Here is a 57671-nt window from a genome sequence, read left to right as displayed (position 1 = left end):
TGTTCGCCATGTCCTTCTTCGGCATCGAGGGCTACTTCACCTCGCGCACCGAGACCTTCGTGGCCAAGGTCGGCAAGCAGGAGATCAGCCAGCAGGATTTCCAGAACCGCATGAACGAGATGCGCCAGCAGGCCAGCGAGCAGATGGGCGACCAGTTCGACCCGAGCGTTTACGAGCAACCGGCGATGAAAGAACGCGTGCTCGATGCGATGGTCGACCAGCAGTTGCTGCTCAAGGCCAACGACGATCTCGGCATGCGTGTCTCCGATGCCGCGGTGCGCGACACGATCGCCTCCATCCAGGCCTTTCAGGTGAATGGCCGGTTCGACGCCGCCACCTACCGGGCGGTGCTTGCCGGCCAGCGCAAGACGCCCGCGATGTTCGAGGACGAGATCCGCTCCTCGCTGGCGATCCGTCTGCTGCCCGATGCCATCTCGGCCAGCACCATCGTCACCGACGAGGATGTCGATCACTTCCTCAAGTTGCGCCTGCAGCGCCGCGACCTGCGTTACGTCATGCTGGCGCGCCCGGCGCTCACGGACAGCAAGATCACCGACGCGCAGGTCCAGGCCTACTACAAGCAGCACCAGGCCGAGTTCATGGCGCCCGAGCAGGTTGCCGTCCGTTACATCGAGGTAAGCGCAGCCGACCTGAAGGCCGACAATCCGCCGACCGACGAAGACCTGCGCAAGCGCTACGAGGACGAGAAGCAGCGCTTCGTGCAACCGGAGCAGCGCCTGGTTTCGCACATCCTCATCGACGTTCCCAAGAACGCCACGCCGGCACAGCAGAAGGCGGCCCTCGCCAAGGCGCAGAAGATCGCCAAGGAAGCCACGCCGCAGAACTTCGCCAAGCTGGCGAGCGAGGACTCCACCGACCTCGGCTCAAAGCGCCAGGGCGGTGACCTGGGCTGGCTGGAGCAGGGCGTGACGAACAAAGCCTTCGACGACGCGCTGTTCTCGCTGCAAAAGGGGCAGATCTCCCAGCCGGTATTGTCAGACGAGGGCTACCACATCATCTGGTTGCGCGACATCCGCAGCGGGCAGGCCAAGCCTTTCGAACAAGTGCGCGGCCAGCTCGAAGAGGAGGCCGTGGCTGCCGAGCGCGATCGCAAGTACAACGAAGTCGCCGGCAAGCTGGCTGACCAGACCTACCAGAATCCCAGCTCGCTCGAACCCGCTTCGCAGGCACTGGGCCTGCCGGTCAAGAGTACCGGCCTGTTCACCCGCGAGGGTGAAAAGACCGGCATCGCGGCCGACCCCAAGGTCGCCAAGGCGGCGTTCTCCGACGACGTCCTGGTGCAGGGCAACAACTCCGGCCTGATCGACCTGGGCAACAACCACTCGGTGGTGATCCATGTCGACAAGCACGTGCCGGCGGCGGAGCGGCCGTTGGCAGAGGTGCGCGACACCATCGAGAAGGACATCCTCGACGAGCGCGTGGCCGCTGCCGCCAGCAAGCGTGCCAACGATCTGCTGGCACGGCTGGAGAAGGGGGAGTCGATGGACGCGGTGGCTGCGTCGGCTGGCGCAGCCGTGCAGACCGCCAAGGACACCTTGCGTGTGCAGGACGGCCTGCCCGAGCAGCTGCGCGACCAGGCGTTCCTGCTGCCGCATCCGAAGGACGGCAAGTCGCAGTTTGCCGCCGTGGCCCTGCCCGAGGGTGTCTACGCGCTGGTGGCGGTGGACAAGGTGCAGGACGGCGACCTGTCCAAGGTGACCGCGGAGCAGCGCAAGATGCTGCGCCAGAGCATGCTTGCCGCCTACGGCGACGTTGCGACCGAAGGCTTCATCGACGCACTCAAGGCCAAGACCGAAATCAAGATCGCCAAGGAGCGGATGTAAGCTTCCGCTTGGGTTGCAAGCAAAGAGGCGGCCTTGGGCCGCCTCTTTGCTTTCTGTACTGCACATGGCGAAGGCCGCGGGCGCGCAAGGTGGGCGCACTAGGCCGGGACAAAAAAAGCGGCCATGCGGCCGCCTTTTTTTGCTCCCGAGAGGTACTCAGATGCCGGTCATGCCAAGGATGTTGTAGCCGGCATCCACGTAGGTGATCTCGCCGGTCACGCCCGAGGCCAGGTCCGAGCACAGGAAGGCGCCCACATTGCCAACTTCATCGATGGTCACGCTGCGGCGCAGCGGCGCGTTCTCGTCGACGTGGTCGAGCATCTTGCGGAAGTTGGCGATGCCCGCGGCGGCCAGGGTCTTGATCGGGCCGGCCGAAATCGCATTGACGCGAGTCCCTTCCGGGCCGAGGTTGAAGGCCAGGTAGCGCACGTTCGCTTCCAGGCTGGCCTTGGCCAGGCCCATCACGTTGTAGTTGTTGAGCGCGCGCTCGGCGCCCAGGTAGGTGAGCGTCAGGATGGCGCCGCCACGGCCGGCCATCATCGGCCGCGCGGCCTTGGCCAGTGCGGCCAGGCTGTAGCTGGAGATGTCGTGCGCGATGGTGAAGTTCTCGCGCGTGAGGTTGTCCAGATACTGGCCCTGAAGCGCCTCGCGCGGCGCAAAGCCGACCGAGTGCACCAGGATGTCGAAGCCGTCCCAGTGCTTGCCGAGCTCGGCGTACATCTGCTCGATCTGGCTGTCCTGCGCCACGTCGCAGGGAAGCACGATATTGGAGCCAAAGGCGTTCGCCGCCTCGTCGACGCGGTCCTTCAGCCGCTCGTTCTGATAGGTGAAGGCCAGTTGCGCACCTTCACGATGCATCGCGTTGGCAATGCCCCAGGCGATCGAGCGCTGGCTGGCGATGCCGACGATCAGGGCACGCTTGCCGTGCAGGAATCCCATGCGTCCTCCAAGAGTTGTGGCGCGCCCGGTGGCGCAGCCGCATGATTTTAGCAGCGTGCCGGGGTCCGTAGGCCGCCTGCCCGCGCTTTCATTGCTGCCGGGCGCCACGGTTGAGCGGTCGCGCCACGACATGGCGTAGACCCGGCGCCGGATAGGTTGCCCGCCATGCGCCTGCCGCCCAGCATGCTCCCGCGGACCCTCATGAACGTGACTGCCTCACGGGCGTGGCATGCGATCGCCGTGGTCGTTGCCGCCCCCCTGGTGCTGGCGATCGTCGAGATGCTTCACCCGCATCCGCACGACCTCTTCGGCCTGGACGTCAACAGGTGGATGCTCGTGCATTACGCGCAGATCCCGCTGTTCCCCCTCGCGGCCCTGTCGACGGCCATGCTGGTGCGGGACCGGAAGGACTGGGCGGCGTGGCTGTGCAGGGCGGGCATGTTCGTGTTTGCGATCGCCTTTACCGTGTTCGACACTGCTGCGGGGCTGGTGGTCGGCCTGTTGGTGAAGGGCGCGTTGGCCTCGGGCGATCCGGAGTCATGGCGCGACATGATCGACGCACTCTGGTTCGACCCGGTTCTTGGCGGCCGGGGCTTCACCGATGCGCCGTGGATGGGCCTGATCGGCCGGGTAGCGCTGTCGTTCGGCGCGGTGGCCGGGGCGATCTCGCTGAAACGTGCCGGACACGGCTGGTTGCCTGTGCTGCTGCTGGCGATCGCCAGCTTCGGGATCAACGTATTCAAGTCCCACTCGTGGCCCGGTGGCCCGCTTACCTTCGGCGGCATGGCGATCGCTGCCGGCTGGCTCCGCTGGGAGACTTTGCGTCGGCAGGCGCGCGCCGTGGCATTGCTGGAAGAGGGCGTCGACGCTGCAGTTGCGGGCGTGCCGGGGTCGGCGCGGCGCGTCGAGGCGCGCTGAATATCGCTGCCTGCATGCGCCTGTGTGTCCAATCCTGGCGCCAAGCGTTGCGCTGGCCGGTGGCGCCCCCACCTTGCATGGCTGGACTCCGAATGAGGAATCGCCGTGCCCGACCTGTCCGCCTTTCCGATCACTGCGCGTTGGCCGGCACGGCATCCGGACCGCATCCAGCTGTATTCGCTCAACACGCCCAATGGCGTGAAGGTCTCGATCATGCTGGAAGAGACCGGGCTGGCATACGAGCCGCACCTGGTCGACATCATGCGCGACGAGAACCGGACGCCCGAGTTTCTCTCGCTCAATCCCAACGGCAAGATCCCCGCGATCATCGACCCGGACGGTCCTGGTGGCGAACCGCTCGGCCTGTTCGAGTCTGGCGCGATCCTGCTCTACCTCGCCGACAAGAGCGGGATGTTCCTCTCGTCCGACCCCGTGCTGCGCTGGGAGACCATCCAGTGGGTGTTTTTCCAGATGGCGTCGATCGGCCCGATGTTCGGGCAGGTGGGCTTCTTCCACAAATTCGCCGGGCGCGAGTACGAGGACAAGCGTCCGCTCAATCGCTACGTGGATGAATCGCGCCGCCTGCTCGGCGTGCTGGAGGCGCGCCTGGACGAGCGGCCTTGGCTGATGGGCGAGGACTACAGTATTGCCGACATCGCCACACTGGGTTGGGTTCGCAACCTGGTCGGGTTCTACGAGGCGCGCGACCTGGTGCATTTCGACGAGCTGTCGAACGTGCCGGCGTGGCTGGAACGAGGGCTGGCGCGCCCGGCCGTTGAACGTGGGTTGCTGATACCCGGTCGGGGCTAGTCCCTGGTCTGTTTTTCGCTCCGCGCGCTAACCGCCCGGACGGCTTTCGACGGCACAGGCTTCTCCCGGGCATGCTCCAGCAGCGTCGCCGCCGCCGGCTGCCACAGCGTCCAGTTGTGGTGCCCCGGCAGTTCGAACGCGTGGCCCGGCGGCAGCTGGCCAGCCAGCAATGCGATGCGGTCCCGAAAGCGCTCCCTGTCGCCGTAGGCCACCCATATCGAAGCCGTGCGTCCGGGATGGCCCGACCAGCCCTGGACGTAGCGCCATAGCTCTCGCTGGTAGTTTGCCTCGCTGAGCGCCTGCACGGGCCCGGGTTGCCAGCGATCCAGCCCGCCGGCAGCCTGGATTTCGCGGTAGATGGCCTTGTCGCCCAGGTAGGGCGAGATCAGCAGCATGCCGTCGATCTCGCCCGGATAGGCCCGGTCGTACAGCAGCGCCCCCATTCCACCCAGCGAGATGCCCATCAGCCAGACCTGGTCGTAGTGCCGCCGGCGGGCCACGGCGAGGACCTCATCGTGCAGGCGCTGCGCGGCACGGCCTTCGCGGTAGAAGGGCATGGTGAGGCCGGTCAGGACCACGTCCGCGTCCGGCCAGTGCCGATGGATCGTCTGCGCGATGCCGCGCTTGCCCAGCGATTGAAGGTCGTCGCCACGCCCGGGCAGCATCACGACCAGCCGGTGCGGGGTTTGCGTGGCGGACACCCACCGCGTGGGGATGGGACGGGTGATGTCGCCGCCCGCGCTGCAGGCGGCCAGCAACAGGGCGGCCAGGGAACTCAACAGGACGGGCGGGTGCAGGCGCATGGAAGGGCTCCGGCGGAGCGGCAAGGCGCCAGCGTGCGCCGGCAGAGATGAAGATCGCGCCGCGCGGCGGCGGCACGGTCCGTCCGAAGCCTTGTACGCGACAGAACCCGCGGTGGACGCTCCCCATGCCTCGAGCGCGGTCTCGCACGAGGCGCCCGGGCCGCCGATTTCCGGTCAGCCGTCCGCCGACGCGGCGATCTCGCGCAAGGCCTGTTCGAACACCTCAGGCGGCTGCCCGCCGGGAATCAGGTGGATGCCGTTGACGATGGTCGCCGGCACCGAACGGATGCCACGCTGCTGGAAGAATCGCTCCTGCGTGCGCACCTCGTCGGCATAGGCGCCGTCTTCCAGGATATTGCGCGCTTGGTCGCTATCCAGCCCCGCCTCGGCGGCCAGGCGGACCAGCACGTCGTGCGAGGCCACGTCCTCGCCGTCGGTGAAGTAGGCGTGCAGCAGCGCCTTCTTGAGCGCCAGATGGCGGCCCTCGAGCTCCGCCCAGTGCAGCAGGCGGTGCGCATCGAAGGTGTTGTAGACACGGCTGCCGATACCCATGTTGAACGCGAAACCCACCGCCGCCGCCCGCTCGCGGATCACCCCGCGGTTGGCTTCCACCTGCGCCATGTCGATGCCGTACTTGTGCATCAGATGCCCGGTGGCGTCCTCGCCACCGGAGGGCAATTGCGGGTTGAGTTCGAACGGCTGCAGGTGAATATCCGCCTGTACGGTGCCCTCAAGGCGGCCGAGCGCCTGCTCGAGCGACGCGAGGCCGACGGCGCACCAGGGGCACGAGACGTCGGAAACGAAGTCGATGCGCAGTGGGATGGGCGTACTCATGGCTGTCCCGGCGTTGGTCGATACGTTAGATGGAGCCTGCCCATCGCGATGTCAATCGGCCGCCGGCCCCGTGGGAGCACACGCTGTGCGTTTCTACGGGACGTTCCTGCCTCTGCCGGGGTGGTAGACCTGCTCGGTGTGGCCTTTCAACTGCTCGGGCCAGTAGTACACCTCGCGCAGGTTGCCGGTGGTGTAGCGCTCGACCTCGTCATTGAAGTGCGGCGACTGGGGATGCCCGCTCTCGCCCCCGGCGGTGATCGCGCGCGCGCTCACCTTGGGGCCGAACTCCACCACCGCGACGAAGCTGTTGCCGCTGGTGCCATAGTAGCGCTTCGTACCGGGCCAGCGGTGCGCGCCGAAGGAGGCCAGCGAGCCCCAGCGCGAGGAGGTGAAGGGCACCGGGATGCTCGGCTTGCTGTCGTCGAAGGGCTGCACCAGGTCGCCGTTGATGCGCTGAAAGCGGTTGATCTCGCCCCAAGCCACGCCCCAGTGGCCGAAGTCCCTTTGCAGGCGATCGACGGCTTCCAGCAAGGCATGCAGCCGTGTCTTCGAGCCGGCCTTCTCGGCCATGGCGTCGTAGATCGACAGACCTTCGGCAGTGTCGGCCTTGCTCACTTCATCCCACAGCGTGTCGCCCCAGAACACCGCTAGCGAGGTCGGCATCGAAGCGATGCCCCAGCGGTAGTCCCAGTGGCGCAGCATGGCGATCGGTCCCGCCAGCTTCTTCTTGAGCGGGTCGCTCGCCGACAGGGCGTCGTAGTCCGCGATGAGGATCGGGACCTGCCGCGCGAACGCCGGCAGGTAGGAGTCGAACGCGGCGGTGATCAGCGAGGCTCGGGTGAAGCCTTCCTTGCCGGTCAGCACGCGGGTGGCGTGCAGGCCGCGCGGGTTCTCGCCGAAGGTGTCCATGTAGTGCGGGAAGTCCGCCTTCTTCGGGCTGTACTTGCCGGCGGCGGAGTAAGGCCAGTCGTTGGTGTTGAAGACCCAGCCGTTGGGCGGGTTGAGCACGTGCGGCGCCTGGTCCAGTGGCGTGAGGCCGTGCCAGTCGGTGGCCGGGTCGGAGCCGTCCACCGGCCTGGTGTAATCGAAGCGGTCATCACGCTTGGGGATGAACTGCGGGTGCAGGTAGGCGATCTCGCCCTTGTCGTCGGCGAACAGCGTGTTGTTGGACGAGTTGGCCTTCAGCTCGGCCACCTTCATGTAGCTGGCGTAGTCGTGCGCCTTGGTACGCAGCCAGCTCTGCTCCAGCGCCGGGATCGGCCGGTTCATCAGCGCTTCGGCGATCCACTTGCGATCGCCTTTGTCGTTGACGGCTTCGCGCACGATCGGGCCGTGGTGGGTGAAGTAGGCGGGGAAGCTGCGCTTGGCCATCGAGCCGTCCTTCGCGCGGTAGGACAGGGTGATCTGGCGCTCGGTCACCGGCCGCAACTCCTTGCCGTAGCGGTAGTAAGCCTTGCCGTCCTTGTGCTCGATGGTCTCGGCGAATTCGTCCACCACGTCCGCGCCGGTGGAGGTATGCATCCAGCCGATGTGGTGGTTGAAACCCTGATAGACGAAAAACTGGCCCCAGGTCACCGCGCCGTAGGCATCCAGGCCGGCATCGGAAGTCATCTGCAGTTCGGAGCGGAAGAAAAATGAGGTATGCGGGTTGATCAGCAGCAACGCGTGCCCGTCGGCGGTCAGTTTCGGCGCGATGGCGATGCCGTTGGACCCGGTGGGTTCGACCCAGCTCGGGTGCGCTTCGGCCGCCGCCACCGGCACCGGGGCATCTTCCGGTTTGCCGTAGAACGCCTGCAGGTCCTTAAGAGAAACCCGTTCGATATCGCCGCCGATGCTGCCCTCGGTGAAGCTCAGCGCCATCCACGGCTCGTAGTGGGTGATCACGCGCGGATGCACGTCAGGATGGGTGGCGAGGTAGTAGTTGAGCCCGTCGGCCCAGGAATTCATCAGCTGCTTGAGCCAATCCGGGCTTTGCGCGTAGAGCTTCTTCAACTCCACCGGATCGATGAAGAGCTGCCGGCGCAGGTCCGACCAGAGCGCCTGTTCGCCCTCGGCCTCGGCCAGTCGGCCAAGCGAGTTGAGGTAGTTGGTCTCCACGCGGTTGAAGTCGTCCTCGGCCTGCGCGTAGACCATGCCGAAGACTGCGTCGGCGTCGGTCTTGCCATGCACGTGGGCGATGCCCCAGTCGTCGCGGGTGATCGTCACCGCCTGCGCTTCCTGCTTCCAGCGCGCCTGCTCGGCGGTGCCCGCGTGAGCGGTGCCGACCGGCCCGAACGCGAACAGCATGGCGATAGGCAGCGCGCGCAGCGTAGGGCGGAGCAGGGCATGGACCAGCTTGGATGCGATCGTGGCAGGCATGTGCGACTCCCCTTCGTTGGCTGGGCCGGGCGAGGCCGCGTACAACCGAGCCGACCCGACGTCGCAGGCAACCATAGCAGGCAACGGTGCGATGAACCGCCCGGCACTTAGACCTGCTTCGCTCCACGCAAGACCAAGGCTTGACGCACCCCGGTTGCCTGCGGCAGGTTCGGTGCTTTCCCGTCACCCAGACAAATGCCGTGTCCTTTTCCCGCCCCCGGTGCGCGACCCTGCTTCGCGCAAGCCGTCTCCTGTCGTTGGTGCTGCTGCTGGCAGGCCTGGCCGCCTGCGGTCCGGTACGCAATCCGATGGCCCGCTGGGTGCCGTCGCCCAACTACGACCAGCGCAGGCCGGTCGCCATCGTGATCCACTTCACCGACCAGAGCTCGGTGCAGGAAAGCCTGCACACGTTGCGCACCGCCAACAGCGGCGGGCCGGTGAGCGCGCACTACCTGATCGGCGGCGACGGCGGGATCTACCAACTGGTGGCCGACAGCAACCGCGCCTGGCAGGCCGGGCCGGGCCGCTGGGGCACCATCACCGATCTCAATTCCGCCTCGATCGGCATCGAGCTGGACAACGACGGCCATTCGCCCTTCGCTCCGGCCCAGATTGACAGTCTGCTGCGCCTGCTCGCCGACCTCACCACGCGGCTGCACATCCCGCCCACGCAGATCATCGGCCACGAGGACCTCGCTCCCGGTCGCAAGGACGACCCAGGCCCGTTGTTCCCCTGGCAGCGGCTGGCCGAAGCCGGCTACGGCCTGTGGCCGCGCGGCCCGCTGGTCGACCCGCCCCCCGGGTTCGATCCGTGGATGGCGCTGGCGCTGGTCGGTTACCCGCTGGACGACCGACCCGCTGCCGTCCGGTCCTTCCATCATCACTTCCGTGGCATGGATGGCGATGCGCTCGACACGCAGGACCTGCGCGTGCTGTATGCGCTGTCGCGCCAGCTGACCCTGGAACCGGTGCCCGCGCCGGGCCCGCTTGCCCCGGGCGCCGGTATATCGTCGGACCACGAGTAGGTGCCGTCGGTGGGTGCGGACGACGCGGTGCCCCCATACCCTGTCGTTTTTACGCGGTCCCGTTCGTCGCCGTAACGGCAGCCGCGTTTGCGGGCGCCGCCCATCCGACCCATCGACGAGGACATTCCCATGCAAGTGCAGCCCTATCTGTTTTTCGACGGCCGTTGCGAGGAAGCCGTGGCGTTTTACCGTGACGCGCTCGGCGCGCAGGTGCTCGCGCTCATGCACTACCGCGACGCCCCGCAGGGCGAGGCCAGCTGCCCAGACGGTTCGGCACCACCCCAGGACAAGGTGATGCATGCGGCGCTGCAGATCGGGCAGACCGTGGTGATGGCCTCGGATGGCTTCGCCTCCGGGCATCCGCAGTTCAAGGGAGTCTCCCTCTCCATCAGTGCGGACAACGACGACCAGGCCCGCCAGCTGTTCGAGGCGCTTGCGCAGGGGGGCCAGGTGGAGCAGCCGCTCGGCCCCAGCTTCTTCGCCTCCAGCTTCGGCATGGTGAGCGACCGCTTCGGCGTGGCATGGATGGTCGTTGCCGGGACCAAGGGCTGAGCCTGCCGCGGGCAAGCGGGGCAAGAGGCCTCCGTCGGGCTCCATGCCCGGGTATCTCAGCGTCTGTCCCCTGCGCATAGCAGCGCGGCCGTACGTCGGCCGGATCGGGTGGCAGCGGCCATTGCGAGAGCCGGCCGAGCACCGGCCTGCCGAGGCCGCTCGAGCAGGTCGGGACTCGCGCTCGGGATCAGCCAGTGGTCGAACAGGTGTCCGCGTGCACGCCCGGCCAGTGGCCTGTCGCGCCCCTGCGATCAACCTTGACGCGGGCTGCACCGCACGAAGCACACGCTGAGCCGTTGGCTGGCAAGTACCGATTCCGTGGGCTGGTTTTCGTCGCGGGGTGACGACCATGCATACGCGCGATGCAATGGATATCGGGGCGCCGAGAACCGCGACGACGGGTATGGGCCTCAGCCGCCGCGAGTTTCTTGCCGCGGGCGGCCTGGGGGCGGCCTGGGCCCTGTTGTCCGGCCCCTGGCTGGCCGCGATCGGCGCCGCGGCGCGCGAGGCCGCCACTGATGGGGCCGCCTTCACCAACCTCACCCAGGCGCAGGGCCGCGCACTGGCGGCGGTGCTCGATCGGGTCATCCCGCCGGTGGACGGCCTGCCGGGTGCCACGGCAGCGGGCGCAGTGCACTTTGCCGACCTTGCCCTCGAAGGTCCCGCCGCCGGGCTCAGGGACGTGCTGCTTGCCGGCCTGGACAAGCTCGACGTTTCCGCACGGACGGGGTATCCGGGCAGCACCGGTTTCGCCGACCTGCCGGCTGCCGCGCAGGACATGCTGCTGCGTGCGGTCGACAAGAGCCCGTTCTTCCACACCGCTTCCATGCTGGCGATCTGCGGCACTTTCTCGGCGCCGCAGTACGGCGGCAATCGCGACGGCGTCGGCTGGAAGCTCGCGCAGATCGAGCAGCGCATGCGCTGGCAGCCGCCGTTCGGCTGGTACGACGCGCAGTGGACGCACGGGCACCGGGAGGCGGCGCCATGAAGATGCGCACCTATTCCACCCACCAGGCGGTCGATTTCGTGATCGTCGGTTCGGGCCCTTCGGGCAGCGTGCTGGCGAAGGAACTGTCCACCGCCGGCTTCGACGTGGTGGTGCTGGAGCAGGGGCCCTGGCGGCATCCGTCCGACTTCAGGCACGACGAGTACGGCAACTGGATGCTGATGGACATGTGCGGTGGCCTGAAGGACTCGCCCCAGTCGCTTCGCCACGACCCGCACGAGACGGCCAAGCTCAGCATGACGCCGCCGCCGGTGATCTACGTCCACGGCGTGGGCGGCTCCAGCGTGCACTTCACGGCCAACTACTGGCGCTTCCATCCGGTCGACTTCAAGGAGCACACGCGCTGGGGCGACATCCCCGGGGCCGATTTCGCCGACTGGCCGATCAGCTACGAGGAGATGGAGCCTTACTACACCAAGGTCGACTGGGAGGTGGGCGTCTCGGGCGCGCCGGGCCCGTTCGATCCGCCGCGATCGAAGCCTTATCCGATGCCGCCGTTGCCGATCAAGTCGTCCGGTGTATTGCTGGAAAAGGGCGCGCGGGCGATGGGCTGGCATCCGCAGCCGGCGCCGATGGCGATTGCCTCGAGACCGTACGACGGGCGCCCGGCCTGCCAGCACTGCGGCTACTGCGAAAACTACGGTTGCGAGTACAGCGCCAAGTCCTCCGCCCTGGTCACGATGATCCCGAAGGCGGTCGCCAGCGGGCGCTGCGAAGTGCGCACCGGCGCGGTGGCGCACCGCGTGGAGATCGACGCGCGCGGGCGCGCCACCGGCGTGGTCTATTGGGACGGCCAGGGCACCGAACAGCGCCAGCGCGCCCGGGCGGTGATCCTGTCGGCCAACGGTGCGGAGACCACGCGCCTGCTGCTGTTGTCCGGGAACTCGCGCTTTCCGCACGGCCTGGCCAATTCCAGCGGCATGGTCGGCACGCACCTGATGCCCAACGGCAACGCCTCGGTCTATGGCCTGTTCGAGCATCCGCTCAACGAGTACAAGAGCGTGCAGGTCACCCGCCTCGTGCACGACTTCTACGACGCCGATGCACGACGCGGCTTCTATGGTGGTGGCGGCTTCGACGGGCGCATGACCTTCGGGCCGATGATGTTCGCCCTCGTGGCGATGCCGACTGATGCCGACACGCCCCACTGGGGCGAAGGCTTCACCCGCGCGCTGCACGACTACCCCACCCATTCGATGGAAGTGGAGTGCCACAGTACCTCACTGCCTGTGCGCAGCAACAGCATCAGCCTGGATCCCACGCTCAAGGACAAATGGGGCCGTCCGGCATTGCGCACGACCTTCCGCTTTCACCCGGACGACGTTAAGACCATGAACTTCCTGGCCGATCGCGCGGAGGAGGTGCTGCACGCGGCCGGTGCGAAGAAGGTCTGGCGCCTGCCCGTCAGCGACACCGACGCGGTCTTCGTGCACCTGCTCGGCACCTGCCGCATGGGCGACGATCCGGCGACGTCGGTGGTGGACCGTGACCACCGCACGCACGACGTGCGCAACCTGTTCCTCTGCGACGGCAGCAGCTTCGTCACCTCCGGCCGCGGGCAGCCGACCATGACGATCCAGGCATTGGCCTTCCGTGCCGCCGACCGGATCGGCCAGGCCGCGCGCCAGGGCGCCATCTGACCAGCGGGAGGGTTCTCTCCCGCCGCCGCCGCGTGATCAGCGGGCGCGCCGCTCGAGCAGCAGGTAGCCGCCGAACACGAGCACGGCGAGCGCCGAGAGCGCCAGGAAGACGATCGGAATGTCCAGCACCGTGCCCCGGTGCAGCACGCTCATCGCGATGGTGGCGATCGCAGCCACGCCCATCCGGATGAAGCCCAGCAGCGATGCGGCGTTGCCGGCGGTGCGGCGAAACGGCGCCATCGCCTTGGCGGTGGTCACCGGAACCACCAGTCCCACGCCGCAGAAGCACACGCTGATCGGTAGCAGGAAGGCCACCAGGGCGCCGCGGGTGCCGAGCAGCAGCGCGACGGCCAGCAGGCCGAGCGAACCGGCGAGCAGGAGGCCCAGGCCGCCGGCGACGATCAACGCATGCGCCACCCGCGTGGTCATCCACACGCAGGCCGCGGCCCCGGTGACGAAAGCCACCAGGATCGAGGCCGCCACGATGGCGATAGCGCCGCTGCCTTCGCCGAGCAGGTTGATCACCAGCTCCGGCGCGCTGATCAGGGCCGTGTAGACCACGCCGATGCTGCATCCGCCCAGCAGGGCGAAAAGCAGGAAGCGCGGCGTGCCGAGGATGCGGCGCCAGGTGAGCCAGAGGTGGAGCGGGCGGATCGCGCGGCGGTCGGGGTGCGGATGGGTTTCCGGCAGCCATCGCCATACCGCGACCCACAGCATCGCTCCAAGCGCGGCCAGAACGGCGAAGTTGGCGCGCCAGTCCAGCGCCCGCACCAGATACGCCCCGGCGACGGGCCCGATCGCAGGCGCCAGCGCGAAGGCAGCATTCAACTTGGCATACACGCGTTGGCGCCGGTCGGCCGGGAACGCGTCGCGGACCGTCGCATCGGCGACCACGCCGCCGGCACTGGCACCCAGACCCTGCACGAGACGGCTCGCCAACAGCGGCCAGATCGAGAAGCAGACCATGCTGAGCAGGAAGCCCACGCTAAGCAATGCCGTGCCCCCAAGCATGACCGGCCGCCGCCCGTAGCGGTCGGCCAGTGGTCCGTAACCCAGCTGGCTGACCGCCGAGCCGGCCAGGTAGAAGGCCATGGTCAGTTGCACGACGCCGTAGTCGGTGTGCAGCGTCTGCGCGATGGCGGGCATGGCCGGGGTGTACTCGGTGTCGCCGAACGGTGCCAGCGCCATCATGAACGTCAGCAGGGGCAGCGCCGGCCGCGCCATCCGGGCGTGGCCAGCGGAGGCCGTTGACGCAGCGTTGGCGGAGCGGGTGCCGGAATCGGCGGGCAGGCTGGACATGGCGGCGGATCTTGCGACGGGTCAGACGGCCACGATTGACGGTTGCCCGAAAACGTTTCGTGAGGCGCGCGACGGGCAATGGCCTGCCACTCCACGCACAGGACCAGGCAGGCATGGCCCCAATCCACAGCGACGCCCACGCGGCCGCGCGCGCCGGAAAGTTGCGCCGCTGGCTGCGCCAGGACATCGAGCGGCCACTGCAGGACCTGGCCGGCGGTCCGGCGCGGCTGAAGGTAATCGTGCTGCTGGCCTGCGTGCTGTCGCTGGATGCGGCCGACAAGGCGACCGTCGGCGCGGTAGCGACGCCGATTGAAGCTGCCCTGCACATCGGCAACCTGCAACTGGGTTGGCTGGTGACCGCATCGACCGCCGTCGCCGCGGTGACGACGCTGCCCTTCGGCGCGCTGGTCGATCGCGTGCGGCGCGTGCACCTGCTGGCCGTTGCGCTGGTGGTGTGGTCGGCGACCATGGTCGCCAGCGGCCTGGCGCCGTCCTACCCGTTACTGCTGCTCAGTCGCCTGGCGCTGGGCGTGGTCGCTTCGGTGGCCTCGCCTGCGGTGACCTCGCTCACCGGCGATTTCTTCCGGCCTGGCGAGCGCGGCCGCATCTTCGGCTATGTGCTGGCGGGCGAGTTGCTGGGCGTGGCTTTTGGCTTCCTGGTCTCAGGCAACGTCGCAGCATGGTGGTCCTGGCGCGTCGCCTTCTTCGTGCTGGCGGGGCTGGGTTTCGTGCTGGCGGCGGTGCTGTGGCGCTGCCTGCCCGAACCGGCGCGTGGTGGACAGAGCCGCATCCCGGTTGGCGCCCGCCGGGTGCCGCGCGGCGGCGAGGCCACGGCAGGCGAGGCGCCGTCTCGCGGCTCGCTGCGGCGGGTGATCCGCTGGCGCGGCGTGCGTCCGCGCCACGCGTTGATGACAATGAACCCGGCCACCGCTTCGCTGTGGCGCGCAGTGCGCTACGTACTGGCGGTGCCCACGTACCGCACGCTGATCGCCGCCTCGGCGCTGGGCTACTTCTACTTCACCGGCCTGCGCACGTTCGCCATCGTGTTCATGCGTGGGCGCTTCGGACTCAGCCAGTCCGCCGCCAGCAGCCTGGCGGTGCTGATCGGCCTGGGTGCGATCGTCGGCGTGCTGCTGGCCGGACGACTGGGCGACGGGCTGATCGACCGTGGCCGGCTCACCGGGCGCGTGCTGGTGGCGGCGGGCGCCTATCTCCTGGCTACGGCCGCTTTCCTGCCGGGTCTGCTGGTCAGCACACTCTGGTTGGCAGGTCCGTTCTTTTTCCTTGCCGCGGCGGGGATCGGCGGGGCCAACCCGGCGGTGGACGCCGCACGCCTGGACGTCATGCCCTCGGCCCTGTGGGGGCGGGCCGAGGGCGTGCGCGCGACCTTCCGCTTCGCTCTGGAAGCCGTGGCGCCGCCGCTGTTCGGCTACGTTTCCGCGCGCATGGCCGGCGCGGTGGCCACCGGCAGCGCCGCCGCGGGCGCGGCGACGGGCAGCGCGGCCACGGCCCGTATGGGTGCGACGGGTCTGGACCACACCTTCCTGCTGATGCTCGCCCCGCTCGCCGTTGCCGGCGTGCTACTGCTGGTGCGCACCACCCGCAGTTATGCCCGCGACGTGGCCTCCGCGCTCGCGGCCGAACAGCGTGCGCGCGAACGCGGGTAGGCGCCCGGGGATCACAGCCGGGCCGATTGCCCCCTTTTGATGCAGGCGAGGTCGTTCGGCGAGAAGATGGCCCATTGATTCATCGACTCATTCTCGCTCGGGCGTGAACGCGCCTCGCCGGCGCGTGCCCATTCGCCATACATGAGACAGCCCATTGAAAGCATGGATTTCTCCGGCGCGCTGCGGCCGGAGAAGCGGGCGCCTGTGCCTGGGTGGCCCGGACTGCCTCGCAGCAAAAACCCCGAGAGGAGAAACCGTAATGAACAATCGTTTCGAACGCACCGGTCCCCTGACCGAACTGTCCAGCTACCCGCAATGGGCGCAGGACATGGTGGGCGCCTGCGAGGAGGCCAAGCAGAGCGTGATCCGCCACGAGCTGTGGGACCTGATGCGTGAAGTGCGGCTGCCCCGCCAGGGCACCCGCGACTTCATGGCGGGCATCTGGCCGGTGATCGAGCGTTTTCCCGCCTACATGGCCCGCAACCTGCTCAAGACCCAGTACGGCCGCAGCCCGGGCGACAACCTGGCCCGGCGCTGGCTGGTACGCAACATCCGGGTCGAGCAGAACCACGCCGAGTACTGGCTCAACTGGGCCGAGGGCGCCGGCGTGGCGCGCTGGGAGGTGCTGTACGGCGAACGCGCGCCGGGCAGCCAGGTGCTGGCCGACTGGTGCGAGGAGGTCAGCCGGGACGACAGTCTCGCCGCCGGCATCGTGGCGACCAACTACGCCGTGGAAGGCGCCACCGGCGAGTGGTCGCAACTGATCTACGACAGCGCCAGCTATGCCCAGAGCCTGCCCACCGACAAGCGGGTGCAGAGCCTGCGCTGGCTGCAATTGCATGCCGCCTACGACGACACCCACCCGTGGGAGGCGCTGGAGATCGTGTGTACGCTCAAGGGAAATGCGCCCGTTGCCGATGAAGTGGACCACCTCACCGAGTGTGTCAGGCGCAGTTACATAGGCATGCGGGTCCTGGCCGACCGGTGTGTCGATCGCAGCCGCGTTTACGGAACCGTGAACGAGGAGGCGGCTTGATAGAGCATGTAAGGTGAACAATCGCCCGTAGAATGCGCGGGTCAGCCACAGGATAGGGATTGAATGCCTGCAGCCGTGCCTAGCTTGCACTCACTGCCACGGCGCTTGCTGCCGCTGGCATGGGGACTTGCAGCCGTCATCGGGCTGATCCTGGCGTTCACCTGGGGCGCGCTGGAGGTCCAGGTTGCTCTCGCCGGTTTCCTCAACGGCGAGAGCATCTGGTCCAAGGCGCAGAAACAGGCGGTGATCGACCTGCGCAATTATGCCGCCAGCGGCAACCCGGCCGACCTGGCCGCCTACCGCCGCAACTACGAGATCCTGCACATCGACCAGTGGACCCGCGACGTGGTGGCCACCGGCGACTACGACCGCTCCGCCGTGGGCGACGCGCTGGTGAAGGTCAACACGATGCAGGCCGCCGTGCCGGGCGTGATCTTCATGCTCGACCATTTCGCTTCGGCGCCTTACATGAAGGAGGCGCTGGCGGCGTGGCGCTCGACCGATCGCCAGGTGGCCGAACTGGACGTGATCGCCCACCAATTGGAGGCGGCCCACGCGCGCGATGGGATGGACGCCGCCAGCATCGCGCGGCAGCAGGCGCGCATCCGCGCCCTCAATGACTTCATCGAACCGCGCGCCAAGACGTTCTCGCAGGAGGTCGCCCATGGCGCGGTATGGATGGGGCGCGTGCTCTATTCGACCATCTTCGGCGCCACCTGCCTGGCCACGCTGCTGTGGCTGTGGATGGCGCGGCGCGTGCTGGCCGGCATCCGCGGCACCGAGGAGCGCTACCGGCTGCTGTTCGACCGTGCCGCCGACGCCATCGTCATGGTGGACGAGGAGTGCGGCCACATCCTGGATGCAAACCACAAGGCCGTCGAATGGACCGGCCACGGCACGCAGGAACTCATCGGCACCTCGTTTGCCGCGCTGTTCGAGCGCGGCAAGCCGCGCGGCGAGGGCATCACCCAGGGCACGCTGCGCGAACGCAGCGGGCGGGGCCGGCCAGTGGAAACGCAAAGCAGCCTGGTCCGCTGGGGCGACCGCGCGGTGCGCCAGGCGATCGTGCGCGACATTTCCGAGCGGTTGAGCCTGGAACAGGAGCGGCGCATCGCCGCCGAGGCGCTGGCCAGCATCGCCGAGGGCGTGATCATCGCCGACGCCGACCGCCGGGTGCTCTCGGTCAATGCGGCGCACGCGGCAATCACCGGCCTGACCCTGCAGGACGTGCAGGGGCGCCGCTTCGACGAGACGCGCCGGCTGGCCGACGACTCGCCGCTGCCGGCATCGGTGTGGGACACGCTGGACGCCGGCGGCAACTGGCTGGGCGAAGTGCACAGCCAGCGCGCCGACGGCAGCGTCTATCCCGAACTGCTCAGCATCAGCGTGATCCGTGACGCCGACGAACGCGTGCAGCACTACGTCGCGGTATTCACCAACATCAGCACCACCAAGGCCAACCAGCGACGGCTGGAACACCTGGCCACGCATGATCCGTTGACGGGGTTGGCCAATCGTGCCGAATTCGAGCGCCAGTGCGCGCAGGCGATCGCCGCCGCCGACCGTGACCACGGCGCGGTGGCGGTGCTTTTCATCGACCTGGACGCGTTCAAGGTCGTCAACGACAGCTACAGCCACGCCATCGGCGACCGCCTGCTGGTGCACGTGGCCGAGCGCATCACGCGCGGCCTGGGCGAACACGACGTGGCCGGGCGCATCGGCGGCGACGAATTCACCGTGATGATCGGCCGGCTGGTGTCGCGCGAGCAGGCCAGCGCGCTGGCGCAACGCCTGCTCGCGGTGCTGGGCGAGCCGATGAAGGTGGGCGACTACGAAGTCGCCCTGAGCGCCAGCATCGGCATCGCGGGCTACCCGCTGGACGGCAGCGATCCGGTCACGCTCATTGCCAACGCGGACGCGGCGATGTACGCGGCCAAAACGCAGGAGCGCAACACCTATCGCCTGTACTCGCCGATAATGCAGGCCGACGCGCGCAAGCGCCTCGCGCTGGCGGCGGAGCTGCGCCAGGCTCTGGCCCGTGGCGAATTCCGGCTGGTCTTCCAGCCGAGCGTGGACATGCGCAACGGCAAGGTGGTGGCGGTCGAGGCGCTGCTGCGCTGGCGCCATCCCGCGCGCGGCGAGGTTTCGCCGGGCGAGTTCATCCCGATGGCCGAAAAGCTCGGCCTGATCCGCCATGTCGACGACTGGGTACTGCAGGCAGTCGCCCGCCAGATGCGCCAATGGGACGAGGAGGGCATGCCGCCGATCCGCGTGGCAGTGAACATCTCGGCCGCTTCCTACGGCGCGCCGCATTTCGCGGAGGAAGTGCGCCGCTGGCTGGTGGCCGAGCGCGTCGCACCGCAACGGTTGCTGCTGGAAATCACCGAGGGCGCGATCCTGCGCCTGGGCGACGAGATGGAGCGCACCATGAACGCGCTGCATGCGCTGGGCGTGGGCGTGGCCATCGACGACTTCGGTACCGGGTATTCGTCGATGGCCTACCTCAAGCTGCCGGCGATCGCCTTCCTCAAGATCGACAAGAGTTTCGTCGATGGCCTGCCGGGGAGCTCGCACGACGCGGCCATCGTCGAGGCGATGCTGGCGCTGTCCAAGCGGCTGGGCCTGTGCGCCATCGCCGAAGGTATCGAGACCGAGGCGCAGCACGAGTTCCTGCTGCGCGCCGGCTGCACCGAAGGCCAGGGCTACCTTTACGCGCGGGCGCTGGAAGTGCCCGAGATCGAACGCATGCTGCGCCCTGGCCAGCGCCCCGGCAGCGCGCGCCTGCGGCTGGTCCCACCGACGCGCTGACCGCGCAGTGGACGCAGGCCGGGCATATTCCAGGCCGCAACCTCGACATGGCGCGGCGGTGGCCCGCAGCTCACTACGTTCCCGGCATCGCTGCAACGGCCGTCGTCTGGATCAAATCCGGAACGCAATCCCCGGAGGATGCACGCGCGCGCCGATCGGGGCAGGCGCGGATGCGCGCTCCGCTGTCATCGGAAAGCGTCCTCAACGCAATTGCACATCGACCGTCTGTACCTGAGGGCGATACAGCGCCGGCAGCCATTGCTTCAGGTGGGCGACCTTGGGGGCATCGTTGTATGCGATGTAGGGATTGTCCGGGTGCAGCGCGGCATAGTTCTGATGATAGGCCTCGGCCGTGTAGAAGCCCTTCAGGGGCACCACCTGGGTGACGATCGGTGCATCGAAGGCGTGGACGGCCGTGAGCTGGGCGATATAGCTATTGGCCACCTGCTGCTGCTGCGGCGTGGCGTAGAAGATTACCGAGCGGTACTGGCTGCCGACGTCAGGTCCCTGGCGGTTGCGCTGGGTGGGATCGTGGGCGACGGCGAAAAACACCTTCAACAACTGGCCATAGCTCACCTTGCGCGGGTCGTAGACGACTTTGACCGACTCGGCATGCCCGGTGTCGCCGTCGCTGACTTGCTCATAGGTTGCGGTGTCGGCCGAGCCGCCGGCGTAACCGGACCAGGCCTTGCGCACGCCGCGTACGTGGTCGAATACCGCCTCCACGCCCCAGAAGCAGCCGCCGGCGAACACCGCGACCTGTTCGCCGGAGTGGGCCGGCGCCGGATCGAAACGAGCGTCGGGCAAGCGGGCGACGCCGTCCGCCGCAGCGGAACCGGAAACGCCGCAACCGGCCAGCAAGGCGCCGGCCAGCGGGAGCAGCACGAACCATCGGCGGATCATGGAAGCACCTCTCGCAGATCACAGGGAGCTGTGATGTGTTCGCTGGCGAGGGCGCGGCGGTTACTTCATCCGCATCCTTGCTCCCGCAAGACCATGCCGGCGGTTTCCACAGCGGCGACGAGTGCGGTCCCCGACTCGAAGCGCTTCCTCACGGGAAGAGGCACCGCGCCGGTCAGAGCACGCGGATTTCCACGTCCCCGAGGCTTACGGTCTGGCCCGCGTGGATCTTGCAGGTCTTGCGCAGTTCGCGCTGTCCATCGACGTGGACGGCGCCGCTGGCGACCAGCGCCTTGCCGGCGCCACCGCTGTCGCACAATCCGCTCAGCTTGAGCAACTGGTTGAGTTCCACGTGGTCGCGGTCGAGCTGGAACGTGAGTCGCTGCATGGGTGGCGGGCGCTGGCTGGCGGGGGCGCCAGTGTACGGGAGCACGCGCGACGGAGGGCGCCGCAGTGGCGCCCTCGCGGGTCAGCCAGGCCGCTCAGTGGTAATAACTGCTGATGCGGTTGGTGAACGTGGTATCGGCGAAGTCCGGCCAGTGATCCTTGTCGAAGCCGGGGGCGTCCTTCAGGCGGTCTTTCAATACGTCCAGCACCAGGCAGTGGTTCTCGGTGTCCAGCCGCATGGAATTCCACGGCACCGCGAACAGCTTGTCGCCCATGCCGAGCCATCCGCCGAAGGACAGTACCGCGTACTGGATGGTGCCGCTGGCGGTGTCGATCATCAGGTCCTTGATCTCGCCCAGGTCTTCGCCCGAAGCGTTGCGCACGTTCTCGCCATTGAGCGTGCTGGAAGCCAGCACAGGGCCGGTGCCCATGCCTGCGCGGTTGGTGTTGGCGGTGTTGTAGCCGGTCGACTGGATGGTCATGGCGGTCTCCTGGGCGGTGGGAAGGAAACGTCGTCGGTGACGACCCTTCCAGCCTGCCGCAGGCGCCGTGACGCCCGGGGCAAACAGCTGTAAACATCGCCTCAGGCCGGTGGCTCAGGCCTTGCCGATGCGCGCCTGCAGCTCCATGGCGGCCGCCGGATTGCGCTCTTTCGCGCTGCTGATGAAGAAGATGAACACTTCGCGCGGCGTACCGCCCGGCTGCATGGCGCCTGCGTGCGGCAACGCCGCGGGGTCCTCGCCACGTGCCCATGCGCGTGCGTGGTGCGCCCATGCGTCGAGCACGTCGGGCGGATAACCGTCCGGTTCGTCGGCGGCGCTGCGCATCAGCCGGGCATACACAAATGCGCCGGTGAGATCGGCGAACGAGGGATATTGCGCAGCGTCGGTGAACACGGTCGGCACGTCGTGCGCGCGGGCCAGCTCGACGTAGCGTTCGCTGGCAAAACTGCGGTGGCGCACCTCCAGCACGTGCCGCAGCGGGCGGCCGTTGAGCTCGCGCGGCAAGGCATCCAGGAAGCCGGCTATGTCGTCCGCGTCGAACGGTCGCGAGGGGCCGAGCTGCCAGTTGATCGGCCCCAGGCGGTCGCCCATCTCTTCGATGCCGCCGAACACGAAGGCCTCGATGCCCTTGCCGGCACCCGCCAGCTTCCTGCTCTCGACCACGTAGCGCGGGGCCTTCAGTGCGAATACGAAACCCTCCGGTGTTTCTGCCGCCCACTTGGCGTAGGTGGCCGGCTTCTGCGCGCCGTAGAACGTGCCGTTGATCTCGATCGCGCGTAGCTGGCGGCTGGCGTATTCCAGCTCGCGCCGCTGCACCAGACCGGCCGGATAGAAGTTGTTGCGCCAGGGGGCGAAGGTCCAGCCGCCGATGCCGACGCGGATCGGGGAAACAGGTGCAGCGATGGCGGGCGGCATGGCTTGGGCTCCGGCGGCAAGGCGCGCGCATCTTGGCACGCCGCCGTGGAGGCATGCGTGAGTGACTTGCGGCACGCGCCCGGCCCGCGGAGCAGGCGTATCTGTGCCGCACCGATGTCTCCCAACCCCAAGGAACGAGCATGTCCCCGACGACTGTGCGACTGCTGGCCGTGTGCGTCTGTGCTTCCCTTTCGTTCTGCGCCGCTGCGGCGGCTCCCGTGCGACCGCAGATCTTCGCGCCGGGCGTCATCTCCGGCCCCGCGGCGGAGGACTCGGCCGCGTTCACGCCCGACGGCGATACGGTGTTCTTCGATCGGGTGCGCTGGCCCAACGCGGCCATCCTGGTCGCGCACCGGACCGCGTACGGCTGGTCGACGCCGGAGGTCGCGCCGTTTTCCGGCCGCTGGCTGGACCACGACCCGGCGATGGCGCCGGACGGTTCGTTTGTGATTTTCAGCTCCAACCGGCCGGACCGGCCCGGCGGCAAGGCGCTGGATGCAGTGCTGGCCGATGGCAAGGTCGCGGCGGGCTCCGGTGGGCATCTGTGGCGCGTCGACCGCAAGGGCAGCGGCTGGGGCGAGCCGGTGCGCCTGCCCGACACGGTGAACGCGAGCAGCCGCACCTATGCGCCGAGCATCGCCGCGGACGGCAGCGTGTATTTCCAGCGTCCGGGGGCGGACGGCGATTTCCGGTTGTTCCGTTCGCAGTACCGTGGCGGCAGCTACCAGCCGCCGGTGGAGGTTGCGCTTGGCGATGGCGGCGCGCACAAGCTCGATCCTGCCGTCGCACCGGACGAGTCCTTTCTCGTGTTCGATGCCAACTACGCCGGCAAGGACGCACCGGACCGCCTCTACATCGCCTTCCGCGAGGGGAACCGCTGGGGCGCGCCGATCGACCTGGGCGACGAGGTGAACCACGGCTCCCCGTGGGCTTCGCACCTCGGCCCGGACCACCGCACGCTCTATTTCTCCAGCGCGCGGGGCATCCCGGTGCATTACCCGCGGACCGCCGCGCAGGGCCGCCAGGACATGGCCCGCATGGCGGCGTGGGACAACGGCCTGGACAACCTGTGGTCGATCCCGCTGGCGCCCTGGGTGGACGCCCACATCGCGCAGACCCGTTGAAGCGGACCGGGCAGGGTGGCGTCGCGGCGGTTTTGTCGCGATAGTGGGCCGTTCTCAAGTGGAGCCTTTCGATGATCCAGCCTGTTCTTTCGGTACGCCTGGCCGCGGCCTGCGCATGGTTGTTTGCCAGCACTGGCGTCCTGGCGCAGACGCCAGTACAGCGACCGCTGCCGCCGCCGGTCTCCACCGGGGATACCGCACGGCCGCTGCCGCCGTCGCAACTGGCCGACTTCGGCGCCTACGTCGACAGCGCACGCAAGACATTCGACGTGCCCGGCATCGCCGTGGCTATCGTCAAGGACGGCCACGTGGTGATGGAGCAGGGCTGGGGCCTGCGCGAGCTCGGCAAGAGCGACAAGGTCGACGCCCACACGCTGTTCGCGATCGCCTCGAACACCAAGGCGTTCACCGCCGCGGCGATGCAGCAGCTGGCCGAGCAGGGCAAGCTGGACATGGACGACCGGGTGATCGAGCACCTGCCGTGGTTCCGCATGTCCGATGCCTACGTGACCCACGAGATGCGCATCCGCGACCTGCTGGCGCACCGCAGCGGCCTGTCACTGGGTGCGGGCGATCTCTTGTACTGGCCGCCGACCAGCTATACCACCAAGGACGTCGTCGAGCGCCTGGCCAAGGTGCCGATCAAGAACAGCTTCCGCGCCGGCTACGCCTACGACAACATCCTGTTCGCGGTGGCCACGCTGGTGATCGAGCAGGCCTCTGGCCAGAGCTATGCCGACTACGTGCGCGAGCACATCTTCAAGCCGGTGGGCATGGACGAGTCGCTGATCGACAAGACCTACCTCAAGCCCGGCATGGACGTCGCCACCGGCCACGCCAAGGCCGACTTCAAGGACCTGAAGCCCGTACCACCGATGGCCTGGCTCAACGACCCGGGCGCCGGCGGCATCTACTCGAGCGTGCACGACATGGCCAAGTGGATGAACGTCCAGCTGGCCGGCGGCGAGCTGCCGACCACCGGCGCCGACGGCAAGCCGCGGCGCCTGTTCTCGGAGAAGAGCCAGCACCAGATGTGGTCGATGCTCACGCCGATCCAGATCAACAAGCCGCCGGTACCGGAGCTCGCCCCGCTGACGCCCGATTTCTTCGGCTACGGCGAGAGCTGGTTCCTGTCCGACTACCAGGGCAAGAAGCTGGTCTGGCACACCGGCGGCTGGCCGGGCATGGTCACGCGCGTGACGCTGGTGCCGGAACTGAAGCTGGGCGTGGTGGTGCTGACCAACGCCGAGTCCGGCGCGGCCTTCAATGCGGTCACCTACCGCGTGCTCGATGCCTACCTCAACCCAGGCAAGAAGACCGACTGGGTGGCCGTCTACGACAAGGCGGTCAAGCACGCCCAGGCCAAGGCCGACGACAGCATGGCCAAACACCAGGCGGCGCGCGACAAGAACAGCAGGCCCTCGCTGCCGCTGGCCGGTTACGCCGGTACCTACCGTGACCCCTGGTACGGCGACGTCGTCGTCAGCCGCGAGGGCGGCAAGCTGCGCATGCGCTTCAGCCACACCCCGCAACTGGTCGGCACCATGACGCCCTGGCAGCACGACACCTTTACCGTGCGCTGGGACGACCGCACGCTCAACGCCGACGCCTTCGTCACCTTCGCGCTGGACCAGGACGGACACGTGCGCGAGGCACGCATGGAACCGATCTCGCCGCTGACCGACTTCAGCTTCGACTTCCAGGACCTGCGCCTGGCGCCGGTGCTGAAGGAACACGACGGATCGTCTGACTGACCACCCCGGGCCGTGAGACCGGCCCCTTTTGCAAGGGAGCGCTTGCCATGTTCCATCCAGTCCGCGGCGCCTTGGCGCTGCTGCTTATCGGCTTGCTGGCCCCCGTTGCCTGCGCGCGCGACGCAGCGCCGGCGACACACCAGCTCTTCGAGGTCAGCCTGCCGGCCGCTGCGTCGAGGCCGATGGCAGGACGGTTGCTGCTGTTCGCCACCGGGGCCAAGGCGGCAAGGGCCGCCGTCAAGGATGGCAAGGTGACCGAAGTGGACAGCAGCCCGTTCGCTCCGAAGCAGACCGCCGTCGCCGCCCGCGAGGTCGATCGGCTGGCGCCCGGCGCCAACCTGCTGCTGGATGCCGACGACCAGGCCTTTCCTTCGGCGTTCTCGAAGCTGCCGCCGGGCGACTACCTCGTGCAGGCCGTGCTCGATCCCCAGCACGACTACAACTACCACGGGCGCAACGGCGGCGACCTGGTGAGCGCGGTGGTGCAGGTGCACCTACCCAGCCCCCGGGCGCCGGTGCTGGCGCTCACCGAAACCCTGCCCACGACGGCGCTGTGGGACCTGCCCACGCGCTACCTGAGCGACACCACGAAGAAGCACCTGGCGCAGGCGCGCGAGCAGGTGCAGCCGATCGACTTCGTCAGTCCCGCGCTCACGGCGTTCTGGGGCCGGCCGGTCCACATGCGCGGCTGGGTGGTGTTGCCACCCGGCTACGACCCTGCCAGCCGCGCCACCTATCCGACCGTCTACCAGACCCACGGTTTCGGCGGGGACCTGCACACGCAGGCGGGCACCGCGGCGATGGTCTTCGGTGCGATGGCCGAGCAGCAGCTGCCGCCGATGATCTGGGTGGTGCTGGACGAATCCAGTCCCACCGGCACCCATGAGTTCGCCGACTCGGTGAACAACGGCCCTTGGGGACAGGCGCTCACCACCGAACTGATTCCCGCCCTGGAAGGCAAGTACCGCATGGATGCGCGTTCCTCGGGCCGCTTCCTCACCGGCCATTCCTCCGGCGGCTGGGCCACGCTGTGGCTGCAGACGCGCTACCCGACGGTGTTCGGCGGTACCTGGTCGACCTCGCCCGACCCCAGCGATTTCCACGATTTCACCGGGGTGGATCTGTACGCGCCGCACGCCAACGTCTACCGCCGCGCGGACGGTACCCGGTATCCGCTGGTGCGCGACAAGGGCAAGGTGATCGCCGACTACGAGGACTTCGCACGCCTGGAACGCGTACTGGGACCCTACGGCGGCCAGATGGCCTCGTTCGACTGGGTGTTCTCGCCCCGCGGCGCCGACGGTCGGCCCATGCCGATGTTCGATCGCGCCACCGGTGACGTCGACCCGGTGGTGGTCGCCTACTGGAGCGCCCACTACGACATCGCCCGCCGCCTCAAGGAGCACTGGCCGGCGCTCAAGCCCGACCTGGACGGCAAGATCCACCTGGTCGTCGGAACGGCGGACACGTTCTACCTGGACGGCGCGGCGCACAAGCTCAAGGCGGTGCTGGATGGCCTGGGCGCGAAGTCCGATTTCCGCTTCCTGCCAGGCCGCACGCACATGGACCTGTACGTGCAGGGCAAGGATCGTCAAGGCCTGCTCAAGCAGATGGCGTGGGAGATGTATGCGGTGGCGCGGCCGGCGTCGAAGCTCAGGCGCGTGGCAGTAGCGCCCTAGGCTTGTGCTCCCTCTCCTCGTCCGGGGAGAGGGAGCTGGTCGTCATCCAGCCCAAGGGTCATAGCTTCCGAACCACCACAGGTGGCCTTCCGGATCCCGGCAGCCGTACCCGGCCCCGCCGTACTCCTTCTGCGCATACTCGTCCACGATCTGCGCCCCGGCCGCCTTCGCCCGCTCGTAATGCGCGCGGCAATCGCGCACGGTCACGCAGGCGCACTGGGTCTCGCGTCCCCCCAGCACGTCCGGCTGCGCCATGAAGCGGCCGAAGCCGTCTTCACGCACGCTGCCGAGCATCAGCATGCCGCCTTGGTAGACCAGCTGGGCATGCATCACGCCGCCCTGGTCGTCCTCGTACACCGCGTGCTTCTCGAAACCGAACGCGCCACACAGCCAGTCGATCATGGCGTGGGCATCGCGGTAGCGCAGGCAGGGGATGATGGTGCTGGGTCCTCGGTTCATCGTGGTTCTCCTGTCGGAAGGCAGGAATCTATACCGTCGGCGGCAGGGGGGTCTTGTAGATTTCCGCCCGCTCAGTCGAGCGCCAGGTGGTTGGGATAGGTGCCCTGCAGGGCCACGAATGCGCCGGGCGTGATGCCGGCGAAACGGCGGAACTCGTGCGCCAGGTGGGCCTGGTCGCAGTAGCCGCCAGCGGCCGCCACGTCCGCCCAGTCCACGCGCAGGTGGCCGTGCACCTGGGCCACCACGGCACGAAAGCGCAGCAGCCGTGCGTACTGCTTGGGCCCGTAGCCGACCTGGCGGCGGAACAGCCGGCCGAGCCTGCGTTCGGACACGCCTGTTTCCCGCACCAGCCAGCCGATGCGCGCCGCCTGCGGTGCGCACTCCAGCCAGGCCAGCGCATGGGCGACGGAGGGTTCGACGCACGGCAGGCGCATGCGCTGGCGCAACCAACGTTCCAGCAGCGCCAGCCGGTGCAGCGGTTGCGGCGTCTCCAGCAGGCGCTGGCGCAGCGCTGCCGCCTGGTGGCCGAACAGGTCGGTCAGGTCCACGTCGCGGCCTTCCAGCGCGGCCATGTCCTCGCCGGTCAGCGCACCCGCGCCGCCCGGTCGGAACACCGCGCCAACGACGCGGATCTGCTCGGCGGTATCGATGATCTGGCTGCACAGCTGCGGCCCGCCCAGCACGCTGCCGGAGGAACGCAGGCAGCGGCGCTCGGCGTCGTCGGTGTAGATGCGCGTCTGGTCCTCGTAGAGATTGATGATCAGCTGCGTGCCCGGCTGGGGCAGCACGCGCTCGTAACGGTGCGGGGCGGGCGGCATGTCCCAGTCCCACAGTTTCTCCACCAGCGCGTCCAGCGGCGGGGCGGGCACGCGCTGGTGCAATGCCATGGCCGCCTCCGTCTCGTGCTCAGCCCGTCTCGCCCGGATCGGGCAGGCGGTGGATGCGCATCTCCTGCGGGCGGATCAGCGACATGTTCTCGCTGCGCAGTTGCTCCAGGATCGCCAGCAGCAGTTCGCTGCGCACGCCGCCGACCTCGCGCGGGCTCGGCACGTAGCCGGTCCCCACGAAATGGATACCCAGCGTGTCGACGTATTCCAGCTGCACGCCCGGCGCCGGGGTGTGGAGCACCGCCGGGTGCCCGAGGAAAGCGTCCAGGATGATCTGGCGCGCGCGCTTGGCGTCGGTGTCCAGCGGCATCGGCAGCTTGATCTGCACGCGGCCCTGCGCGTTGGCCAGCGTCACGTTGCGCACGTTCTGCGTGATCAGCTGGGAATTGGGCACGATGACGGTGGAGCGATCCCACAGCTGGATCTCGGTGGCACGCACGTTGATCCGGCGGATGTCTCCCTCGACGTCGGACAGGCTCACCCAGTCGCCCACCTTCACCGGCCGTTCGGCCAGCAGGATCAGGCCGGAAATGAAGTTCTGCACGATCGCCTGCAGGCCGAAGCCGATGCCGACCGACAAGGCGCTCGCGATCCAGGCGATGCTCTGCAGGCTCACGTTGAGCGCGGCCAGCGCCAGCGCGAACACGAGCACGCCGCCGACGTAGCCGAGCAGGGTGACCACCGAGTTCTGCATGCCCGGTTCCAGCGTGGTGCGGGGCAGCAGCTGTTCGCCCAGCCAGCGCTTGAACACGCGCACGGCAAGGAGCCCGAGCACGAACACCGCCAGCGCCTCGAACACGGTGCCGGGGTCGATGGTCAGCTGGCCTAGCGTGAGGTTGCCGAAGCGCTGGCCCATTCGCGCGACCAGCTCCTGCGGGTCGGTGCCGAAGGGGGCCAGCAGCGCACCGATCGCCAGCAGTGCGATCAGCACGCGGCTGATTCCCGAAAGCACCGTGGACGCCTGCTCCAGCGTCCGGGGCGGCAGCCCGAAGGCCGCCTGCAGCCGTTGCCCGCTGCGCCCGGCCGGGTCGAGCAGGGTGGCGATCAGGTCGTGCACCAGATGCAGGAGCAGGTAGAGCGCCGCGATCAGCACGCCGATCCACAACATCCGCGTGGCGATGAAGTAGGCCAGCGCGATGTAGCCCAGCGCCACGGCGATCCAGCTGAGGATGGCGCCCAGCCCGGCGGCACCTGCCAGTGCGCCGACCCACAGCGGCCGCTGTGCCGGTGCGCTGCCGGCTGCAAGCAGCGCGCGTCGCGCGTGGCCCAGGCGCTGCAGCGCGACGCCGACCAGGCCGCTGATCACCAGTGCCAGCAGGCCGCGCGTGGTCACGGTCGCCGGCAGACTGGCACCGATGGCGCTGTTCACCCGGTCGACCACACCCAGCAGCAGGGTGGCCGCCGCCAGCAAGCCGGGGAACAGGCGCAGGCGCCGTGCCGCGGCATTCGAGAGCGTGGGCAGCCGCCAGGTCGGATGCGACACCGACAGCAGCGCGCGTCCCAGTCCGGCGACGAATGCCGCGAAGCAGACCCGCCGCACCAGCGAATGGGCCAGCTCATCCAGGCCCGGGTCGAGCATCTCGTTCCAGTCCAGCCCCGTGCGCACGAGCTGCGCTGCCAGCCCATAGGCAAGCACCGACGCCAGGGCGATGCCGACCGCAGTGGCGCTGCGGCGCAGGTGCCCATCAGGCATGGCGCGCGCGGCAAGCAGGTACAGCAGGCGTTCCAGCAGCGGGTGCCAGGCGACGAGCAGCAGCAGGGCCGCGCCGAGGCACAGCAGCAGCGGCAGGCGGTCGGGTGGTTGCCAGGCGTCGTGCCAGGCGTCGGCGACGTGCGAGCGCAACCGCTTCAGGCGTGCCAGGTCGTCGGGCAGCGAACGCGCCGGGTCCGCCCAGAAGGTGGCACTCAGCGGTGTCGCCGTGCGCGAGGCCAACTGCGCCTGGAACTGGTCGCGCCGCAGGCCGTACACCTGGGTCGCCAGTTGCATGCCCTCTTCGCCGAGCAGTTGTGCCTGCTTGATCTGTGCGTCGAGGTCGGCCTTGGCCTTGTCCAGTTGCCGGCGTTGCGCAGCCACCTCGGAAGCTTCGGGTGGCGCGCCCTTGGCCGGGGCAGGGCCGAGCACGGCCAGCCGTGCGTCCAGGCTGTCCATCTGAGGGGCGAGTGTGGCGGCGAGCTGCTCGGCCTGGTCCTGCACGGCCAATGCGGCGGTGCGCAGGTCGGCGAGCGCGTGGTCGTCCGGCTTGTTCTTGAGCGCGGCCTTGATGTCGTCGAGCCGGCCGCGCAGGTCGTTCAGCGCCTGTGCGGGTGACACCGCGGAGGTGGCCGCACCGGCCGGCGCATCCTGCGCGTGGAGTGAGGGAATGCCGGCCAGCAGCAGGCAGAGCAGGAGGCGTCGCAGGATGGGCATCCGGGCATCATCCGGGCGTGTCTGCAGGCGGTCAATCAGGATGGCTGAATGGCCGGCGCCTTGGGCCCCAAGGGCGCAGCGAACGGAGCCTTGCCTGTCGTTTCACGCGCCGCTGCGCAGCATGGACATCCAGCTGCGGGGGATCCCATGTCCGGAACGACGAATTCGAAGTGCGCCGGCGATCCGGCCCGGGTTGCTCGCGTTGGTACGGCCAGTGCACGCCAAGGGGCTAAAGAGCGTGTTCCAGGCGCGTACGGTGGCCCGGCCCGCGGCGGACTGCCGACCATGCATGCGTCGGCTCGCAGGCGCGGCGCGCGACCGGATCTGAACCGTGCACCGCGCAAGCGCAAGCGGGCCAAGCGGACATCCGGCCTGGGCGGGCGCCTGGCTGCTGCCATACGCACGGCGCGCCTGCGGGCCAGCCGTGCGGCGGAGGAATTCGGCGCGCGCCGCTGACTTCCCTGCTTGAACCAGGGCGCGGCGGTTTGCCGCCGGATCCGGTCGGGAGAGTCGCAAGTGGGATGGGCGGCCCTTTCCTGTGGCCGCCCCAGGTTCTAGAGTGCGCGCCGCGGCTCCCACGCCGCGTTCCCCGGACCGCCTGCCCCATGCAAACCCGCGTCGAACCCCTCGCCGCCACCGCGTCGGCGGAGCCGCGCACCGCTTTCGCCGTGCTCGGTGCGATCAGCTTTTCGCACCTGCTCAACGACATGATCCAGTCGCTGATTGTGGCGATCTACCCGGTGCTGAAAAGCGGCTTCGACCTCAGCTTCGCCCAGGTCGGCCTGATCACGCTGACCTACCAGCTCACCGCCTCGCTGCTGCAGCCGCTGGTGGGCCTGGCGAGCGACCGGCGACCGATGCCGTACTCGCTGCCGGTGGGCATGGGCTTCACCCTGTGCGGGCTGCTGCTGCTCGCGGTGGCACCGAACTTCACGCTGCTGCTGGTGGCCGCTGCGCTGGTGGGCACCGGCTCGTCAGTGTTCCATCCGGAGTCGTCGCGCGTGGCGCGGATGGCCTCGGGCGGCAGGCACGGATTGGCGCAATCGCTGTTCCAGGTCGGCGGCAATACCGGGGCGTCGCTGGGGCCGCTGCTGGCGGCATGGATCATCGTGCCGCATGGGCGCGGCAGCGTGGCCTGGTTCTCGCTGGCTGCATTGCTGGCGATTGCCGTGCTGCTGCGTGTAAGCGGCTGGTACCGCGCCCATCATGCGACGCGGGGCGCGGCCCGCCGATACCATGCGCACGTGACGCTGTCGCGCAACCGTGTGCTGCTGTCGCTGCTGATCCTGGGACTGCTGATCTTCTCGAAGTATTTCTACCTGGCGAGCCTTTCCAGCTACTACACGTTCTACCTGATCCATCGCTTCGGCGTGTCGGTGCAGAGCGCGCAGACGCACCTGTTCGTGTTCCTGGCCGCAGTGGCGGCCGGTTCGCTGATCGGCGGACCGGTGGGCGACCGGATCGGACGCAAGTGGGTGATCTGGATCTCGATCCTCGGCGTGGCGCCGTTCTCGCTCCTGCTGCCGCACGCCAACCTGTTCTGGACCGGCATGCTCAGCGTGGTGATCGGCCTGGTGCTGTCCTCGGCGTTCTCGGCCATCCTGGTCTACGCACAGGAGCTGCTGCCCGGACGCGTGGGCATGGTCTCGGGGCTGTTCTTCGGTTTCGCCTTCGGCATGGGCGGCATCGGCGCGGCGGTGCTGGGCGCGATCGCCGACGTGCGAGGGATCGAATACGTCTACCGCCTGTGCGCGTTCCTGCCGTTGATGGGCCTGATCACGGTGTTCCTGCCGGAGCTGGATCGGCCGCGCAAGGCCGTCGCGCTCGGCGAAGCGCCCCCGACGCGCTAGCATGAGATGAGGCCGCGCCTCGCGCGGCATGCCACCAGAGAGAGGGAATCCATGCGCTCCAGCAACCCCGTACTTCGCGAAAGCACCTTCCAGGGCCTGTTCGCCGAAGGCGACCGCATGACGCTCAACGGCACCGTGGCCAAGACCGGCCTGCTGCTCCTGCTGGCGGTGGTCACCGGCGGCTGGACCTGGCACCGCTTCGACACGCTGGCCGCCGCGGGCGACGTGGCCGGCGCGTTCGCGGCCATCGCGCCCTTCATGTGGGGCGGCCTGATCGTCGGTTTCGTGCTGGCGCTGGCCAGCACGTTCCTGCGCCAATGGTCTGGCATCACCGCACCGTTGTACGCGATCGCCGAGGGCTTCGCTCTGGGTGGCATCTCCTCCTTCATGGAACTGCGCTACCACGGCATCGTGTTGCAGGCGGTCATGCTGACCGCCGGTGTGCTGGCGGTGATGCTGGTGCTCTACCGCACGCGCGTGATCAAGGTGACCGACCGCTTCCGCACTGGCGTGGTCGCCGCCACCGGCGCGATCGTGCTGCTCTACCTGGTGGACATCGGGCTGCGTGCCTTCACCAGTATCCAGATCCCCTTCATCCACGAGTCCGGCATGTTGGGCATCGGATTCAGCCTGCTGGTGGTGGGCCTGGCGACATTCAACCTGGCGCTGGATTTCGACCTGATCGAACGCGGCACGCAGGCCGGTGCGCCGAAGTACATGGAATGGTACGGCGCGTTCGCGCTGATGGTGACGCTGGTGTGGCTCTACATGGAGATCCTTCGGCTGCTGTCGAAAGCGCGCCGATAAGGTTTCGCTCGATAGCAAGAGGCCGCGCGATGCGCGGCCTCTTGCTTTTGGGGATCTCGCGTCGCCTCAGACCACCACCGGCTCGGGCTCCAGCCGTACGCCGAACCGGGACTGGACTCCCGCAATCACCTGTTGTGCCAGCGCCCACAGCTGCGCGCCGCTGGCGTGGCCATGGTTGACCAGCACCAGCGCATGGCGATTGGAGATGCCGGCGTCGTCCTCGCGGTAACCCTTGAAGCCTGCGGCCTCGATCAGCCACGCGGCCGAAAGCTTCCAGCGGCCGTCCGTGCCGGGCCAGGCGACCAATCCCGGGTGTTCGCGCTTGAGCGACTCGCCCAGCGCCGCCCCGACGATGGGGTTCTTGAAGAAACTGCCCGCGTTGCCGATCACCGCCGGATCGGGCAGCTTGCGGGTACGCAGGTGCACCACCGCCTCGGCGACGTGGAAGGGCGCCGGCTTGTCCACGCCCATGCGCGCCAGTTCCTCGCCGATGCCTGCGTAGTCGGTGCGCAGCTCGCGCTGGCGGGGCAGGGCGAAGCGGACCGCGGTGACGATATAGCGGCCGGGCTCGCGCTTGAACAACGAGTAGCGGTAGGCGAACGCGCAGATGGCGTTGTCCAGCGAGACGACCCGGCGTTCGTGCAGGTCCCAGGCTTCCACGCTCTCGACGAACTCGGCCACCTCGGTGCCGTACGCACCGATGTTCTGGATCGGCGCGGCGCCGACCGTGCCCGGAATCAGGATCAGGTTTTCCAGCCCCGCAAAGCCCTGGCCGAGCGTCCAGCGTACGAAGTCGTCCCAGCGCTCGCCCGCGGCCACGGCGATGCGCGCGACCTCGCCGTCCTGCTCGACCTGCACGCCTCGGGTAGCCATGGCCACGACCGTGCCGTCGAAGTCGCCGGTGAGCAGCAGGTTGCTGCCTTCGCCCAGCACCAGTAGCGGGCGATCGCGCACGGCGGGGAAATCGAGCAGCTCGGGCAGCCTGGCTGCATCACGCACTTCGGCCAGCAACCTTGCACGGGCGGCCACGCGCAGGGTGTTGCGGGCGGCCAGCGGTGCGTTCTCGATCAGCGTGTAGCCACCCATGTCGACGCGCTCAGCGTGCATCGGGTGCTCCGCGCTGGCGGCGAATCTCGTTGACGCATTCGCCGACCAATGCCGGCCCGCGATAGACCAGACCCGAATAGAGCTGGACCAGATTGGCGCCGGCGTCCAGTTTTTCGACCGCATCGCTGCCATCCAGGATGCCGCCCACGCCGACGATGGGGATGGCCTGTCCCAGTCGCGCGCGCATGCCGCGCAACACGTCGGTGGATCGGGCGAACAGCGGCTTGCCCGAAAGTCCGCCGGCCTCCTGGCCATGCGGGTCGCCCGCGACGCTGCTGTGGTCGATCGTCGTGTTGGTGCAGATCACCCCGTCGATGCCCGCCGAGCGCAGCACCTCGGCGACGCCGTCGAGCTCGGCTTCGCCGAGGTCGGGCGCAATCTTCAGCAGCATCGGCCTGCGCGTCCCGGCCTGGCTGCCGAGCCGCTCCTGCGCCTCGCGCAGCGTCTCGATGAAGCGGCGCAGCGTGGCCTGTTCCTGCAGGTCGCGCAGGCCCTGCGTATTGGGCGAGGAGATGTTGACCGTGACATAGCTGGCGTGGCGGTACACGCGCTCGAGGCAGAACAGGTAGTCCTCGACCGCGCGCTCGTTGGGCGTGTCCTTGTTCTTGCCGATGTTGATGCCCAGCACGCCGCGGTAGCTCGAGGCTTCGACGTTGCGCACCAGCGCATCGACGCCCTCGTTGTTGAAACCCAGCCGGTTGATGATCGCCTCGTGCTGCGGCAGGCGGAACATGCGTGGCTTCGGGTTGCCCGGCTGCGGCCGCGGCGTCACCGTGCCAACCTCGATGAAGCCGAAACCCAGCGCGCCCAGCTCATCAATGTGCGCGGCGTTCTTGTCCAGCCCGGCGGCGAGGCCGACCGGGTTGGGAAAGCCGATGCCGAAAGCGGTGACCGGCAGCTCCTCCGGCGGTGTGGCGATGAAGCGGCCCAGGTTGCTGCGATGGGCCACGCCCAGCGCATACAGCGTGAGCCGGTGGGCCGTTTCGGCGTCGAGCGCGAAAAGCAGCGGTCGCAGAAGGTCGTACATCAGTGCACCTCGCCCGCAAAGACGCGGGTGTCGTAGTCCAGGCTGACCGCGCCGTCGACCGCGCAGCTATCGAACAGCTCGCGCAGCGCGAGCTTCATCGGCAGGTGATTGGGGTGGCCCGGCCGCGGCGCGTAGGAGGAAGAAAGCAGACGGCCGAGCAGGCCGTCGAAATCCAGCCGCTGGCGGTGCGGAAAATGCGCTTCGCCGCGCAGGCCTTGACCGAACCAAGCGCGCATCGCCGCGTCGCTGGCATGGCGCTCGGCGACCAGGGCGTAGTCGATGCCGTAGCGCTTGAGCAGGGCCTCGTAACCGTCCAGGAACGGCGTGCCGTCGGGGCTGCGCGAGTTCCAGAAGATCGCCGCCAGGCCGCCGGCGCGCAGGATGCGGGCGAACTCGCGGTGGGTGGCTGCGGGATCGAACCAGTGGAAGGCCTGCGCCACGACGACCAGGTCCATTGACGCATCGGGCAGGTCGGTGGCGTCCGCTCGGCCGCCGATGGCCTGGAAGCGCGGGTTGCTCCCGAGCCGCTCGACGGCCGCCGCGCGCATGGCCTCGTTCGGCTCGACCGCCGTCACGCGATACCCGGCCTCCAGGAACATGCGGGAGGAAATGCCCGTGCCGGCGCCGACGTCGGCCACCGCCCAGTCCGGCGAAATCCCTAACCCGCGCTGCAGCCAGGCCAGCAGGGCAGGTGGGTAGTCCGGCCGGTGGCGCACGTAGTCGGCTACGCGGTCGCTGAAGCGGACGGTGGGGTCGAAGGCGGCCATGCCTTAACCCATCAGCCCCTGGCCGCCGTCGACGCACAGCGTCTGGCCGGTGATCCAGCCGGCGTATGGCGAGGCAAGGAACAACGCGGCATGCGCGATCTCCTCCGGTCTGCCGTAGCGGCCGAACGGGATCTTCGCGAGCGTCGCCTGGTACAGCGACGGCTCCTCGCGACGGCGACGGTCCCACAGGCCGCCGGGAAACTCGATGGAGCCGGGCGCGATCGCGTTGACGCGGATGCCCTGTTCGGCCAGGGCCAGCGCCTGCGAGGTGGTGTACTGGCTGAGCGCCGCCTTCACCGCCGCGTAGGGGGCGCCATGCCGGCGCGGGTGGAAAGCGGCGATCGAACTGGTGTGCAGGATCGAGGCGTGCGGGGAGGCCTGGAGATGGGGCAGTGCGGCGCGCGAGGCGCGCACGGCGGCCATCAGGTCTACCTCGAAGCCGCGCACCCAGCCGTCGTCGTTGTCGTCGAAGCCGTAGCCGCTGGCGTTGTTGACCAGCACGTCGATGCCGCCCAGCGCTGCAGCGGCGCCGGCGATGTAGCCAGCGACGGCCTGGGTGTCGGCCAGGTCGCAACTGGCTGCGTGTACGGGGTGGCCGGATGTGGCCAGTTCGTGGCGCGTGGCCTGCAGTGCCTGTTCGCCGCGCGCGCAGATCGATACCGCCGCGCCGGCCCCGGCAAAAGCCAGCGCGATGCTGCGGCCGATGCCCTTGCTGCCGCCGGCGACCAGTACGCGGTAGCCGGTGAAGTCGAAGGCGCCGCCGGACATGTCAATGGAAGAATGAGGAGCCGAAGCCGATCGACAGGCCGAGCACCAGCGCGGCAATGGCGAACAGCACGATGAGCAGGCCGAAGGCCAGTTGCACGTAGCCCAGCACCAGACCCACGACGGCCATGCCGTCGCCTTCCAGTTGGCCCTGCGAGCGGCGGATTTCGCCACGTGCGAGGTGGCCGCAGACGATCGCCACGATGGCGCCGACCAGGGGCAGCATGCACCAGCTGGCAATGCCGAAGACCAGGCTGATCACGGCCATGGCGCTGGTGGTGCGATGGGCGGGAGGTAGTGCGTTCATGGGTGGATCCTCGGCTGTCTGGACCGCTCTCCCGGCCGTCCGGGAGAGCGGTCGTGGCGCTTAGACCGTGAACTTGATGCCCTGCGCCAGCGGCAGTGCATCGGAGTAGTTGATGGTGTTGGTCTGGCGGCGCATGTAGACCTTCCACGCGTCGGAGCCCGACTCGCGGCCGCCGCCGGTTTCCTTCTCGCCGCCGAAGGCCCCGCCGATCTCGGCGCCGGAGGTGCCGATGTTGACGTTGGCGATGCCGCAGTCCGAACCCGCCGCCGACAGGAACTGCTCGGCCGCGCGCAGGTTGTTGGTGAAGATCGACGAGGACAAGCCCTGCGGCACGTCGTTCTGCATGTCGATGGCTTCGTCGAGCGTCTTGAAGGGCATCACATACAGGATCGGCGCGAAGGTTTCGGTCTGCACCACCTCGTCGGAGTTCTTCACCCCGGTGACGATGGTCGGCAGCACGAAGTTGCCCTTGCGGTCGGTCAGCGCCGCGCCGCCCGTGCGCACGGTACCGCCGGCGGCCTTGGCCTTCTCGATCGCGGCCAGGTAGCCCTGCACGGCCTCGGGACTGTTGAGCGGGCCCATCAGCGTGGTCGCCAAGGTCGGATCGCCGATCTTGTCCTCGACCTGCTTGTACGCACCGACCAGGGTGTCGAGCACGTTGTCGAAAATCGACTCGTGCACGAACAGGCGGCGAGTGGTGGTGCAGCGCTGGCCGGCGGTGCCGACGGCGCCGAATACGATGCCCGGGATGGCGAGCTTCAGATCCGCCGCCTCGTCCAGGATGATGGCGTTGTTGCCGCCCAGTTCCAGCAGCGAGCGGCCCATGCGGCGAGCCACGCGCTCGCCGACCATACGGCCGACCTTGGTCGAACCGGTGAAGCTGATCAGCGGAATGCGCTTGTCGTCCACGAAGGCCTGCGACAACTCGGTGCCGGCGTCGTTGAACAGGAAGAAGATGTCCGGGAAGCCGCCGGCCTTCAGCGCCTCGTTGCAGATCTTCATGGTGGCGACCGCCGACAGCGGCGTCTTGGGCGAGGGCTTCCAGATGCAGACGTCGCCGCAGATCGCCGCCAGGAACGCATTCCAGCTCCACACCGCGACCGGGAAGTTGAACGCGCTGATGATGCCGACCAGGCCAAGCGGCTGGTACTGCTCGTACATCCGATGGCCCGGGCGCTCCGAATGCATGGTGTAGCCGTGCAGCATGCGGCTCTGGCCGACGGCGAAGTCGGCGATGTCGATCATCTCCTGCACCTCGCCGTCGCCCTCGGGCTTGATCTTGCCCATCTCCAGGGCGACCAGCGAGCCCAGCGCGTCCTTGTGCTTGCGCAGCGCGTCGCCGCACAGGCGCACGGCTTCGCCCCGCTTGGGTGCCGGGGTGGTGCGCCAGAGCTTGAAGGCTTCCTGCGCGCGCTTGACGATGGTCTCGTAGTCGGCCTTGCTGGAAGCATGCACGTTGGCGATCACCTCGCCCGTTGCCGGGTTCTGCGGCTTGATCGTGCCGGCGTCGGTGGTCTTGGACCACTCGCCGTTGCCGAGGTAGGTGCCGGAGTGGGAATCGCCCAGGCCAAGCGCCTTGAGAATATCGTGGGACATGCATGACTCCTTGGGGTCGGGCGCCGTAGCGCCGGACTATTGCGAAACGGCCATTCTAGCAGGGCGGGATCGGCGGCTCCCGCGCGCATACGCGCCGGTGCGCTCACGTGTCGGCGCCGGGGAGGGCGGCAATCGCGCCGGGCAGCCATCCATGCCAAAATCCGCGCCTCGCCCCCGTAGCTCAGTTGGATAGAGCGGCCCCCTCCTAAGGGGCAGGTCGGACGTTCGAATCGTCTCGGGGGCACCATTCGAGGGCCGGCATCGCCGGCCCTTTTTTTGTCTCGACGAAGCCTGGGCGAGCGCGGTGTTATACCGGGCACTCTTGTGCGGCATCGCCGCGTTTCCGGAGAGTACCTTGGCCCGCTTGTCGCGTTCCGGCCCGCTGCTGTTCGCCACGGGCATCGTCTTCCTTCTGCTCGGCCTTGCGCTCGCGGTCGGTGGTATCTGGCTGCTGGCGCTGGGAGGCTCCTGGTATTACCTGCTGGCCGGGCTGGGCATGACGGCGACCGGCGTGCTGCTCGCGCTGGGGCGGACGGTGGCCCTGTGGCTGTACGCGCTGGTGCTGCTGGCCAGCACGGTGTGGGCGGTGGTCGAGGTGCGGCTCGACTGGTGGCAACTGCTGCCGCGGCTGGACGTGTGGTTCGTGCTGGCGCTGTGGTTGTGGCTGCCGTTCGTCAACCGGCGGCTGGGCGCAGTCGACGCGGCGCACCGCGCGGTGCCCGATCGCTCGCTGCGCGGTGGGCGCTGGGCGATTGGCATCGCGGTGGCGATCGCGCTGGCGGTCGGCGGGGTCTCTCTGCTCCGCTCGCCGCACGACCATCCCGGCGAGATCGCCGCGGCTCGCATGAACGCCCGGGGCACCGCGCCGGCGCCTCTGACCGGGCCGGATGACTGGACCGCCTACGGCCATTCCGGCTACGGCGACCGCTATTCGCCGGCCGCGCAGATCACGCCACAGAACGTCGCCCAGCTGAAGGTGGCCTGGACCTTCCACACCGGCGATTTTCCCGGGCCGGGCGATCCCAAGGAGATCGCCAACGAGGTCACGCCGCTCAAGGCCAACGGCATGCTGTACCTGTGCACGCCGCACAACATCGTCATTGCGCTGGATCCGGACACCGGCCGCGAGATCTGGCGCTTCGATCCGAAGATCAACCGGAACGCGAAGGACTACCAGCACATGATCTGCCGGGGCGTGGCCTTCTACGACTCCGGTGCCTACGCCGCGCAGGCCGCCGCCCAGGGGTTGCCGGCCGACCGTGCCCTGGCGGCTGCGGCATCGGCACCGACGCCACCCGGTGCAGTCGCGCCTACCGCCATCAAGGTCGATACCTGTCCACGGCGCATCTTCGCGCCCACCGCCGACGCCACCATCGTGGCGATCAACGCCGACAGCGGCCAGCCGTGCCGCGATTTCGGCGACAACGGCGTGATCCACCTGTACAACGACCAGCCGGTCAAAAAGCCGGGTTTCCTCAACCCGACCTCGCCGCCGACGGTAACGCGCCATGTGCTGATCGCCAGCGCCAGCGTCACCGACAATGCCTCGACCAATGAGCCTTCCGGCGTGGTCCGCGGCTACGACATCGACACCGGTCGGCTACTGTGGAACTGGGACCCGTCCGAACCGCGCCAGACCCGGCCGCTGCCGCCGGGGCAGACCTACATCCGCAATTCGCCCAATGCCTGGAGCGTGTTCAGCGTCGATGAGAAGCTGGGCCTGGTCTACCTGCCGATGGGCAACCAGACGCCGGACATCTGGGGCGGCCGGCGCGATCCGAACGCCGAGAATTACAGCAGCTCGATCGTGGCGCTGGACATCGCCACCGGCAAGGTTCGCTGGGTCTACCAGACCGTGCACCACGACCTGTGGGACATGGACGTCGGCGGCCAGCCGACGCTGGTCGACCTGGACACGCCCAGCGGCAAGGTGCCTGCATTGGTCGCCTCGACCAAGCGTGGCGACATCTACGTGCTGGATCGCCGCGATGGTCACCTGCTGGTGCCGGCGCCCGAACGGCCGGTGCCACAGGGCGCAGCCCGGGGCGACCACGTGTCGCCGACGCAGCCGTTCTCCGCGCTCACCTTCCTGCCCGAGCGGAAACTGCGCGAGTCCGACATGTGGGGCACCACGCCCTACGACCAGCTGGTCTGCCGCATCACCTTCCGCAGGTATCGTTACGAAGGCATCTTCACGCCACCTTCGGTGGAGGGCTCGCTGATCTATCCGGGCGACTACGGCATCTTCGACTGGGGCGGCATCGCGATCGATCCGGTGCGCCAGGTGGCGATCCTCAATCCCAGCTACATGGCCTTCGTCTCCCGGCTGGTGCCGCGCGAGCAAGCGAAGGACGCACAGGGCGGCGGCAGCGAGCAGGGCCTGCAGCCGATGAAGGGCACCCCGTTCGCGGTCGACCTGCATCCTTTGCTGTCGCCCTTCGGAGTGCCGTGCCAGGCACCGCCATGGGGCTACCTTGCCGCGGTGGATCTCGGCACCATGAAGAAGGTCTGGATGCACAAGAACGGCACCATCGAAGACCAGGCGCCGTTCGGCATCCCGCTGCCGCTGGGCGTGCCCAGCCTGGGCGGGCCGATGGTCACGGCCGGCGGCGTGGCGTTCCTGAGCGGCACGCTGGACGATTACCTGCGCGCCTACGACGTGCGTACGGGCAAGAAGCTGTGGCAGGCACGCCTGCCGGCCGGTGGCCAGGCGACACCGATGACCTATGTGTCCCAGCGAACCGGACGCCAGTACGTGGTGGTGATGGCCGGTGGCCACCGGTCGCTGGGAACGAAGATGGGCGATTCGCTGGTCGCCTACGCGCTTCCCGGGCAGCCGGCCAGGTAGGTGGAAAGATGGCCGGCTGAAGCCCGCCGCCTCCTCAGCCCGGCATGTCCTCCCGTTCCATGCCCTTGGTCTCGCGCACCGCGAACACCACGAACAGCAGCGACACCCGTGCGAACGCGGCGTACAGGCCGTAGGCGAAGCGAAGTCCCGCCTCGGCCAGCGCGTCTCCTGCGTGCTCATCCGTTCTTCCCCGAAGATCCCAGAACAGGTGGTGCGAATCTGGCTGTCGCCGCCGTTGCCGTCCGGCTGAATACGTATGCAGGTCGCCGGTACAGCGCGACCGGCCGATGGTAAGGTTGGCGACGCCAGCCGTACCAGAGGTTTCACAGCAGTGAGCAAGGCCAAAGCGACGTCGATCGACATCGCCCACCTGGCGGGGGTTTCCCAGGCGACGGTGTCGCGCGCCCTGCGTGGCAGTCCGCTGGTCAGCGAGGAAACCCGCGAGCGCATCCGCGCCGCCGCCGAACAGCTGCGCTACAAGGTGGACAAGAACGCCTCCAACCTGCGGCTGCAGCATTCGGGCACGTTGGCGCTGCTCCTGTTCGAGGACCCGACCACCGATGGCTCGAACATCAACCCGTTCTTCCTCTCGATGCTGGGTTCGATCACCCGCGCCTGCGCGCACCAGGGCTACGACCTGCTGGTTTCCTTCCAGCAGTTCTCAACCGACTGGCACGCCGACTACGCCGACAGCAAGAAGGCCGACGGCATCATCCTGCTCGGCTACGGCGATTACCTGGCCTACCTCGACCGGCTGGAGAAGCTGGTGGCGATCGGCACGCGCTTCGTGCGCTGGGGTGCGGTGCTGCCCGATCAGCCGGGCGTGTCGGTCGGCTGCGACAACTTCAGCGGTGGCCAGGCCGTGGCGCGGCATTTCATCGAGCAGGGCTGCCACAGGATCGCCTTTTTGGGCGACGCCTCCAGCCACTACCCGGAGTTCTTCGAGCGTTATCGCGGCTATGCCGAGGCCCTGCAGCAGGCAGGGCTGGACGTGGACCAGACCCTGCAGGTGGACGCCGAGAGCACGCAGATGTGCGGCCATACGGCCATGTCCGAACTGCTCGGCCGCGGTGTGGCTTTCGATGCGGTGTTCGCCGCCAGCGACCTGATCGCCATCGGCGCCATGCGGGCGCTGGCGGAGCACGGCTACAAGGTGCCGGCGGAGGTCCCGGTCGCCGGTTTCGACGACATCCCCATGGCGCGCTTCGCCAGCCCGCCGCTCACCACCGTGCTGCAGGACACCCGCAGCGCCGGCGAGGTGCTGGTCGACAGCCTGCTCAGGATGATCCGCGGCGAACCGGCGCAGAGCATGATGCTGCCGGTGAAGCTGATGGTGCGGCAGTCGAGCGTAAGGCCCGCATAGCCAACGCGTTCTCCCACCAGCGTGCCGACCGGCTCTGCTCCCTCTGCCTTCCGCGGCGGGGGCGGGGTGAGGGGGCGGGGCTGGCGGAACACTACGGCCGTGGGGTCGCCGGAAACGCCCAGCGCAAGAACACAGGCAGCATCTTCGCCCACGACGCCTGCTGGTGATGCCCACCCGACAGCAGGAACACGGTCACGTCCGCATCCGTACCCGTGGTCGAGTAGCCAAGCTGGCGCAGGCCCCGCCGCTGCGCGCCATTGGCGTGCCAGCCATCGATCAGGTCCTTGAGGTCGTCGATCACATCGATGACGCCATCATGGTCGCGATCGTTGGTTTCCTCGGCCGTTCCGGCGGCGAACCAGAACCGCATGCCCTGGCGCTTGGGTCCGCGGTCCACCATCGCCTGCGCAAGCCGGCTGCGCTGTACCGCGTCCGCATCGCTGCGATCGCCGGCCAGCCAGAACGAAGGCGACATCGCGCCCACCTGGCCGAACACGTCCGGATACTGCCAGCCCAGGTTGAACGCATTGAGCGCGCCCAGCGACCAGCCCATCACCGTGCGCTGGCGGGCGTCGGCGCGTGTGCGGTAGTGCGCGTCGATGGTTGGTACCAGCGAGGTTGCCACCCAGGCGGAATAGTCCGCAGCACGCAGGCCGATGGCACCGATGCGCGACCCGCCGACCACGCTCTGCCCGCGCTGGCGGTCGGAAAGGCCGTAGCCACTGGCACGGTCTCGCAGCATGTCGATGGCGACGACGATGACGGGCTCGATGGCGTGTTCGCCATAGAGCTTCGCCAGCGTCGGCTGCAGTCCCACGGCCTGCATGTCCTGGCCGTCGTCGGCGTACAGCACGGGGTAACGGGCGGTCGAGTGACCATAGTCCGGCGGGAGGTACACCGTGACGTGGATGCGCTCGGGGGCGAAGGCAGGAGCGTCGAGCTCGAGCTTCTGTACCTGCGCCTGCAGCGCGCAGGGAAGCAGCAGGACCAGCGCGAACCAGCAGCGTGCCAGGGAGCGAACGCGGTGCGTCTCAGTCATCCGGATGGCTCTTGTCGCGCATCAGCCGGCTCAATGCGGTCACCAGGTCATCGCGGGTGGCCGGCGCGTCGAGCAGGTACACAGCCACGTCGTGCGGACCGACGCCCGCATCCAGCGCGCCGCCAGCCGGCACGTCGACGGCATCGCCGCCCAGTGCCGGCTGCCAATGGCCTGACTGCAGGTACTTCGTCACGTGGAACCGTGCCACCTTGTCGCCCTTGTTGAGCAGCACCAGCGCGATCTGGTGCGCGCCATCGTGCTGGTAGACGCGGTAGAACACGGCCTGGTCGCCGTCCAGGCGCTCGACGAGCATCAAGCCGCGCTGCAGCGCGGGCGTATGGGCGCGCAGCTGGGCGATGCGCCTGAGCTGGCGATAGATCGGACTTTCGGCCGCCGCGTCGATGCGCGCCTGGCCGTAATAGTTGCGGTTGCCCTCGTGCTCGGCACGGCCGCGCTCGAAGCCGGTCTCGGAGCCATAGTAGATCGCAGGGATGCCGCGCGCGGTGAACAGCCAGTTGTCGGCGTCGATGAAACCCGCATCGCTGGCATCCATGCGCGCCATGTCGTGGTTGTCGTAGAAGGTGACCAGCTCGTACGGGTTCGCGTACGGCCCGTTCGTCAGGTACAGCTTCGACAGCAGCAGCCGGTAGTCGCTGTGCGGATGTTCGAACACCGCCTTGATTGCCTGCTGCTGCGGAAAGTCGAGCAGGCTGATGCCGCCGCTCGATGGCCAGGTGTACTTGCCGATGTTGTCCGGGCTGTAGTCGAACGCCTCGCCGTACATGAAGAAGCCGGGGTGCTTCGCGCGGATGCGTGCGGAAAACTGGCGCCAGAATGTGGTCGACATGTGGCTGATCGTGTCGATGCGGAAGGCGTCCGCACCCTGGCCGATCCATTTCAGGTACGCGCCGGCGAAGTAGTCCAGGACCGCCGGGTTGGTTTCGTCGTTGTTGGACAGCTGCGCCAGGTCCTCGTATGCGTGGTAGAAGCGGTGTAGCGGGTTGTGGCGCGGGTCGAGCTGCCACGGTGGCAGGTTCTGCTCGTCGGCGACGAGCTTGCCGTGTTCGTCGAAGATCTGTCCGAACTGCGGCTGGCGTACCGGCATGGTGAAGGCCGGCGAGCCGTGGTTGAGCACGATGTCCTGCACCACCTTGAGCCCCGCCTTGTGCATGCCCGCGGTGAACTGCGCGAAGTCCAGGTCCTTGCTCGGCAGGTGTTCGTCGAGCCTGTAGAAGTTGATTCCCCAGTAGCCGTGGAAGCCGGTCTTGCCGCGGTCGGTGAATTTCGAGCCCCAGCTCACCGGGTCGCCGCCGGTGAATGCCTGGTCGGGGTTGTCCACGATCGGCGTGATCCACACCGCGCCGAAGCCCATGCCGTGGATGTAGCCGGCGTTGTCGAGCACGCCCTTGAAGTCGCCGCCCAGGTAGCCGATGTTGGCGCTCTGGCCCTTGGGCGCGCCGGATACCGGAATATCGAAGGTGGGATGCGCGCCGCCCTGGTCGCGATGGTCGTTGGAGCGATCGCCGTTGACGAAGCGGTCGGTCATCACGAAGTAGATGGCGTTGGAGGCGAAAGGCGCGTCCGTGCCGTAGAAATCGTGCGCGGGCGTGGCGGCGTGCGCGGTGCCGAGACCGAGGGCCACCACCAGGCAGGTCGTGCGGATCGTGAGCTTCATGCTGCGTCCTTGAAATCGGTGTGCTTGCGGGCTAAGCGGCCTGCATCGCGGGCGTGGCATCTGGCTCGCGCACGCGCAGCGTGCACAGGCCGGCGATGAGCAGGCTCGCGCCGCCGAGCGCCAGCGCCCAGACCGGCTGGCCATGGAAGAAGGTCTTCAGCAGCAGGCCCAGTACGCTGGCGGCGAGCAGCTGCGGGATGACGATGAAGAAATTGAAGATGCCCATGTAGACGCCCATCTTCGCCGCCGGCAGGTTGTCCGACAGCAGCGCGTAGGGCAGCGACAGGATCGAGGCCCAGGCGAAACCCACGCCGACCATCGAGGCGACCAGCCAGCGCGCGTCGTGCAGCACCACGAACGACAGCAGGCCGGCGCCGCCCAGGAACAGGTTCACCAGGTGGCTGATGCGCAGGCCCCAGCGGCGCACCATCCAGGGGATCAGCACGGCCGCCGGCACCGCCACGCCGTTGTACACGGCGAACAGCACGCCGGCCCAGTTGGCCCCTTCGTTGTAGGCCGCCGTGCTGGTGTCGGTGCTGCCGAAGAAGCTCTGCGCCACGCCCTGGGTGGTGTAGATCCACATGGCGAACAGGGCGAACCAGGAGAAGAACTGCACCCAGGCCAGCCGCCGCATCGGGCCGGGCATGGCGTAGAGGTCGCTCATCACCTGCTGCACCATGCCATGGCCCCGCGCGAACGCCAGCCAGACGAACAACACGCCGAACACGGCCAGGCCGCCGCCGAGCAGGTAGAGCTCCTTTTCCAACCCGAAGTGGGCGATCGCAAACAGCAGCGCCACGCCCAGCCCCAGCAGCGTCGCGCCGAAGCGCCAGGCACGCGAGGTGTCCGCAGGCGTTCCGGCCGGAGCGTCGTCGGCCTGTTCGCGCAGTTGCTGCGGCGGGTACTCGGGGCTTGTGACGATGGTCCACAGCACCGCGCCAAGCAACACCAGGGCGCCGGCGTAAAAGGCGTACTTCACCGTGTCGGGCACGCCACCGGCGGGCGCCACGTTGGCGACGCCGAGCCTGGCCAGCAGCCAGGGCAGGGCGGAGGCGACCACCGCGCCGACGCCGATGAAGAAACTCTGCATTGCATAGCCGAGCGGCCGCTGGCGTGGCGGCAGCTGGTCGCCAACGAAGGCGCGGAAGGGTTCCATCGAGATGTTGATCGAGGCATCCATGATCCACAGCAGCCCGGCGGCGATCCAAAGCGCGGGCGCGTTGGGCATCCACAGCAGGGCCAGTGTGGTCAGCACCGCGCCGACCAGGAAATAGGGCCGGCGACGGCCCAACCGGTTCCAGGTGTGGTCGGACAGGTGGCCGATGATCGGCTGCACGATCAGCCCGGTCAGCGGCGCGGCGATCCACAGCACCGGGATGTCGGCCACATCCGCGCCCAGCGTCTGGAAGATGCGGCTGACGTTGGCGTTCTGCAGCGCGAATCCGAACTGGATCCCCAGGAAGCCGAAACACATGTTCCAGATCTGCCAGAAGGACAGGTTGGGTTTGTTGCTCATCCAGGAGTTCCGTCGACAGTGGTCGCCTGCAGGAGCGCCCTTGGGCGCGCAGGCCAGGCCCGGCTCGCGCCCGGTGCGCTCATGCAGGTGATGGATTGTTCAAAGCGGCGATATCAGCAGCTCGCCGACGTCGGCCTCGTTCAGCGGGCCTGCCGCGCCACCCGCGCCGCCGGTGTAGTGGGCGTTGTGGCGCAGATAGCTCATGTTGAAACCATCTTCGAGATGGAAGTGGCAGCGCGCGCCGGCCGTGGCGGTGAAGTCGCCCCAGGTCGATTGCTGGCGGCCGTCGCTGTGTGGCATCGCCAGTGGCAGCCTTTGCGGCGCACCCTCACCACAATCGATCACCAGCCACTTTACCGCGGCGGTGATGCCGGTGTTGATCGGGCCATGCGGGTTGGTGTAGCCGAGCATGACGCGGTAACGGCCGGACGCGGGCGCAGTCCAGCTGCGCGGCCAGGCGCCCGCGACCCGGCTCTTGCCGCCGGGGCATGCTTCGGGGCTGGGCAGCGACTCGACGCCGTGGCTGTCGATGTGCGTCACGCGGAAGCATGGGAGGGCTGACGTGCGCGCGATCGCCGCGCTGCCGTCGATCGCGCCGTGGCGGCGTCCATTGACGTAGAGCACGCCCTTGCCTGGGCTGTGCACGCGCCATTGGTCGCCGTCGGCCTCGACGGTGGGCGCGGGCGGCGTCGCGGGCGCGTACAGCGGCGCGTCGGTGCGCAGCGGGCGCCCGGGGACCTCGATGGCCTTGAGGTTCACCACCGTGTGGTTGCCCTCCTGCCGTATCGTGCCGGCGACCAGCAGGTTGCCCTCCAATCGGGCGGGACGGCGCAGCGTGATCCGGCGATCGTGCAACTGCAGGTCGATGTGGTCCGCATCGCCGAACAGGGCCGGTACCAGCGAGACCGGCAGCTTGGGTTCGACCCGGCCATCGCCGGTCAGGCCGAACACGCCTTCGATCGCGACGTCGAGGAAACCGGCCACCGACCACAGCTGGCGCGGCGAATTGACCACCGGGCCGCTGAGCGCACCGTCGTCGACGTGCACCGCCTGGGTCAGCAGCTCGTAGTTTTCCATGTTGGAGCCGGCCAGCGCGGCGCCGCGGATGACCGAGCGGATCTCGTGCGCGATGCGCGCGGGGTCATCCACGGCGCGCGCCGCGCGTAGCGCATAGGCGCTGACGAACGGCCAGATCGCGCGGTTGTGGTAGATCGGCTGGTCGGCACGCTCGGGCCAGATCACCGGGCTGCCGGCGGGCCAGGTGGGGTAGTGCGAGAGGGCCTCTCTTGCGCGCGCCCTATCGGCCACGCCGCTGGTGATCGCCAGCGATGTGCCGAGCAGGTCGTAGGCCTCCACCGGCAGGCCGTCGCCGCCGATGTAGCTCATGTAGAGGCCGCGGTCGGCGCGCCAGAAGTGCTGGTTGATCGCCGTCTTGAGGGCCGCGGCCTGGGCGCGGTAGGCGGCCGCGTCGGAATCGCCGTGCTTGTCCGCCAGCGTGGCGGCCATCTGCAACGCCTGGTAATGAAGCACGTTGGTGGAAAGCGCAAAGGACTGCGCGATGAAGCGCACGTTGTCCGCCGTCCACGCCGGGTAGGTCTGCTCGCGCCAGTCGAGGAACGAGGTTTCGCCGCGGTAGAGTCCGAGTGCCGGATCGAAGGCGTACTGCCGATCCTGTGCCAGCGTATCGGTCAGCGCCTGGCGCACCTTGGCGGCGAAGCCGGCATCGTCCAGCAGATGGCGTGCGCCCAGGAACCACACGATGCGGTCGGTGCTGATCGGCCAGCTGCCGCCCGAGCCGGTGTCCTGCATCACGTACAGGCCCTGCGGCGCAGATGGCACGCGCACCTCGGACAGCTTGAACTCCAGTCCGTTGCGGGAGCGTGCGGGATCGAACCGCCAAAGCCCCAGGTCGATCGCGTAGGAGAGGTCCCGCGTCCACACATAGGGCCACTTCTGGCCGGTCTCGAAGCACAGGCAGGGGATGGGTTCGCCGTGATCGAAGGCGCCGTCGCGGATGGCTTCGACCGAATCCTGCTTCAGGTCGTCCTGTGCCATCGCGTAGAGGCCATCGAAGAGCGCGCTGGCGGTCGCCGCCCCGAGCGGCGACGCGGGGATGACGCGCTGGCCGGAAGACCCCTTCAGGCGGTAGGCGCCACCAGCGTCGCGCTGCATGGACACGTGCGTGCCGCGCCAGTCCAGGCCATTGCGCCATGCCGCGTCGGGCAGGTCCGGGGTGGTCGCCATCGAGGCCATCAGCAACAGGCTCAGCATGCGCGCGTCAACTCCTCATTGCGCCAGGATGGCGCCGTAGTGGCCGTTCACGCTCAGCGTGACCTGGCCATTCTGCACCGTGTACGAGGTGCCGGAGATCTGGTCCACCAGGCGGCTGCCGTTGGTCACGCTCAGCTGCCACACCGGGACGGCGACCGTATGCGTGACCGAATCGTCGTTGAGCACCACCGCGAGGCGGTTGGCCGCATCGAACCGGCCGTAGGCGTACAGCTTCGAGGCATCGTCGGTGAGCAGCGTCATGAACGAGCCGGTGCGCAAGGCGGGGTAGGCGTTGCGGATGGCGATCAGCCTGCTCGCCAGCGCCACCGCGCTGTTGGTGGAGGTGCCCACGGTCCAGTCGAAGGTGCGACGGTTGTCCGGGTCGGCGCCGCCCTGCATGCCGTACTCGTCGCCGTAGTAGATGGTCGGGGTGCCGACGTAGGTCATCTGGAAGATCAGCGCGAGGTAGGTCTTCCAGATGTCGCCGCCGGCGCGGGTACCGAAGCGCGTCGTGTCGTGGCTGCCCAGCGCGTTGCTCATGGTCTGCTGGACGTTGGTGGGGTAGTGGGCGCGGGTGCCGCGCAGCCAGCTGTCGAACTGGCTGGCGGGAATCGAGGCGGCGCCGTTGCCGTAGTCGTGGCCGGTGATCCACTCCGAAACCGGCTGCATGAAGCCGTCGTAGTTCATCGCGCCGTCCCATTCCTCGCCGTTGTCGGTCCAGGGGCCGGCGTTGCCCCAGAACTCGCCCAGGATCTCGGCATCGGGATTGGCCGATTTCACCGCGGTGCGCAGCTCGGCCATGATCTGGTGGTTGGTCGCGTCCGAGCCGTCGCCGCCGTTGGCGTCGAGGTACTGCGCCGCGTCCAGGCGCCAGCCGTCGATCGAATACGGTGCCTTGAGGTACGTCTTCACCACCGAGGTGGCGCTGCCGTAGATCGCGCTGCGCACGGCCGAGCCGCTGGAGCCGTAGTTGAGCTTGGGCATGCTGGCGATGCCGAAGAAGCCCGAGTAGCTGTTCGGCCAGGACTGGAACGTATACCAGCTGTAGTAGCTGCTCGACTGCGACTCGTACGCACCGGTCACGCTCGACCAGTGGTAGCGGTCGAACCAGGCCTCGGTGTCGCCGGTGTGGTTGAACACGCCATCCAGGATCACGTAGCCGCGCGGACCGTTGCTGCTGCTGTGCATGTCGCCGATCAGCGCCTGCAGCGTGGTGTTGGTGCCGAAGGCGGGGTCGACCTTCAGGTAGTCCTCGGTGTCGTACTTGTGGTTGGTCGGCGACAGGAAGATCGGATTGAGATAGAGGATATCGGCGCCAAGCGTGCCCTTGATGTAGCCGAGCTTCTGGTCGACGCCGGCCAGGTCGCCCCCGAAGAACACCGCGCTGTTGCAGCCGCCGGCGTTGGACGTCACGCTCGCGCCCCAGGCGTGCTTCTCCGTGGCGCAGCCGGCGTAGCTGTACTGGCCGTTGGTGACGTCGTTGGCGGTGTTGCCGTTGTAGAAGCGGTCGGGGAAGACCTGGTAGATGACGCCGTTCTTCATCCATGCCGGCGTGGTGAAACCCGGCACGACGAAGAAGTCGCCGGAGGAAGGTTCGGACGAGGTGATGCCCGCGGCGTTGAGCCAGGCGGTGGCGCTGCCGTCGTTGACCTGGAAGCGGTAGTACTTCTCCGCGGCGCTGGCCGGCACCGTACCCTTCCAGAAGTCGAAGTTGCCGGTGGCGTCATTGGCCGACCAGTTCATCGCCACCCAGTGGAACTGGCCGTCGGCGCTGTCGTAGTACTTGATGTTGGCGCTGGTGATGTCGCCCTTGAAGGTGCGCAGGGTCAGCGTGACCGCCTGGGTGGCGGTCGGCTCGACGTGGTTGTCGTAGAGCGGCCCCTGATCGTGGAACAGGCCGCTCCATTCGACGTTGTTGTCGTTGCTGGCTGCCAGCAGGGCGGTCGAGGGCAGGGCGTACAGCGCCAGGGCCGCCAGGACGGTGGCGGTGGCCGTCCAGCGGCGGATCGTCCGTTCCTCGTTGCGCATGCCACGGTCCTCCCAGGCGGTGAACATGATCGGCGTCCGGCTCGCCCCGCCCGCATTCCCGCAGAAGTGGAGTGCTTACGGTGCGGGCCGGACGGCCAAACCTTGCGGCTTACTTTTTCACGTCGAGCGTGATGGTTTGGGCGTGGCCGGCGGCCACGCGCACCCAGGTCACCGGGCCGAAGCGGTCCTCGCCGGTCGCCCAGCCGTCGTCGCCGGAAGCGCGCAAGGCATCGACACTGGCGAAGGCCTCCAATGCGCGGCCGTTGCTGCGCACGGCCGCGGCCGATGGCCCGTGAAACTTCAGCAGCCACGACTCGAGCGCCGGCTTGTAGCTGCCCTGCGGTGCGGCGATGGCCATACTCACGCTCTCGCCGTGTGCCTGCATCCGCATCGACTGCAGGAAGTATTCGCCCTGCTCGTAGCCGTAGGTCTTGCCGTCGTCGTCGTAGTAGTCGAACTGGCTGCCATCGGCGGCGGGGAAAAGTTCCACCTGCAGCTCGGTGAGCGGGCGCTGGCCGACGTAATCCATCGGCGGCGCCATCGGGATGATCGCGCCCGCGCGCACGTACAGTGGGATGTCGCTCCAGTGCGTGGCGTCGGCCTGGTGCTCGATGGTGCGGCCGCCGTCGTAGTGCTTGCCGGTGAACCAGTCGATCCACTCGCCGGCGGGCAGGTAAACCGGCTTGACCATCTGGCCCTGCTCGACCACCGGTGAAACCAGCAGGCTATCGCCGAACAGCCAGGCGTCATAGTCGTTGCGCAGGTTCGGGTCGCTTGGCCAGTCGAACAGCAGCGGGCGGACCAGGCCGATACCGGTGGCGTGGCGCTGGTGCTCGTAGCTGTAGATGTAGGGGATCAGCGACTGGCGCAGGCGAATCGCGGCGGTGGCCGCTTTCTCGGCATCCGCGCCATACACCCACGGCTGCCGATGCTGGCCGAGCTCGCCGTGCACGCGGAACACCGGCGTGAACGCGCCGAACTGGATCCAGCGCGCGTAGTTCTCCGGCGTCGGCGTGCCACCCTTGAAGCCGCCGCCGTCCATGCCCCACTGCATGGCGCCGACGTTGATCGCGCTCAACATGCGCTGGCGCTGGCCGGCCATGGAAGCGAAGCCGGTGCGGATGTCGCCGGACCAGAGGCCATAGGCGTAGCGCTGTGCGCCCAGGTAGAAGTTGCGGTTGAGCGACCACACGCGCAGGTCGGAAATGGCGCGCTGGCCGTCGTAGAGCGCGCGCTGCATGTCCATGTGCTGCAGGTCGACGGCGACGTCGTCGGCCTCGTCGTTCCACCAGCCCACGATGCCGGTCTGGAACGAGTGCTTCAGCGCCGCGTTGAAAAACCAGGCGCGCGCGGCCGGGTCGGCGAAGTCGAGTTCGCGCACGGTCTTGCCGGAAAAATAGTCCGGCGCCGGATCGCTCTGCGCGAGCCAGTAGCCGTGTTCGGTGGCCTCGCGGCCTTCGACCGTATCCACGTGGATGCGCGGCTTCATGATGCCGGTCAGGTGCACGCCCTGCGCATCGAGCAGGGACTTGAGCTTGCCGCTGTCCCCGTCGGGGAACTTGTGCTCGTTCCAGCGGAACTCGCCGTAGTTGTCTTCGCCCCAGGCCTTCCAGTCGAAGTCGAGGGTGAAGTTGTCCAGCGGGATGTGGCGCTCTCGGTAGCCGTGGACGATGTCCAGCAACTCCTTCTCGTCGATGCCCCACTGGCTATTGGTGAAACCCATCGCCCATTTCGGAAACAGCGGGCTGCGGCCGCTGACCTGCGCCAGCGCGCCGAAGATCGCGTGCGGCTCGCCGAGGAACACGTAATAGTCCAGGCCGCCGTCGAACATGCGTGCGTCGATGCGAGTGTCGCCCAGCGCGATCTGTCCGCCGACGCCGTCGATCAGCACGCCGTAGCCGGCGGTACTCCACACGAACGGCGCGCCCGCGTGGCCCTGCTCGCCGGCGGTGACCGGGCGGTAGCCGTTGCGCAGCAGGCCGGCGGTGGCCGGCTCGGTGGCGTCGAAGCCGCCGATGCCATACTTGGGCTCGCCCTTGGCATGGATCAGGCTCAGCCGTCCGTGGCCCAGCAAGGGCAGGGCGAACTGGCGCAGCAGCGGCGGCTGGCCCGGCACGCCGATGCGGAGTTCGCCGTGCTGTTTGTCCCATACCGCGTCGAGTTGCGCCGAGTGCAGCCGTGCGCCGTGGGCGTCCTGGGAAACATCTGCGCTGGGATGGGTCGAGGCCTGCAGCGCCGGATCGATCACGATCGTCGGCAACGGCGCGTGGCCGGCCTTGCGGAACTGGACGTGCAACGTGCCGGGCGCGGCCAGTTCGACGCGGAGCGTGTCGGCGCCGAGCGGGATGTCGAACCCCGGCGCGGCCGGCGCGATGGAAGCGGACTTGGCCGGCGCAGCGTGCGCCCGGGCCAGGGAAAGCGATGCAGCAGCGGAAGAGGGGGACACCAGCAGTACTCCGACAACGAACCACGTGATCGGCCCGGTTGACGCGCGCTTGAGCTTTGTGAAGAGCGCGTGCAGGCGACCGGAGCCGGGCCCATGGTAGGGCTCATCGCGCGCGTCGCGACACCCGTGTGCATACGTATTCATTCGTGACATGGCGCGGTTTTCCGATGGTGCGGTGCACGATGGGTCAGTGCGGAGGGAAGGACGAAAAACGGACTCGGCCGTACGCTTTCCGGATGCTGCTTTGACGATTCCCATACCTTCGCCGGCGTCATGGCTGGTCCGGGAAATGCATCGGTGTCTTCACTGCAGCACCACCGAAGCGTAGGCAGGAAGTTGCAACTGGCCGGCAGCGACCCGGCCGCCGGGATCGCTGGCAAGGCGAACCTGGCGGAAGCGTGCGAGCGGACCGCCCAGTTTCAGCGTTTGCGGCTTGCGCGAGAGGTTGTGCACGACCAGCACGTCGTGGCCGGCATCGGTCAGTTCCCATGTGGCAAGGCGCCGGTTGGGAACATCCGGCACATGGAGGACGCCGTCGCGCAGCACCGGCAGCTCCCGGCGCCAGTCGATTAGCATGCGATAGCGGGCGAGCAGCGAATGCGCATCGCCCTCTTCGGCGTCCGCCGACACGTCCGGCCCGTCGCCGGCGCTGAAGCGCTTCCAGCGACTTTCGCCTGGGCCGTGCGGATCGCGGTGCCAGCGCATCGGCTCGCGCAGGTCCGGGTCGGGTTTGCGGCCCCGCATGCCCAGTTCCTCGCCGTAGTAGATGAACGGCCGGCCGGGCAAAGTGAGCAGCATCGCCGCGGCCGTGCGCATGTGCTGCGCGTTGCCATCGAGCTGGCTCATCACCCGTTCCTGGTCGTGGTTGGACAGGAAGGGCGCATCCTGGCCCGCGGGAATCTCGGCGGCGACGCGCTTGAGCAGTTCGACGAGCTTGCCGCTGCGTTCGTTGCGCGCGCTTTCGACCAGCTGTGCGGCGAGCGGGAAATCGAACACCGCGTTGAGTGGGCCGTACCAGGGGGCAAGCTGTTTGGGTTCGTCGCGGGTCACTTCGCCGACCAGGTATACGTCCGGGCGCGCGGCTTTCATCGCGCCGTGGAATGCACTCCACCAGGCGAGGTTCCGGTGCAGCATCGCGGGGTCATCGGCGGTGGCGGCGAAATCGTCATAGATGTGGCGGGCGGCATCGAGACGGAAGCCATCCACGCCCTGGGCCAGCCAGTAGCGGCCAATGGCGATGATTTCCTTGCGCACGGCCGGCGTGTCGAAATCCAGGTCCGGCATGCCGCTGGTGAAAATACCCAGGTAGTGCTGCTTGCCCAGCGCGTGCCAGGCCTGACCGCCGGTGGCGCTCCTTGCATCGAGATCGGTGCCGGGGCCGGCCCAGCTGTACCAGGCGTGGTGCGGGTCGGCCGGATAAGGTGCGGCGAGGAACCACGGATGGCGATCGCTGGTGTGATTGACGACCAGGTCCATGATCACGCGGATGCCGCGCGCGTGCGCCGCCTCCAGCAAGCGGTGCAAATCGGCCAGCGTGCCGTATTGGGGATTGACCGCCCGGTAGTCGGTGACGTCGTAGCCGTGGTAGCTGGGCGAGGGATTGATCGGCATCAGCCAGATGCCGTCGACGCCGAGCGACTTGAGGTAGTCGAGTTTTTCGGTGACGCCGTTCAGATCGCCGATGCCGTCGCCGTCGGTGTCGTACCAGGCGCGCACGAAGATCTCGTACCAGACGCCGCTGCGGGATGGGGCGGACGCCGGCGTGTTGGCGTGCCCCTCCGGGGAGCGGTAGTCGCTTGCCGCAAAGCCGACGCCGGGTGGCAGTGCGGCAAGCAGCGCCGCGGCGAGCATCGCCAGCCAGCGCAGGCCCATCAGGCGGCCACCACCGTGTCGCCGGCGGCGCAATGCCGGGCGATGAACTGCGCGTGTTCCGGCATGCTGCCGACGGCGCGATCGAGCAGCGTGCGGATGTGGGAAAGGAACTCGTCCAGCTGCGCCTGCGGCAGCGCGCCGGCCAGCGGGTGATGGCCGTCCGGTTCGATGCCCTGGCCCAGCATCACCTGCAGCCACGCGGGCTCGGCGAACAGTTCGTCGCCATCGCGCACGATGCGGCCGCCGCTGCGGAACAAGGCCAGCTTGCGCTCGAGCGGCTCGGGCATCGCGATGTGCGCACAGTGCTGCCAGAAAGGAGTGTCGCGGCGCTCGATGGCGCGGTAATGCAGGATCAGGAAGTCGCGAATGCGCTCGTACTCGAAGCGCGTCTGGCGGTTGTACTCGGCCACCAGCGCGGTGTCGCAGTGGCGGTCGGGGAACAGGGAGAGCAGCCGCTGCACACCTGACTGGATCAAGTGGATGCTGGTCGATTCGAGCGGTTCCATGAAGCCGGCGGCCAGGCCCAGCGCCACGCAGTTGCGGTTCCAGCTCTGCCGGCGCATGCCACTGGTAAAGCGCAGCAGCCGCGGTTGCTCCAGCAGCTCACCCTCGATGTTTTCGACGAGCAGGGCGGCTGCTTCGTCGTCGCCGGTGAACTGGCTGCAATAGACGTGGCCGTTGCCGCTGCGGTGCTGCAGCGGGATGCGCCATTGCCAGCCGGCCGGTCGCGCGTTGGCCTGGGTGAACGGGCGCAGCGGCTCTACGCGGCTGCTCGGCGCGACCACCGCGCGGTCGCACGGCAGCCAATGGCGCCAGTCTTCGTAGCCGGTCTTGAGCGCGTCCTCGATGAGCAGGCCACGAAAGCCGGAGCAGTCGACGAACAGGTCGCCGGCGATGGTTTCGCCGCTCGCCAGTTGCACCGATTCGATGAAGCCGTCGGCCGCGCGCAGGTCGACCTTGATGACCTTGCCTTCGGTGCGCTGCACACCCTGCGCCGCATGCTGGCGCAGGTAGCGGGCGTAGCGTCCGGCGTCGAGGTGGTAGGCCCAGCGCAAGCCCGCGAGCGGGGTGCCATCGATCCGTTCCATGCGCGCGAAGCGATGGGCGGCGATGGCACGCGCGTTGAGCGAGTACGCCCACAGGTCGGGCGCGGCCGGATCCCGCTGGCTGCGCAGCCAGTACGGGTGGAACGGCAGCAGGCCCAGCGGCAGCCCGATGTCGCCGAAGGCATGCAGGTAGGACTGGCCAATACGATGCCAGTCGTTGAACTGGATGCCGAGCTTGATCGTGCCCTGCACGGAACGGAGCAGGTCGTCCTCGTCCAGGCCGAGGAAGCCGTTGACCAGGCGGATCGAGGGAATGGTGGATTCACCCACGCCGACCGTGCCGATTTCGTCTGATTCGATCAGCCGGATGTGCACCTGATCGCCCAGCGCGCGAGAGAGCAGGGCAGCGGTCATCCAGCCGGCGGTACCGCCACCGACGATCACGATGTCACGCACGCGCGTGTCGCTGTCTTCGCCCATGCGCTAGCTCCTGTCGTGGCCCGCCGACGGCGCGGGCGTGAAAACAAAAATGCCCCGCCGGAATCCGCTCGGCGGGGCACACGGGGAGAACGTGAACCGGTCAGTACCTCACTGGAACTTGTACGACACGGCGACGTCGTAGCGCCGGCCGTAGCTTTCCCAGGTCAGCACCTGCCGCGGGTCGTTGTTCTGGTAGGTGACGAAGGACTTGTTGGACAGGTTGGATCCCTGCGCGATCAGGGTCAGGCCCTTGAAGGCGCCGCTCCCGAAGGTGTAGCTCACCTGTGCGTCGTAGGTGCTGCCGCCC

General features: G+C 68.2%; 45 protein-coding genes and 1 tRNA gene (2 of these 46 cut by a window edge). 18 read left to right on the top strand and 28 right to left on the bottom strand.

Translation table 11 applies throughout. The annotated features are described in order from the left end of the window. Positions 1–1844 carry the 3' portion of a SurA N-terminal domain-containing protein gene (locus tag BMZ38_RS08305; protein ID WP_091336268.1) on the top strand. 64 nt of this gene lie to the left of the window's left edge, so the window shows 1844 of its 1908 coding nt (coding positions 65–1908); its start codon lies beyond the left edge, outside the window; it ends in the stop codon at positions 1842–1844. Between the two features lie 156 nt (positions 1845–2000). On the opposite strand, the gene BMZ38_RS08300 is transcribed toward BMZ38_RS08305, so the two are convergent. Beyond that, positions 2001–2783, bottom strand: coding sequence for an enoyl-ACP reductase FabI (locus BMZ38_RS08300; RefSeq protein WP_091336266.1), 783 nt, complete (start codon positions 2781–2783; stop codon positions 2001–2003). A 201-nt stretch (positions 2784–2984) separates the two neighbouring features. Here BMZ38_RS08300 and BMZ38_RS08295 point away from each other — a divergent pair, with 201 nt between their 5' ends. Further along, positions 2985–3701: a hypothetical protein gene (locus tag BMZ38_RS08295; RefSeq protein WP_091462022.1), complete on the top strand. Its 717-nt coding sequence runs from the start codon at positions 2985–2987 to the stop codon at positions 3699–3701. A gap of 105 nt (positions 3702–3806) precedes the next feature. Then, positions 3807–4511 carry a glutathione S-transferase N-terminal domain-containing protein gene (locus BMZ38_RS08290; protein ID WP_091336261.1) on the top strand — a complete coding sequence of 235 codons (705 nt, stop codon included), beginning with the start codon at positions 3807–3809 and terminating at the stop codon, positions 4509–4511. Here the strand turns inward: BMZ38_RS08290 and BMZ38_RS08285 are convergent. The 3 genes from BMZ38_RS08285 to BMZ38_RS08275 form a co-directional block, all read right to left on the bottom strand. Continuing rightward, a complete protein-coding gene (locus tag BMZ38_RS08285; protein ID WP_091336260.1) occupies positions 4508–5314 on the bottom strand; it encodes an alpha/beta fold hydrolase in 807 nt (268 codons plus the stop codon). The genes BMZ38_RS08290 and BMZ38_RS08285 overlap by 4 nt on opposite strands. 174 nt (positions 5315–5488) lie before the next feature. Next, on the bottom strand, positions 5489–6148 hold the full coding sequence (locus tag BMZ38_RS08280) for a DsbA family oxidoreductase (RefSeq protein WP_091336258.1): 660 nt from the start codon (positions 6146–6148) through the stop codon (positions 5489–5491). Positions 6149–6241: 93 nt separating this feature from the next. Further along, positions 6242–8506, bottom strand: a complete 2265-nt coding sequence (locus BMZ38_RS08275) for a penicillin acylase family protein (RefSeq protein WP_091336256.1) — start codon at positions 8504–8506, stop codon at positions 6242–6244. A gap of 200 nt (positions 8507–8706) precedes the next feature. On the opposite strand from BMZ38_RS08275, the gene BMZ38_RS08270 reads away from it, so the two are divergent. The 4 genes from BMZ38_RS08270 to BMZ38_RS08255 all read left to right on the top strand — a co-directional run bounded on the left by BMZ38_RS08270 (position 8707) and on the right by BMZ38_RS08255 (position 12729). Continuing rightward, entirely contained in the window at positions 8707–9531 is an 825-nt protein-coding gene (locus BMZ38_RS08270) for an N-acetylmuramoyl-L-alanine amidase (protein WP_091336254.1), read from the top strand. A gap of 129 nt (positions 9532–9660) precedes the next feature. Continuing rightward, on the top strand, positions 9661–10083 hold the full coding sequence (locus BMZ38_RS08265) for a VOC family protein (protein WP_091336252.1): 423 nt from the start codon (positions 9661–9663) through the stop codon (positions 10081–10083). Positions 10084–10486: 403 nt separating this feature from the next. Continuing rightward, the gene (locus tag BMZ38_RS08260; RefSeq protein ID WP_175483704.1) at positions 10487–11071 is read left to right on the top strand and encodes a gluconate 2-dehydrogenase subunit 3 family protein; all 585 of its coding nucleotides are present in this window, start codon (positions 10487–10489) and stop codon (positions 11069–11071) included. Next, positions 11068–12729 carry a GMC family oxidoreductase gene (locus tag BMZ38_RS08255; RefSeq protein ID WP_091336248.1) on the top strand — a complete coding sequence of 554 codons (1662 nt, stop codon included), beginning with the start codon at positions 11068–11070 and terminating at the stop codon, positions 12727–12729. Before BMZ38_RS08260 ends, BMZ38_RS08255 begins: the two co-directional genes overlap by 4 nt. Before the next feature lie 36 nt (positions 12730–12765). Here BMZ38_RS08255 and BMZ38_RS08250 read toward each other — a convergent pair whose 3' ends face one another. Further along, positions 12766–14028, bottom strand: a complete 1263-nt coding sequence (locus BMZ38_RS08250; RefSeq protein WP_091336246.1) for a multidrug effflux MFS transporter — start codon at positions 14026–14028, stop codon at positions 12766–12768. A 113-nt stretch (positions 14029–14141) separates the two neighbouring features. Here BMZ38_RS08250 and BMZ38_RS08245 point away from each other — a divergent pair, with 113 nt between their 5' ends. The 3 genes from BMZ38_RS08245 (at position 14142) to BMZ38_RS08235 (ending at position 19539) form a co-directional block, all read left to right on the top strand. Further along, positions 14142–15695 (top strand): MFS transporter, encoded by a 1554-nt coding sequence (locus tag BMZ38_RS08245; RefSeq protein WP_091336244.1) that lies wholly within the window; start codon positions 14142–14144, stop codon positions 15693–15695. A gap of 259 nt (positions 15696–15954) precedes the next feature. Then, on the top strand, positions 15955–16731 hold the full coding sequence (locus BMZ38_RS08240; protein ID WP_091336242.1) for an iron-containing redox enzyme family protein: 777 nt from the start codon (positions 15955–15957) through the stop codon (positions 16729–16731). 84 nt (positions 16732–16815) lie between these two features. Beyond that, positions 16816–19539, top strand: coding sequence for a putative bifunctional diguanylate cyclase/phosphodiesterase (locus BMZ38_RS08235; protein WP_425431867.1), 2724 nt, complete (start codon positions 16816–16818; stop codon positions 19537–19539). A gap of 201 nt (positions 19540–19740) precedes the next feature. Here BMZ38_RS08235 and msrA read toward each other — a convergent pair whose 3' ends face one another. The 4 genes from msrA to BMZ38_RS08215 form a co-directional block, all read right to left on the bottom strand. Next, positions 19741–20442 carry a peptide-methionine (S)-S-oxide reductase MsrA gene (gene msrA / locus BMZ38_RS08230; RefSeq protein ID WP_091336238.1) on the bottom strand — a complete coding sequence of 234 codons (702 nt, stop codon included), beginning with the start codon at positions 20440–20442 and terminating at the stop codon, positions 19741–19743. Positions 20443–20614: 172 nt separating this feature from the next. After that, on the bottom strand, positions 20615–20827 hold the full coding sequence (locus BMZ38_RS08225; RefSeq protein ID WP_091336236.1) for an RNA-binding S4 domain-containing protein: 213 nt from the start codon (positions 20825–20827) through the stop codon (positions 20615–20617). Between the two features lie 94 nt (positions 20828–20921). After that, positions 20922–21308: a PRC-barrel domain-containing protein gene (locus BMZ38_RS08220; protein ID WP_091336234.1), complete on the bottom strand. Its 387-nt coding sequence runs from the start codon at positions 21306–21308 to the stop codon at positions 20922–20924. Positions 21309–21422: 114 nt separating this feature from the next. After that, positions 21423–22244 (bottom strand): DUF72 domain-containing protein, encoded by an 822-nt coding sequence (locus BMZ38_RS08215; protein ID WP_091336232.1) that lies wholly within the window; start codon positions 22242–22244, stop codon positions 21423–21425. Positions 22245–22384: 140 nt separating this feature from the next. Between BMZ38_RS08215 and BMZ38_RS08210 the strand changes: the two genes are divergently transcribed. From BMZ38_RS08210 to BMZ38_RS08200, 3 genes are all read left to right on the top strand, one after another. After that, the gene (locus BMZ38_RS08210) at positions 22385–23368 is read left to right on the top strand and encodes a TolB family protein (RefSeq protein ID WP_139202400.1); all 984 of its coding nucleotides are present in this window, start codon (positions 22385–22387) and stop codon (positions 23366–23368) included. A 71-nt stretch (positions 23369–23439) separates the two neighbouring features. Further along, positions 23440–25122, top strand: coding sequence for a serine hydrolase (locus BMZ38_RS08205; RefSeq protein WP_175483705.1), 1683 nt, complete (start codon positions 23440–23442; stop codon positions 25120–25122). Between the two features lie 47 nt (positions 25123–25169). Beyond that, complete coding sequence (locus BMZ38_RS08200; RefSeq protein ID WP_091336231.1) at positions 25170–26801, top strand: alpha/beta hydrolase-fold protein; 1632 nt, start codon at positions 25170–25172, stop codon at positions 26799–26801. A 42-nt stretch (positions 26802–26843) separates the two neighbouring features. Here the strand turns inward: BMZ38_RS08200 and BMZ38_RS08195 are convergent, their stop codons facing one another. The 3 genes from BMZ38_RS08195 to BMZ38_RS08185 all read right to left on the bottom strand — a co-directional run bounded on the left by BMZ38_RS08195 (position 26844) and on the right by BMZ38_RS08185 (position 30554). After that, positions 26844–27260, bottom strand: coding sequence for a VOC family protein (locus BMZ38_RS08195; RefSeq protein WP_091336229.1), 417 nt, complete (start codon positions 27258–27260; stop codon positions 26844–26846). Between the two features lie 71 nt (positions 27261–27331). Beyond that, the gene (locus BMZ38_RS08190) at positions 27332–28147 is read right to left on the bottom strand and encodes a helix-turn-helix domain-containing protein (RefSeq protein ID WP_091336228.1); all 816 of its coding nucleotides are present in this window, start codon (positions 28145–28147) and stop codon (positions 27332–27334) included. A 19-nt stretch (positions 28148–28166) separates the two neighbouring features. After that, positions 28167–30554, bottom strand: coding sequence for a DUF3772 domain-containing protein (locus tag BMZ38_RS08185; RefSeq protein WP_091336226.1), 2388 nt, complete (start codon positions 30552–30554; stop codon positions 28167–28169). 605 nt (positions 30555–31159) lie between these two features. Here BMZ38_RS08185 and BMZ38_RS08180 point away from each other — a divergent pair. Beyond that, on the top strand, positions 31160–32404 hold the full coding sequence (locus BMZ38_RS08180; RefSeq protein ID WP_091336223.1) for an MFS transporter: 1245 nt from the start codon (positions 31160–31162) through the stop codon (positions 32402–32404). A 51-nt stretch (positions 32405–32455) separates the two neighbouring features. Then, positions 32456–33211, top strand: a complete 756-nt coding sequence (locus BMZ38_RS08175) for a Bax inhibitor-1/YccA family protein (RefSeq protein WP_091336221.1) — start codon at positions 32456–32458, stop codon at positions 33209–33211. 66 nt (positions 33212–33277) lie between these two features. On the opposite strand, the gene murB is transcribed toward BMZ38_RS08175, so the two are convergent. From murB to amaB, 6 genes are read right to left on the bottom strand one after another with little or no spacing between them, the layout of a single operon-like run. Continuing rightward, positions 33278–34297 (bottom strand): UDP-N-acetylmuramate dehydrogenase, encoded by a 1020-nt coding sequence (gene murB / locus BMZ38_RS08170; RefSeq protein ID WP_091336554.1) that lies wholly within the window; start codon positions 34295–34297, stop codon positions 33278–33280. Between the two features lie 10 nt (positions 34298–34307). Further along, positions 34308–35345, bottom strand: a complete 1038-nt coding sequence (locus BMZ38_RS08165) for a quinone-dependent dihydroorotate dehydrogenase (protein ID WP_091336219.1) — start codon at positions 35343–35345, stop codon at positions 34308–34310. Then, the gene (locus BMZ38_RS08160) at positions 35345–36112 is read right to left on the bottom strand and encodes a class I SAM-dependent methyltransferase (protein ID WP_091336217.1); all 768 of its coding nucleotides are present in this window, start codon (positions 36110–36112) and stop codon (positions 35345–35347) included. Before BMZ38_RS08160 ends, BMZ38_RS08165 begins: the two co-directional genes overlap by 1 nt. A gap of 3 nt (positions 36113–36115) precedes the next feature. Continuing rightward, entirely contained in the window at positions 36116–36880 is a 765-nt protein-coding gene (locus tag BMZ38_RS08155) for an SDR family NAD(P)-dependent oxidoreductase (RefSeq protein WP_091336214.1), read from the bottom strand. Between the two features lies 1 nt (position 36881). Continuing rightward, a complete protein-coding gene (locus BMZ38_RS08150; RefSeq protein ID WP_091336211.1) occupies positions 36882–37184 on the bottom strand; it encodes a DUF4190 domain-containing protein in 303 nt (100 codons plus the stop codon). Between the two features lie 60 nt (positions 37185–37244). Continuing rightward, positions 37245–38780, bottom strand: coding sequence for an L-piperidine-6-carboxylate dehydrogenase (amaB, locus tag BMZ38_RS08145; protein WP_091336209.1), 1536 nt, complete (start codon positions 38778–38780; stop codon positions 37245–37247). A 170-nt stretch (positions 38781–38950) separates the two neighbouring features. On the opposite strand from amaB, the gene BMZ38_RS08140 reads away from it, so the two are divergent. Together BMZ38_RS08140 and BMZ38_RS08135 are read left to right on the top strand one after the other, a co-directional pair. After that, positions 38951–39027, top strand: a tRNA-Arg gene (locus BMZ38_RS08140). A gap of 108 nt (positions 39028–39135) precedes the next feature. Then, on the top strand, positions 39136–41628 hold the full coding sequence (locus BMZ38_RS08135) for a glucose/quinate/shikimate family membrane-bound PQQ-dependent dehydrogenase (RefSeq protein ID WP_091336207.1): 2493 nt from the start codon (positions 39136–39138) through the stop codon (positions 41626–41628). 34 nt (positions 41629–41662) lie between these two features. On the opposite strand, the gene BMZ38_RS17555 is transcribed toward BMZ38_RS08135, so the two are convergent. Further along, positions 41663–41998, bottom strand: coding sequence for a sugar porter family MFS transporter (locus tag BMZ38_RS17555; RefSeq protein WP_139202401.1), 336 nt, complete (start codon positions 41996–41998; stop codon positions 41663–41665). Between BMZ38_RS17555 and BMZ38_RS08130 the strand changes: the two genes are divergently transcribed. Further along, on the top strand, positions 41960–42991 hold the full coding sequence (locus BMZ38_RS08130; RefSeq protein WP_245747211.1) for a LacI family DNA-binding transcriptional regulator: 1032 nt from the start codon (positions 41960–41962) through the stop codon (positions 42989–42991). The genes BMZ38_RS17555 and BMZ38_RS08130 overlap by 39 nt on opposite strands. 91 nt (positions 42992–43082) lie before the next feature. Here BMZ38_RS08130 and BMZ38_RS08125 read toward each other — a convergent pair whose 3' ends face one another. The 9 genes from BMZ38_RS08125 to BMZ38_RS08085 form a co-directional block, all read right to left on the bottom strand. Then, positions 43083–44030: an alpha/beta hydrolase gene (locus BMZ38_RS08125; RefSeq protein ID WP_091336202.1), complete on the bottom strand. Its 948-nt coding sequence runs from the start codon at positions 44028–44030 to the stop codon at positions 43083–43085. Next, positions 44023–45705, bottom strand: a complete 1683-nt coding sequence (locus BMZ38_RS08120) for an alpha-amylase family glycosyl hydrolase (RefSeq protein WP_091336200.1) — start codon at positions 45703–45705, stop codon at positions 44023–44025. The genes BMZ38_RS08125 and BMZ38_RS08120 overlap by 8 nt, the downstream gene beginning before the upstream one ends. A 31-nt stretch (positions 45706–45736) precedes the next feature. Beyond that, complete coding sequence (locus tag BMZ38_RS08115; protein ID WP_091336198.1) at positions 45737–47221, bottom strand: MFS transporter; 1485 nt, start codon at positions 47219–47221, stop codon at positions 45737–45739. 99 nt (positions 47222–47320) lie between these two features. After that, positions 47321–49492 (bottom strand): MGH1-like glycoside hydrolase domain-containing protein, encoded by a 2172-nt coding sequence (locus BMZ38_RS08110; protein WP_091336196.1) that lies wholly within the window; start codon positions 49490–49492, stop codon positions 47321–47323. A 15-nt stretch (positions 49493–49507) separates the two neighbouring features. Further along, positions 49508–51547 carry a glycoside hydrolase family 13 protein gene (locus BMZ38_RS08105; RefSeq protein WP_245747212.1) on the bottom strand — a complete coding sequence of 680 codons (2040 nt, stop codon included), beginning with the start codon at positions 51545–51547 and terminating at the stop codon, positions 49508–49510. A gap of 82 nt (positions 51548–51629) precedes the next feature. Continuing rightward, positions 51630–53966 carry a glycoside hydrolase family 31 protein gene (locus BMZ38_RS08100; RefSeq protein WP_245747213.1) on the bottom strand — a complete coding sequence of 779 codons (2337 nt, stop codon included), beginning with the start codon at positions 53964–53966 and terminating at the stop codon, positions 51630–51632. Between the two features lie 303 nt (positions 53967–54269). Next, positions 54270–55838, bottom strand: coding sequence for an alpha-amylase family glycosyl hydrolase (locus BMZ38_RS08095; protein ID WP_245747214.1), 1569 nt, complete (start codon positions 55836–55838; stop codon positions 54270–54272). Beyond that, positions 55838–57364 (bottom strand): tryptophan halogenase family protein, encoded by a 1527-nt coding sequence (locus BMZ38_RS08090; protein ID WP_091336192.1) that lies wholly within the window; start codon positions 57362–57364, stop codon positions 55838–55840. The genes BMZ38_RS08095 and BMZ38_RS08090 overlap by 1 nt, the downstream gene beginning before the upstream one ends. A gap of 108 nt (positions 57365–57472) precedes the next feature. After that, on the bottom strand, positions 57473–57671 hold the 3' portion of the coding sequence (locus tag BMZ38_RS08085; RefSeq protein ID WP_091336190.1) for a TonB-dependent receptor. Its footprint extends 2714 nt past the window's final position; the window shows 199 of its 2913 coding nt (coding positions 2715–2913); its start codon lies off the right edge, out of view; it ends in the stop codon at positions 57473–57475.

Origin of the sequence: Frateuria terrea (assembly GCF_900115705.1) — a bacterium.
Classification (GTDB): Bacteria; Pseudomonadota; Gammaproteobacteria; order Xanthomonadales; family Rhodanobacteraceae; genus Frateuria_A; species Frateuria_A terrea.
This window is presented reverse-complemented; position numbering and strand designations above follow the sequence as displayed.

What these genes read in the sequence shown, in the direction of transcription:
- BMZ38_RS08300 (WP_091336266.1), bottom strand. Translation starts at nt 2,783, where the DNA reads ATGGGATTCCTGCACGGCAAGCGTGCCCTGATCGTCGGCATCGCCAGC.
- BMZ38_RS08295 (WP_091462022.1), top strand. Translation starts at nt 2,985, where the DNA reads ATGAACGTGACTGCCTCACGGGCGTGGCATGCGATCGCCGTGGTCGTT.
- BMZ38_RS08285 (WP_091336260.1), bottom strand. Translation starts at nt 5,314, where the DNA reads ATGCGCCTGCACCCGCCCGTCCTGTTGAGTTCCCTGGCCGCCCTGTTG.
- BMZ38_RS08280 (WP_091336258.1), bottom strand. Translation starts at nt 6,148, where the DNA reads ATGAGTACGCCCATCCCACTGCGCATCGACTTCGTTTCCGACGTCTCG.
- BMZ38_RS08275 (WP_091336256.1), bottom strand. Translation starts at nt 8,506, where the DNA reads ATGCCTGCCACGATCGCATCCAAGCTGGTCCATGCCCTGCTCCGCCCT.
- BMZ38_RS08265 (WP_091336252.1), top strand. Translation starts at nt 9,661, where the DNA reads ATGCAAGTGCAGCCCTATCTGTTTTTCGACGGCCGTTGCGAGGAAGCC.
- BMZ38_RS08260 (WP_175483704.1), top strand. Translation starts at nt 10,487, where the DNA reads ATGGGCCTCAGCCGCCGCGAGTTTCTTGCCGCGGGCGGCCTGGGGGCG.
- BMZ38_RS08255 (WP_091336248.1), top strand. Translation starts at nt 11,068, where the DNA reads ATGAAGATGCGCACCTATTCCACCCACCAGGCGGTCGATTTCGTGATC.
- BMZ38_RS08250 (WP_091336246.1), bottom strand. Translation starts at nt 14,028, where the DNA reads ATGTCCAGCCTGCCCGCCGATTCCGGCACCCGCTCCGCCAACGCTGCG.
- BMZ38_RS08245 (WP_091336244.1), top strand. Translation starts at nt 14,142, where the DNA reads ATGGCCCCAATCCACAGCGACGCCCACGCGGCCGCGCGCGCCGGAAAG.
- BMZ38_RS08240 (WP_091336242.1), top strand. Translation starts at nt 15,955, where the DNA reads ATGAACAATCGTTTCGAACGCACCGGTCCCCTGACCGAACTGTCCAGC.
- msrA (WP_091336238.1), bottom strand. Translation starts at nt 20,442, where the DNA reads ATGATCCGCCGATGGTTCGTGCTGCTCCCGCTGGCCGGCGCCTTGCTG.
- BMZ38_RS08225 (WP_091336236.1), bottom strand. Translation starts at nt 20,827, where the DNA reads ATGCAGCGACTCACGTTCCAGCTCGACCGCGACCACGTGGAACTCAAC.
- BMZ38_RS08220 (WP_091336234.1), bottom strand. Translation starts at nt 21,308, where the DNA reads ATGACCATCCAGTCGACCGGCTACAACACCGCCAACACCAACCGCGCA.
- BMZ38_RS08215 (WP_091336232.1), bottom strand. Translation starts at nt 22,244, where the DNA reads ATGCCGCCCGCCATCGCTGCACCTGTTTCCCCGATCCGCGTCGGCATC.
- BMZ38_RS08210 (WP_139202400.1), top strand. Translation starts at nt 22,385, where the DNA reads ATGTCCCCGACGACTGTGCGACTGCTGGCCGTGTGCGTCTGTGCTTCC.
- BMZ38_RS08205 (WP_175483705.1), top strand. Translation starts at nt 23,440, where the DNA reads ATGATCCAGCCTGTTCTTTCGGTACGCCTGGCCGCGGCCTGCGCATGG.
- BMZ38_RS08200 (WP_091336231.1), top strand. Translation starts at nt 25,170, where the DNA reads ATGTTCCATCCAGTCCGCGGCGCCTTGGCGCTGCTGCTTATCGGCTTG.
- BMZ38_RS08195 (WP_091336229.1), bottom strand. Translation starts at nt 27,260, where the DNA reads ATGAACCGAGGACCCAGCACCATCATCCCCTGCCTGCGCTACCGCGAT.
- BMZ38_RS08190 (WP_091336228.1), bottom strand. Translation starts at nt 28,147, where the DNA reads ATGGCATTGCACCAGCGCGTGCCCGCCCCGCCGCTGGACGCGCTGGTG.
- BMZ38_RS08185 (WP_091336226.1), bottom strand. Translation starts at nt 30,554, where the DNA reads ATGCCCATCCTGCGACGCCTCCTGCTCTGCCTGCTGCTGGCCGGCATT.
- BMZ38_RS08180 (WP_091336223.1), top strand. Translation starts at nt 31,160, where the DNA reads ATGCAAACCCGCGTCGAACCCCTCGCCGCCACCGCGTCGGCGGAGCCG.
- BMZ38_RS08175 (WP_091336221.1), top strand. Translation starts at nt 32,456, where the DNA reads ATGCGCTCCAGCAACCCCGTACTTCGCGAAAGCACCTTCCAGGGCCTG.
- murB (WP_091336554.1), bottom strand. Translation starts at nt 34,297, where the DNA reads ATGGGTGGCTACACGCTGATCGAGAACGCACCGCTGGCCGCCCGCAAC.
- BMZ38_RS08165 (WP_091336219.1), bottom strand. Translation starts at nt 35,345, where the DNA reads ATGTACGACCTTCTGCGACCGCTGCTTTTCGCGCTCGACGCCGAAACG.
- BMZ38_RS08160 (WP_091336217.1), bottom strand. Translation starts at nt 36,112, where the DNA reads ATGGCCGCCTTCGACCCCACCGTCCGCTTCAGCGACCGCGTAGCCGAC.
- BMZ38_RS08155 (WP_091336214.1), bottom strand. Translation starts at nt 36,880, where the DNA reads ATGTCCGGCGGCGCCTTCGACTTCACCGGCTACCGCGTACTGGTCGCC.
- BMZ38_RS08150 (WP_091336211.1), bottom strand. Translation starts at nt 37,184, where the DNA reads ATGAACGCACTACCTCCCGCCCATCGCACCACCAGCGCCATGGCCGTG.
- amaB (WP_091336209.1), bottom strand. Translation starts at nt 38,780, where the DNA reads ATGTCCCACGATATTCTCAAGGCGCTTGGCCTGGGCGATTCCCACTCC.
- BMZ38_RS08125 (WP_091336202.1), bottom strand. Translation starts at nt 44,030, where the DNA reads ATGACTGAGACGCACCGCGTTCGCTCCCTGGCACGCTGCTGGTTCGCG.
- BMZ38_RS08120 (WP_091336200.1), bottom strand. Translation starts at nt 45,705, where the DNA reads ATGAAGCTCACGATCCGCACGACCTGCCTGGTGGTGGCCCTCGGTCTC.
- BMZ38_RS08115 (WP_091336198.1), bottom strand. Translation starts at nt 47,221, where the DNA reads ATGAGCAACAAACCCAACCTGTCCTTCTGGCAGATCTGGAACATGTGT.
- BMZ38_RS08110 (WP_091336196.1), bottom strand. Translation starts at nt 49,492, where the DNA reads ATGCTGAGCCTGTTGCTGATGGCCTCGATGGCGACCACCCCGGACCTG.
- BMZ38_RS08105 (WP_245747212.1), bottom strand. Translation starts at nt 51,547, where the DNA reads ATGTTCACCGCCTGGGAGGACCGTGGCATGCGCAACGAGGAACGGACG.
- BMZ38_RS08095 (WP_245747214.1), bottom strand. Translation starts at nt 55,838, where the DNA reads ATGGGCCTGCGCTGGCTGGCGATGCTCGCCGCGGCGCTGCTTGCCGCA.
- BMZ38_RS08090 (WP_091336192.1), bottom strand. Translation starts at nt 57,364, where the DNA reads ATGGGCGAAGACAGCGACACGCGCGTGCGTGACATCGTGATCGTCGGT.